This window comes from Coraliomargarita sinensis, from assembly GCF_003185655.1.
GTDB lineage: Bacteria > Verrucomicrobiota > Verrucomicrobiia > Opitutales > Coraliomargaritaceae > Coraliomargarita_B > Coraliomargarita_B sinensis.
In genome coordinates, this window is the sequence record NZ_QHJQ01000006.1 from 115344 (window position 1) to 173014 (window position 57671).

General features: G+C 52.0%; 48 protein-coding genes and 2 tRNA genes (2 of these 50 cut by a window edge). 26 read left to right on the forward strand and 24 right to left on the reverse strand.

What is annotated here, in order from left to right:
- The 11 genes from DDZ13_RS09655 to DDZ13_RS09705 form a co-directional block, all read right to left on the reverse strand.
- A protein-coding gene (locus DDZ13_RS09655) for a DUF4417 domain-containing protein (RefSeq protein WP_158279869.1) crosses the window boundary here: on the reverse strand, nt 1-440 show its 5' end (the start). It extends 538 nt beyond the left edge of the window; the window shows 440 of its 978 coding nt (coding positions 1-440); its start codon is at nt 438-440; the stop codon falls past the left edge of the window.
- A 133-nt stretch (nt 441-573) separates the two neighbouring features.
- Nucleotides 574-972: a hypothetical protein gene (locus DDZ13_RS09660; protein WP_110131252.1), complete on the reverse strand. Its 399-nt coding sequence runs from the start codon at nt 970-972 to the stop codon at nt 574-576.
- Entirely contained in the window at nt 972-1538 is a 567-nt protein-coding gene (locus DDZ13_RS09665; protein ID WP_110131253.1) for a hypothetical protein, read from the reverse strand. Before DDZ13_RS09665 ends, DDZ13_RS09660 begins: the two co-directional genes overlap by 1 nt.
- A gap of 31 nt (nt 1539-1569) precedes the next feature.
- Nucleotides 1570-2382 carry a hypothetical protein gene (locus DDZ13_RS15740; protein ID WP_233246133.1) on the reverse strand — a complete coding sequence of 271 codons (813 nt, stop codon included), beginning with the start codon at nt 2380-2382 and terminating at the stop codon, nt 1570-1572.
- A 94-nt stretch (nt 2383-2476) separates the two neighbouring features.
- Nucleotides 2477-3178, reverse strand: a complete 702-nt coding sequence (locus tag DDZ13_RS09675; protein WP_146209324.1) for a hypothetical protein — start codon at nt 3176-3178, stop codon at nt 2477-2479.
- Between the two features lie 65 nt (nt 3179-3243).
- Nucleotides 3244-3789, reverse strand: coding sequence for a hypothetical protein (locus DDZ13_RS09680; RefSeq protein WP_110131256.1), 546 nt, complete (start codon nt 3787-3789; stop codon nt 3244-3246).
- A gap of 44 nt (nt 3790-3833) precedes the next feature.
- A complete protein-coding gene (locus tag DDZ13_RS09685; RefSeq protein ID WP_110131257.1) occupies nt 3834-4688 on the reverse strand; it encodes a hypothetical protein in 855 nt (284 codons plus the stop codon).
- A 37-nt stretch (nt 4689-4725) separates the two neighbouring features.
- Nucleotides 4726-5343: a Shedu anti-phage system protein SduA domain-containing protein gene (locus tag DDZ13_RS09690; RefSeq protein WP_110131258.1), complete on the reverse strand. Its 618-nt coding sequence runs from the start codon at nt 5341-5343 to the stop codon at nt 4726-4728.
- A 109-nt stretch (nt 5344-5452) separates the two neighbouring features.
- Nucleotides 5453-5731, reverse strand: a complete 279-nt coding sequence (locus tag DDZ13_RS09695; RefSeq protein WP_110131259.1) for a hypothetical protein — start codon at nt 5729-5731, stop codon at nt 5453-5455.
- A gap of 65 nt (nt 5732-5796) precedes the next feature.
- Complete coding sequence (locus DDZ13_RS09700; protein ID WP_110131260.1) at nt 5797-6339, reverse strand: hypothetical protein; 543 nt, start codon at nt 6337-6339, stop codon at nt 5797-5799.
- Between the two features lie 316 nt (nt 6340-6655).
- Nucleotides 6656-7522: a hypothetical protein gene (locus tag DDZ13_RS09705; RefSeq protein ID WP_110131261.1), complete on the reverse strand. Its 867-nt coding sequence runs from the start codon at nt 7520-7522 to the stop codon at nt 6656-6658.
- 561 nt (nt 7523-8083) lie between these two features.
- Here DDZ13_RS09705 and DDZ13_RS09710 point away from each other — a divergent pair.
- The 5 genes from DDZ13_RS09710 to DDZ13_RS09740 all read left to right on the forward strand — a co-directional run bounded on the left by DDZ13_RS09710 (nt 8084) and on the right by DDZ13_RS09740 (nt 16801).
- The gene (locus tag DDZ13_RS09710) at nt 8084-8878 is read left to right on the forward strand and encodes a hypothetical protein (protein ID WP_110131262.1); all 795 of its coding nucleotides are present in this window, start codon (nt 8084-8086) and stop codon (nt 8876-8878) included.
- Between the two features lie 32 nt (nt 8879-8910).
- Nucleotides 8911-9534, forward strand: a complete 624-nt coding sequence (locus tag DDZ13_RS09715; protein WP_158279870.1) for an RHS repeat domain-containing protein — start codon at nt 8911-8913, stop codon at nt 9532-9534.
- Between the two features lie 19 nt (nt 9535-9553).
- Entirely contained in the window at nt 9554-15376 is a 5823-nt protein-coding gene (locus DDZ13_RS09720; RefSeq protein WP_110131264.1) for an RHS repeat-associated core domain-containing protein, read from the forward strand.
- 200 nt (nt 15377-15576) lie between these two features.
- A complete protein-coding gene (locus tag DDZ13_RS09730) occupies nt 15577-16053 on the forward strand; it encodes a DUF4279 domain-containing protein (protein WP_110131266.1) in 477 nt (158 codons plus the stop codon).
- A gap of 487 nt (nt 16054-16540) precedes the next feature.
- On the forward strand, nt 16541-16801 hold the full coding sequence (locus DDZ13_RS09740) for a hypothetical protein (protein ID WP_110131268.1): 261 nt from the start codon (nt 16541-16543) through the stop codon (nt 16799-16801).
- Nucleotides 16802-17077: 276 nt separating this feature from the next.
- Here the strand turns inward: DDZ13_RS09740 and DDZ13_RS09745 are convergent, their stop codons facing one another.
- Nucleotides 17078-17473, reverse strand: a complete 396-nt coding sequence (locus DDZ13_RS09745) for a hypothetical protein (RefSeq protein WP_110131269.1) — start codon at nt 17471-17473, stop codon at nt 17078-17080.
- A gap of 391 nt (nt 17474-17864) precedes the next feature.
- Between DDZ13_RS09745 and ligA the strand changes: the two genes are divergently transcribed.
- The 4 genes from ligA (at nt 17865) to DDZ13_RS09765 (ending at nt 22679) form a co-directional block, all read left to right on the forward strand.
- The gene (gene ligA / locus DDZ13_RS09750; RefSeq protein ID WP_110131270.1) at nt 17865-19856 is read left to right on the forward strand and encodes an NAD-dependent DNA ligase LigA; all 1992 of its coding nucleotides are present in this window, start codon (nt 17865-17867) and stop codon (nt 19854-19856) included.
- A gap of 154 nt (nt 19857-20010) precedes the next feature.
- Complete coding sequence (locus DDZ13_RS09755; RefSeq protein WP_110131271.1) at nt 20011-21621, forward strand: aspartate:alanine exchanger family transporter; 1611 nt, start codon at nt 20011-20013, stop codon at nt 21619-21621.
- A 27-nt stretch (nt 21622-21648) separates the two neighbouring features.
- Nucleotides 21649-22536 carry an N-acetylglucosamine kinase gene (locus tag DDZ13_RS09760; RefSeq protein WP_110131272.1) on the forward strand — a complete coding sequence of 296 codons (888 nt, stop codon included), beginning with the start codon at nt 21649-21651 and terminating at the stop codon, nt 22534-22536.
- 53 nt (nt 22537-22589) lie between these two features.
- Nucleotides 22590-22679: transfer RNA gene (locus tag DDZ13_RS09765), tRNA-Ser, on the forward strand.
- A gap of 247 nt (nt 22680-22926) precedes the next feature.
- Here DDZ13_RS09765 and DDZ13_RS09770 read toward each other — a convergent pair.
- Together DDZ13_RS09770 and DDZ13_RS09775 are read right to left on the reverse strand one after the other, a co-directional pair.
- Nucleotides 22927-24036 (reverse strand): hypothetical protein, encoded by a 1110-nt coding sequence (locus DDZ13_RS09770; RefSeq protein WP_110131273.1) that lies wholly within the window; start codon nt 24034-24036, stop codon nt 22927-22929.
- A gap of 168 nt (nt 24037-24204) precedes the next feature.
- Entirely contained in the window at nt 24205-24729 is a 525-nt protein-coding gene (locus tag DDZ13_RS09775; protein WP_158279872.1) for a nuclear transport factor 2 family protein, read from the reverse strand.
- A gap of 165 nt (nt 24730-24894) precedes the next feature.
- Here DDZ13_RS09775 and DDZ13_RS09780 point away from each other — a divergent pair, with 165 nt between their 5' ends.
- From DDZ13_RS09780 to deoC, 4 genes are all read left to right on the forward strand, one after another.
- A complete protein-coding gene (locus DDZ13_RS09780) occupies nt 24895-25911 on the forward strand; it encodes an SAM-dependent methyltransferase (protein ID WP_110131275.1) in 1017 nt (338 codons plus the stop codon).
- Between the two features lies 1 nt (nt 25912).
- The gene (locus DDZ13_RS09785) at nt 25913-27190 is read left to right on the forward strand and encodes an NAD(P)/FAD-dependent oxidoreductase (protein ID WP_110131276.1); all 1278 of its coding nucleotides are present in this window, start codon (nt 25913-25915) and stop codon (nt 27188-27190) included.
- Complete coding sequence (locus DDZ13_RS09790) at nt 27187-27984, forward strand: DUF1365 domain-containing protein (RefSeq protein WP_110131277.1); 798 nt, start codon at nt 27187-27189, stop codon at nt 27982-27984. The genes DDZ13_RS09785 and DDZ13_RS09790 overlap by 4 nt, the downstream gene beginning before the upstream one ends.
- 415 nt (nt 27985-28399) lie before the next feature.
- Entirely contained in the window at nt 28400-29080 is a 681-nt protein-coding gene (gene deoC / locus DDZ13_RS09795; RefSeq protein ID WP_110131278.1) for a deoxyribose-phosphate aldolase, read from the forward strand.
- Here deoC and DDZ13_RS09800 read toward each other — a convergent pair.
- From DDZ13_RS09800 to DDZ13_RS09810, 3 genes are all read right to left on the reverse strand, one after another.
- A complete protein-coding gene (locus DDZ13_RS09800; protein WP_158279873.1) occupies nt 29074-30849 on the reverse strand; it encodes a nucleoside-diphosphate sugar epimerase/dehydratase in 1776 nt (591 codons plus the stop codon). The two genes, deoC and DDZ13_RS09800, sit on opposite strands and share 7 nt — an antisense overlap.
- A 98-nt stretch (nt 30850-30947) precedes the next feature.
- Nucleotides 30948-32069: a DegT/DnrJ/EryC1/StrS family aminotransferase gene (locus DDZ13_RS09805; RefSeq protein WP_110131280.1), complete on the reverse strand. Its 1122-nt coding sequence runs from the start codon at nt 32067-32069 to the stop codon at nt 30948-30950.
- 116 nt (nt 32070-32185) lie between these two features.
- Nucleotides 32186-33988 (reverse strand): phosphoenolpyruvate carboxykinase (GTP), encoded by a 1803-nt coding sequence (locus tag DDZ13_RS09810; protein WP_110131281.1) that lies wholly within the window; start codon nt 33986-33988, stop codon nt 32186-32188.
- 426 nt (nt 33989-34414) lie between these two features.
- Here DDZ13_RS09810 and DDZ13_RS09815 point away from each other — a divergent pair, with 426 nt between their 5' ends.
- Nucleotides 34415-36496, forward strand: a complete 2082-nt coding sequence (locus DDZ13_RS09815; RefSeq protein ID WP_110131282.1) for a DNA gyrase/topoisomerase IV subunit A — start codon at nt 34415-34417, stop codon at nt 36494-36496.
- 80 nt (nt 36497-36576) lie between these two features.
- Here DDZ13_RS09815 and glgA read toward each other — a convergent pair whose 3' ends face one another.
- Both glgA and DDZ13_RS09825 read right to left on the reverse strand, forming a co-directional pair.
- On the reverse strand, nt 36577-38028 hold the full coding sequence (gene glgA, locus DDZ13_RS09820) for a glycogen synthase GlgA (RefSeq protein WP_233246134.1): 1452 nt from the start codon (nt 38026-38028) through the stop codon (nt 36577-36579).
- A 19-nt stretch (nt 38029-38047) separates the two neighbouring features.
- Complete coding sequence (locus DDZ13_RS09825; RefSeq protein ID WP_110131283.1) at nt 38048-39112, reverse strand: exosortase/archaeosortase family protein; 1065 nt, start codon at nt 39110-39112, stop codon at nt 38048-38050.
- A 156-nt stretch (nt 39113-39268) separates the two neighbouring features.
- Between DDZ13_RS09825 and DDZ13_RS09830 the strand changes: the two genes are divergently transcribed.
- The 11 genes from DDZ13_RS09830 (at nt 39269) to DDZ13_RS09880 (ending at nt 51512) form a co-directional block, all read left to right on the forward strand.
- Nucleotides 39269-39805, forward strand: a complete 537-nt coding sequence (locus DDZ13_RS09830; protein WP_233246135.1) for an HIT family protein — start codon at nt 39269-39271, stop codon at nt 39803-39805.
- Between the two features lie 41 nt (nt 39806-39846).
- Nucleotides 39847-40800 carry a PhoH family protein gene (locus DDZ13_RS09835; protein ID WP_110131284.1) on the forward strand — a complete coding sequence of 318 codons (954 nt, stop codon included), beginning with the start codon at nt 39847-39849 and terminating at the stop codon, nt 40798-40800.
- An 8-nt stretch (nt 40801-40808) separates the two neighbouring features.
- Nucleotides 40809-43220, forward strand: coding sequence for an HD family phosphohydrolase (locus tag DDZ13_RS09840; protein WP_110131285.1), 2412 nt, complete (start codon nt 40809-40811; stop codon nt 43218-43220).
- Nucleotides 43183-43653, forward strand: coding sequence for an rRNA maturation RNase YbeY (ybeY, locus tag DDZ13_RS09845; RefSeq protein WP_158279874.1), 471 nt, complete (start codon nt 43183-43185; stop codon nt 43651-43653). Before DDZ13_RS09840 ends, ybeY begins: the two co-directional genes overlap by 38 nt.
- On the forward strand, nt 43650-44246 hold the full coding sequence (locus tag DDZ13_RS09850; RefSeq protein WP_110131287.1) for a sigma-70 family RNA polymerase sigma factor: 597 nt from the start codon (nt 43650-43652) through the stop codon (nt 44244-44246). The genes ybeY and DDZ13_RS09850 overlap by 4 nt, the downstream gene beginning before the upstream one ends.
- 142 nt (nt 44247-44388) lie before the next feature.
- Nucleotides 44389-44523 carry a hypothetical protein gene (locus tag DDZ13_RS15845; RefSeq protein WP_269845178.1) on the forward strand — a complete coding sequence of 45 codons (135 nt, stop codon included), beginning with the start codon at nt 44389-44391 and terminating at the stop codon, nt 44521-44523.
- Between the two features lie 204 nt (nt 44524-44727).
- Nucleotides 44728-46053 carry a Glu/Leu/Phe/Val family dehydrogenase gene (locus tag DDZ13_RS09860; RefSeq protein ID WP_110131289.1) on the forward strand — a complete coding sequence of 442 codons (1326 nt, stop codon included), beginning with the start codon at nt 44728-44730 and terminating at the stop codon, nt 46051-46053.
- Nucleotides 46054-46092: 39 nt separating this feature from the next.
- A complete protein-coding gene (locus tag DDZ13_RS09865) occupies nt 46093-47025 on the forward strand; it encodes a type I phosphomannose isomerase catalytic subunit (protein ID WP_110131290.1) in 933 nt (310 codons plus the stop codon).
- A 188-nt stretch (nt 47026-47213) separates the two neighbouring features.
- Nucleotides 47214-48365, forward strand: coding sequence for a PfkB family carbohydrate kinase (locus DDZ13_RS09870; protein WP_110131291.1), 1152 nt, complete (start codon nt 47214-47216; stop codon nt 48363-48365).
- Nucleotides 48366-48545: 180 nt separating this feature from the next.
- A complete protein-coding gene (locus DDZ13_RS09875; RefSeq protein WP_110131292.1) occupies nt 48546-50483 on the forward strand; it encodes a sensor histidine kinase in 1938 nt (645 codons plus the stop codon).
- A gap of 132 nt (nt 50484-50615) precedes the next feature.
- Nucleotides 50616-51512 carry a DMT family transporter gene (locus tag DDZ13_RS09880; RefSeq protein WP_110131293.1) on the forward strand — a complete coding sequence of 299 codons (897 nt, stop codon included), beginning with the start codon at nt 50616-50618 and terminating at the stop codon, nt 51510-51512.
- Between the two features lie 352 nt (nt 51513-51864).
- Here the strand turns inward: DDZ13_RS09880 and DDZ13_RS09885 are convergent.
- From DDZ13_RS09885 to DDZ13_RS09895, 3 genes are all read right to left on the reverse strand, one after another.
- A tRNA-Pro gene (locus DDZ13_RS09885) sits at nt 51865-51941 on the reverse strand.
- Between the two features lie 92 nt (nt 51942-52033).
- Nucleotides 52034-52441 (reverse strand): response regulator, encoded by a 408-nt coding sequence (locus DDZ13_RS09890; protein WP_110131294.1) that lies wholly within the window; start codon nt 52439-52441, stop codon nt 52034-52036.
- 205 nt (nt 52442-52646) lie between these two features.
- Nucleotides 52647-53708, reverse strand: a complete 1062-nt coding sequence (locus DDZ13_RS09895; protein WP_110131295.1) for a GntR family transcriptional regulator — start codon at nt 53706-53708, stop codon at nt 52647-52649.
- A gap of 409 nt (nt 53709-54117) precedes the next feature.
- Between DDZ13_RS09895 and DDZ13_RS09900 the strand changes: the two genes are divergently transcribed.
- Nucleotides 54118-55521 carry a sialate O-acetylesterase gene (locus DDZ13_RS09900; RefSeq protein ID WP_110131296.1) on the forward strand — a complete coding sequence of 468 codons (1404 nt, stop codon included), beginning with the start codon at nt 54118-54120 and terminating at the stop codon, nt 55519-55521.
- Between the two features lie 535 nt (nt 55522-56056).
- On the opposite strand, the gene DDZ13_RS09905 is transcribed toward DDZ13_RS09900, so the two are convergent.
- A complete protein-coding gene (locus tag DDZ13_RS09905) occupies nt 56057-56464 on the reverse strand; it encodes a response regulator (RefSeq protein ID WP_110131294.1) in 408 nt (135 codons plus the stop codon).
- Between the two features lie 11 nt (nt 56465-56475).
- Nucleotides 56476-57671, reverse strand: the 3' portion of a protein-coding gene (locus tag DDZ13_RS09910; RefSeq protein WP_110131297.1) for a sensor histidine kinase. 820 nt of this gene lie beyond the right edge of the window; only the last 1196 of its 2016 coding nucleotides appear in the window; its start codon lies beyond the right edge, outside the window — the gene reads right to left on this strand; it ends in the stop codon at nt 56476-56478.

Sequence of the window (57671 nt, forward strand, 5' to 3'; positions counted from 1 at the left end):
CTGTACAGGGAATGCGTCCGAGGAGCCTCACGGAAAAATGAGAAATTTGGAATAACCAACCCCCATAAATTAAATTCACTCAAATTTCGAACTACATTCAAACGATCATGGTAACGCCAAAATCTCTCTAATCTCCGATCAAAGTTATTCGCAACCACAAGAATTTTAGTGTCCTGCTTCAGCTTGAACTTTTTCCGCAAATCCCGTGCGCCCGAAAACCTGCTCCTATAATTATCCGCACCTTTCAACGCGAAGAGATCGTAAAGGGAAAGCGCGACAAAGTCAGACTCAACTGGATGATCCCTTCTAGATCCACCGGTCGATATCCTTGGAATATAGCACGGGACGTTGCAGTCCTCGGGGACTTCCAAATGCTTCACTGAAGCTAAATGGTCGCCTGCTACCTCCATTTGCCGACGAGCAAAATCCAAAGGCTTCATCGGGCATACAAATTGACATGTTTGAGGGTCACATTCTGACGCACAGTATGAAAAGCAGCCCCAAAGCTGCGCTTGGTCCATGCCACCACATTCAGAATGAAAGGCACACTGCCGACAATCAGTTGCCTTCCTGCTAATCATGAGACTCCTCATCGTTTACGATTTCTACCGTGAATGTCGGTGCGATCTCATTGACATCCACAATCTTCACCGGAAGGCAGTTCGGCACCTGGGGTTCAGATTCGAAAAGATGCCGAATTTCCTCTTCTGCACCGCCTGTGATATAGCCCAATATCTCAGTCGGAGCCTCCGAGGCGATTACTGCAGCGCCCTGCGCAGTGAGAATAATAATTCCAAGCCTCCCCGGAACAGCCTGGAAAGAAACATCATCATTTAAGATGCAGTTAAACCGCCGATGAACAAGATGCGGCGTAGCGGAAAACAGGGAATCCCCACCAAGCTGCTCCTCAAAACTGCGGCGCTCACAAGTGACGAACTGGTTGTTCTTCTTTTGGATGAAATCGAGTCCCATTATTCTATCTCCTTTGCTATAGCTTGAAAAATCCAGCTCCTACCCTCCTTCTTGCGTGTCGCTAAGCGTAGTGCATTGAGTTCATTCAAGCGATTATTCCAACCAGTGGTTCCGATACCAGAGTCATCAATCTCACGCAGCTTGGGTGCGCTAGATGGGCCAGTCTTTGCTAGTAGGCGTAACGTATCGACTAAGTATGGCTCAATATATCCGAGTATGCCTGAAAAAGAATTATCGCGGTTGAGAATCTTTTGAATCGGCAACTTACGTGCGTGGAAAATCTCATGAATTTCCTCCTCCACGTCGTGGGCAAGATTCTTCACTAGTGGATAAACCTGCTTTCCAACTGCTAAATCCGCTTCTTTGAAGCAGGGTAAAATGGAAGCTTTCAAGAAGCTAGCATTTGTTGCCTTAACTCCTTCGAAATCGAAAACGGCTACAATATCAGATTGGGCATTGCTCCTTTTGACTTCATCGCGAACCGATTCCCAAAGGTCATCGCCCAAGGATGCACCCCACAAATAAGGCGTCTCGGGAAAGGATTTTTTCAGTTCAATCAACAACATGGCCTATATCTCACTTAGTTCAGTGAGATTGTCAAGCTATTTTGGGGTTTTTCCAAAACACTTCCAAGTGGAATCCAACTTCATTAGCAGAAACGTTGGTTGTAAGGCTCTGTTCGCCGATCCCCTCAAAGACGACCCTCGCATTTCCGGATGCAAATGAAATCCGACAGTTCAAATCCGCCAGGGATCTAAACAACTGCTTGAAACCAGTCCCACAGTTGTCCGGCCTACGTGACCTGTGATCCTTTGCTGCAGCCATGACAGCTTCAGTATCAGTATTCAGGTCGGCATTCGCCTGATTATCCCTTAAACTGCTTAAAATACCCCGTCCTGCATCCGAAACACATAAGGTGAACTCGTCAGAGTCGACGTGATAGCCCACCACCCCTTTGAAGTCGTCAATTCCATCCGGCTCGCTGTGCTGAATAATATTATCTGACAACTCTGTGAGCGTCTTAGATAGCGCATAAGAAAAGCGAACGCTATGGCCCACAGCCTTTAAGCTAGAAACAAAATGCTGACGGTAGTCCACCCACTCTTGACTCCTCAGCACGTTTCTCTGCCGAACCGGAAAGATTCCATATCCCTCAGACCGGTCGCTGTCGCCCAGCACAATGCTTGAGGTGCCACCTATGATCCTACCATGGAGGGGGCAGTTCTCACTTAGTTTACTCAACTCTCCGTTACACCATTCGCTGTAGTTAACGACCTCGGACCGAGTCGCCATACGCAACGAAGTCGAAAGGCTGACCTCGGAAAAATTTGAAGCAAAAGGCCGACCGGTTATACCCTCCGCCTCACAGGTTAGCACGCCATCAAGTTGATCCCAGGTAAACTTAGACACGGAATCACAAGAATTGAGAACACCAGCATCTTCAATGTTAAAGCTCTTGTTCTAGAAAACCTATTATCCGGCCCCACAGCGGATGCCGATGAACTTACTCGACTGATTGGTCTTTATTCGCACTGAAGAATGCTGCCCGAAGTCGATCAAACTCTTCAAAGTGATTTCCGTAGTGTCTTGTGAATGAGTGGACTAGCCATTGGTGCATTGTCAAAGCCTTCTCCTGATAGGTTTCGACAAGCCACGATAGTCGGATTTGGTCAGGATGCTCCTTCATAAATCTCTTGCTCCTTGATGTCCACTTGTCCCAATCGTGAAGCTGTTTCAGGTCTAATATAACCTGCCACTTCTCCTCTGGAAGGGAGCAAACGTGCGAGATCTTAGGTAACCCGTAATGCAGGGTGTAGTTGCGAAAATCCTCTATAAATTTCGGCAAATCGTCCGAGAATAACTCCTTCAACTCTTCTTGATACTCGTTTCTGTGGTCCTCTGAAATCAGTTCCGACCGCATCATGTTCCGAGTGTGCTCCACCATCGTTTTCACAGCTGCTAGGAAATTGTGAAAATACCGGACCATATGATTCTCGAAATCTCGATATTCAAGCCTCCTGGACCTATCGAGCGCCATTTCAGAGAAGCGTCCAGATTCAATCTCCTGAATAAAGCGCAATACCTCGAAACTGTTGACTGATAAAATATCTTTTGTGCTTCCATACGAAAGCAAAGCTAGCATCAACGAATTCCCTGGGTGCTGGTCAATATCTTCAAAAATGGGCAATGACTGATCGGGTTTCATCTTACAGGCCTCGATCTTAGAGAAAGGATACGGAATACAAGCGTGAATAGACCTAATGGGTTGCGTCATCCCTCACAGTTCGGCTCGGCTGTGGCTTTCGGGTAGGTAAATTTATAAGTTCCATCCTGCGCACCCTTCAGTTTTTCGGCCATACGATTTCTTCCATCTTCCGTTCTTGCAACTAGATCATCAGAAAGAGCATTTAACAGCGAATGAATACGAATTATTTCACTATCATCTGGGCAAAGCGTCAGCGCTACAGGGTAAATCTGATCGCCTCTTTTTTCTACAAAGAGCTGATTGGCTTCTAGACCGTCATCTAACGTTTCTAAAGGGTCAGTATGTCCGTATAGTAAGTCACGCGCTTGGGTTAGTGATTTATGAAGATCACGCAGCTCTTTAGGTATAGCCTTATTACTAATCATACCCATATCGGCATTATTCGTAAACGGACGTGCGTAGGACGTAATAAATGCAATCCAAAGAGGCCACTTAACCTCAGGGTCTGAAGTGCTCTGGATAAGTTTGAGGAAGCGCTGGGCATCAGCTATCGCAGCACTTGCATAAAGATCACGCCAAAGTGCTTTGGCTATGTGTAGTTCAGATTTCATTTAGCTCCTTGTATGGTGCAAAAACCACTCATCGCTAAAGTAAACTAGTTTGCCCATCCTACCTCCTTCAAAATAGTGCCGAAGCATCTCACTGCCAATTGGGCATCTTCTTCAACGAGTGGAGGGGTTTGAAGCTTGTGCTCCACATTAGGCTTACCTCGAGAGTGGAGAATGCGAATTGTATGCGACGCATGTTGAACCAATTTCTTATGCTTGCCTGACTCGTGGCGGGAATAAGCGTCGATCGCATCGTTTAAATCTTTACCGGGTGACTGTATTAAATGCCCGATAATCAGCCCCACAGCATCACGGCACCGGTCGATTACATTTTTTGGCCCCTCGCGGTTAATGCTGACTTCAACGTCCTCAATCCGCTCTTCGACTTGTCGCTTTATTTCAGTCGGGACCTCTTCCCATTTCATCTCAGGGATCTCTCCGAGCGATCTGTAAGATTTTAACACAACAACAAATGTATCATTGGAATCCTGCTCGATATCAACGATCCGCCACGTTGATCTGAAGTCTTCAGATCCTAGATACACCAGAGGTAATCGTGCCCCGTGCAACTCCTTGAATTTGTGTAGCGGGTCTCGTTGATATTCATACATCATCATGGAGGCCTTATCGCCGGCTAACCCATTATGCTCGGAAACATAAGCCCTCGTGGCATGACCTCCCGAGTACACCCGACCTCTCCGGACTCTGGTGACGGGGTCAAAGCTGTCCTCGAGGAAGAGACGGCCAGCAAAATCTCTTGAATCTGGATAATCAATCATCCCTTCAAACGGCTCAAAGCGTAAGGGTAGAAGCATCGGGTATGGATAGAGCCGATGACGCAAGCCTACCTTTCCACCAACATAGATTTGCCCGTCTTTTACGCCTATTCCTAGATAATACATTTCCTTTATTATGGAGGCCAACTTAAGCCTCGGATTGTCAGATATAGATTTCTGGGTTAGCGTCGATTTTGTCGGCAGCGTGAAAGAGTCTGTCGCATGTGATAATCTCCACATCACTGTCTTCTTTGAATGCTGACTTCCGCCCCAGCATATATCCCCCCAGATCATTCCGCCTTCCCATTAGAATAGCATACGAGAAGGATACATGAACATCAGGATCGAAGATGGAACACCCGGCAGTGCATGTCAAAGAGTCACGTGGACCTCGGTAAAGATCCTTCTCTTTCCCATACCGATCGACAGTTTCTAAGACCTCTCTTCTATGGTTCCTAATATAACTCTTCCAGCTATTTATTTGCTCGAAGGCTTTGTTCGCCCTTTTGGCTAGAACCTTGTCCTTCGTATAAATTTTCTCTTTCGGCGGTTCAACCTCGATAAGCTTAATTTCGAATGCCCCAGAGTATGGTGCTATGATCGCAAAATCGGCCCGATATTGTGTTCCAAGTGGAAATTCCTTCAACAGGATTGTTGGATGCCCGAGCACAGACATGGGGGTTTCCAAGAGTATGGCTGGATTTTCTTCCAAAAAGGATTGCAACTCTCGCTCACCGTCTCCTCGGTCAAAAATCTCTGTAAGTCTATCTCTTACTTTCATTTTTTAGCGATAAAAACCCGACACCCGTGCCTGCGAGGTTCGTGGCTCAAGTGGCTCTCGAAAGCTCGGGCGACGTGACTGCAGATTGAACAGCTCTGGCTGGATATATTCACTTGTTTTTAAGGGTCACGTTTTCATCAGTTCGCCCTAGTCTTTCAATGTTATCGAAAGATACTCCTGGAACGCGCTCAAGAATCATCGCTTTTCTATTTTCTTCGGAGCTTTCGTTGTATTTTTCAGCCTGAACTGTCTTCGCCGCTATTAATTCCTTAGCTTTTTCAATCTGAATAATTTCTGCATTTTGAACCGGTTCTGGCTTACAGCCAAACGCTATAATACCGCAGAGACTAAAAATAGTGATTAGGATATAGTTTGTTATTTTATTCATGTTTACTCATTCTTTTCACTCACAGTGAGCCGATAGCCGCAATGCCGTTGTCTCACTAAATATTGTTAGCTTCTGCAATTAAGTATGTCTATTACTTTATCATATTCTGATGGTTTGACCAAAATCGGAATAGCCTCTTCGCCTTTTGCTCGTGCAACCGCCAGACGCTGGTTACCTCCACCTATGTAAAGAAGATTTCCGTTGTGAATACAGACTAATGGTGGAGTCAGGGCTTTGTTCTCCACGAAATGTAGGATTATTTCCGCTTTTGAACCAACCCATCCAATCTTCCAAAACTCATCTGGATGCTGACGAGAAACACTATGAAGCCTGTCGTCTAGCTCTGCAATCTTGACTGATTCAATTACCCTTAGGCCTTCCGGATATTCCTCAAAAAACGATTCAGGGTCCAAGCCATCGAACGCATAGTGCTGATCGGCTTTTTCGAGTGACCATCGAACTGTAAAGTCAGGCCAATCTTTGATTGGAAGATCTCTATACTGCTCTTTCATTTCAAAGATTCGCTGCTTTTCAGCTTTAAATTCTTCATCGTAGAGATAGCGCATTCCTTCTCTGAAGCGCCTTTCAAGCATCTTATTCTTATCCATATTGTATGGTGTGGAGCTCAGTGCAACTAAACATGGGCATTCAGCCACCGAGGCTCTAGTGCGTCAATGTTTGCCTTGCTCCAAAGCAGCTTCGATCCATGCAGCTTTTCCTTAGGAAATATTGCCTCAAAGCGCTTTACCTTCAAAATATCACGCGAAAAGCAACTCCTATGATTTGCTCGCTGTTTTACTGCGGCTCGAAGCAGTCAAGATCAGCCACCCAACCGATAAGCTGTCTTTATCGTATCGGTGCCGCTTTTTGACACTGACCTAGAAAACAGATTACGCGGCGAATGCCGTCCCCACTCTCATCTGGCTAAAATTCCATTTTTTCTTTTCGGGTGTATGCCACACACTTGGATGCCAGAGGACACATGAGGCCTTCCTTCTCTTCAAACCAATCCCATGAAACACATGCCCCATGCTTGAAACTCAAATTTTCTTCTGGAGCCACTTTTCTTCCATACCAGCGAGCCTTATACATGCCGCAAATTTGCAATCTTGGAATTTTCCTAAGGCTGGGATATAACCCCTCAAATATGGAGTCGAAGAGAAGTCTAACATTTTTATCATATCCAGATATTTTTTGAATGAAGTCATCAATGACAAATGCTCTATGGTCATCTCCAAGACCAGTATTCATATAGCGAATAGTCTTAAAATCCTCAGACAGGCTGCAATTTCCAACCTGACCATGCGTCAGTTCGGTCCTCAATTCCTTTAGATCTTGGAACCATTCATCAAAAGCAATCGCTAAAACCTCATTAAGCCATTCCGGAAAACCAGAACCATATTTTCTTTCTTTAGCTCTTTTGAAGAGTTTTTCGTTAGATGACTTTTGTATCGACTGCACGTCGCGAAATATCCCGTAAAGCGTGTCACGAAGGCCGTCGATGGCCGAGTATAGTTCACAGACAAGAACTTCGCAAAGTGCTGCAATCTGCCTAGATCGACGGCTTGAAGAGTATCCCTTTTCTTTTAATTCTTTGCGATCTTCATGCATCGTAGGGATCAGGTCATCTGCAAGTCCCGCTATGACCTTGTATTTTTCTAAATGATCGGTGATAGCGGCAAGCCCTTCGGAAACATGTCTGTCTTTATATGTATCTGCCGCGAAGGCTGCAAACCGTTCTAATGGTGTCCATTGCTCAGGAACAAATTTCAGTAGGAAGGTTTCATTCATTTCTAACGTCCATTAGTGATATGCCCTGAGAAAACTGGACACGGGATTCTCTTAAAGAGAGGATTAACCCCCAGCGAGACAACGCTATACTGCCGAGTAAAAAAAGCAGGCAGCCAAACTGATACGAATTGATGGGACCTCGTTGAGAGAAGTGTCCCACCAAATCGGGATAGTCGAATCCACCAGCCGTCAAAGCTGGCTTCTGCAATGCAAAACCAAAAGCTGAAGGAGCAAGCGTCTTTAATGAATTCAATTAATTTCCTATTGTATGTATTTTACGCAATCTTTGCAGGCTTTGAAACTTCAGGCATATCGACTCAATGTGATTCCCCCTGCAAATATCGCGCAAAAAGCAGCATCTGTTTATGCGATTTCTCCTTAAGGTGGGCACGTAGCAGACGTTCGGGAACAGCCGCCCTCCCCCGAATAAAGATAAACTAGTCCCAAATGACTAATTTATACCTAAGCTTATTATAGCTAATACGATCATCTTTACCTGGATTTCACAAATCTTCCTCTCGACCTTTACTTTGGTTTGTGAGTTACTCTTCACTAAATACCATGAAAAGTACTCTTCCCCTGTTCGTTACTCTAGCTTGTATTCCAATTGCTGTTCTTTGGGCCAACGAGGGTTTACCTGAAATCATATCGGAAAGTGAAGCAGCAAAAATTGTTGCCGACGAAGAACAGGCCAAAGAAGCAGCTAAAGATGCGCGTGAAGCCGAACTGAACAGCGCGGATATCACTCGAACCGTGAAGCTCAAGCAGGGTGACAAAACAATCGTCTTCAATCTGGTAAAACCTTCCAAGCAAAGGAGCACAGAGACAGATGCTGCGAGCGAAGATACCCTAACCACCGAAACCGCCGCTTCCCCGGAGCGCGGTTTTTTTGTCGAACCCGACAAGGTTTATGTAAACCTGACGCTGTCCGGCGAAGTTGATACAGAAACCGGGATAAGCGAACTCTGGTGGACGGAGGGCAAACAAGATTATCGCATCTTTACAAACGCGAACTTCTTACACTTGGGAGGCATTGGGAGCTTTGAGGATGAGAACTCGCGCTACTCCGTATTTTCGATCATTACGCGGACAACATCGCATAAAGAAGAAGGCAAGTGGTCACCGGAATTGTCCGATTTCACGGAAGGCGTTCTCGAATATCTGATTGTTGAAGGTGATGAAAACCCGGAAGCATACCGTGGATTGGAGGCGATGCTCCGCTACTACGCGCATAATAAAAAGGCACTCCGAATTTCCTACGAAAATAGCCGGAAGCTACGAAAGGCACGCAAAGCCTATCTTGAGGCCAATCCGCCCAAGAAGCGGGATATCATCCTCAATTACTCCGAACAGTAACCACAGCAACCAACATCTCAATGAGCCTGTCCATGAAATCTTTTCTGTTCGTTAAATTGGGTGCAATACTCTTGCTATGCTCTCTGTCCTTGCTTGCGCGCCATGTCGGCTATGATGCGGCGGGGCGCGTTATCTGGAGCATTCAGCCGAGCGGGCAAACGACTTCTTTCAGCTACGATGCTAACGGGAACATCGAGTCGATCACTTCAATCACACCCGCCGAAGACACCGACTCGGACGGCATGCCGGATTACTTTGAGATCCGCTTCTCGGGCACGGCGACGGCTCTCATTCCAAGTGAGGATACGGATCAGGATGGCATGAGCCATTTGTTCGAGTTCGCCTTCGGCAAAGACCCTTCCGTCCCTGACGCGCAGAATATCACACCGATCAGCTTGGAGGTTCCCGATCCCCAAACGGGTGATCAGTTCTTTACCCTCAAATATCTACGCCCTTTGTCTGCGACCCAGCATCTCAGCTATAGCACACAAATTAGTTTTGATCTGACCCAACCTTGGCTAACAGATCCGCCCGCAGTGTTGGAAACGGTCGTCGTCCAACAGGAAGGCGGCGTCGAGGAAGTTACGGTCAAGTTCCTGCCCACGGTTGGCAGTAACGATAAATTCTTCATGCGGATCCAGGCAAGCACCCTCTAAAACCTTTTACTCAACTGAAATGAAACAACTCTGGTTCTCTTTTCTGACTGCCGCTGCCGCGACTTTCAGCTCCTTGTCGGCCAGCACGATTCCGGCCAACTACTCAAAGTCCTTTGAGGGTGCCCAACCAGTTGTCGGTGCACCCGATCTGGACAGTCTAAATGGTTCGACTTCCAGCGCGGGAGAGGCGGGCACGGCAAATCCTACAAATCCGGAGCCTCAGACCCAATCCGCTTCATCCTCCTTTCCCGGATTATCGGGCCACCCTCAAGTTGTGCAGAATATTGTCCGGGCGACAGATGGAGATGCCGCGAAGATCTACAATCTCATTCGCAACCATATTGAGTTCCAGCCTTACTTCGGCTTCAAGAAGGACGTTGAAAGCGTCTGGTTCAGCCGCCGCGCCAATGATGCCGACCAAGCTTTGCTCTTGGTCGAATGCTTACGTGCTGCGGGCTACACCGCAAATTACCGTTTCGGTCTCATATTCATGCCGATAAACGAAGCACACGAATGGTTTGGGACGGACGACTTGAACTCTCTAATAAACGTCACTGGAAATGCCGGCTATTTCTCGGGCTCCGCAGGCGGCGGAACCTTGTATGCCCTGGAGCAAATCTGGTGCGAGGCCACAATAGATGGTGTGGCACGGGGCTTGTCTCCGGCCTTTAAGGCCTATGATGAAGTTGCCGGCCTCAATTTGGCTACGGCAATGAACTACACCCAAGCAGGCCTTCTGACGGCGGCAGGTGGCACAGAGACTGGAGACTATGCGCAGGGCATCAGTGAACCTGCAGTGAATTCCTACTTGCAAAGCTGTGCCATGAATCTGGTGCAGGAACTTCAGGCCAACCATCCAACCGCAGCAGTCGACGAGATTGTTTCAGGTCGCCGAATTAAGAAAGTCAACGCTAGCACCGACCTGAGTGATGCTTTCTATAGCCCGAACGCTTACATCTCCGGGAGTTACGATACCTTTGTCTTTCCCGAGCCTTACACGGATTGGGGATTCAATGGAACGACCTACCGCTTTTACACACTGATGAATGTGGCAGTCGGCAAGGTCACAGCTGCGGGCGACCAATTCACCGAACAGCCCTTTATCTCTTACCAGGGGCCCAGTTCCGATTTTAGCGGCAAGAAAATATCCTTCACCTTTACGGACACGTCACTCGCTGAAATTCGCATTGATGGTGAACTGCAGGCACAGGAGACGACATTGAACAGCGGGAATATTGGCGTGGCCTACGCGATATTCTATCCTTTTACCCGTTCTGGAGTGGGAACGGCCTTCGACGAAGTCAGAATTCGCCCCATACAGCGCGACAGCACTTACGTCTATGCTTACGATAATGGCGGCTCCGGCGCGGTTGATTTTTCCCGTCAGGCGAAGCAGCAAATCGACCAATACAGGAGGGATGGCCTGATTGAATCCGACCAGGAAATCCTCACAGAGACGCTCTATATCATGGGTCTCGATTGGCTCTACCAGTTCGACCTCATGCTGGACATGCTCTCAAACGTGAATAACTTTACACCAATTGTTCATCACACGATGGCGCTGGTGCAGCAGGAAGCCGGGTTCGGAGTCGATATTCCCACCACGACCTTACCGATTTCGAATAATCAAAGCACAGGACAAAACGGCGAAAACCTTGCCGCCATGACGCTCATGGGCAGTGCAATGGAACACGGAGTCATCGAGCAAAGTTATCCCGACTACAATGCGGTGTCCACCGTGCGCTACGTGCGTGAAAACAATCTGGCGGGCGGGAAGACTTTCTATGCCACCAGTGCCAATTACGCCTCCATTCAAGCCGATGCGGATTTCATTGCCGGATGGACGAGCTTTTATCGTAACACGGTTTTTCAAAACGCGGTGAACAGCGGCAGTGCTCTAATTGTGCCGGAGGACGGCAATATCGTAATTGATGACCTCCCGGGCCTGGGTTACTTTGAGGATAGCACGGTGGGGATAGCTGCCCTGATTAATACGGGTGTCTTCCTAAATGGTGGCTTCGCGACGACCTCGGGGCAAATCAGCTTCTTCGATTATCCGATACCCGGCGATCCGACTTACGGGCCGGACAATATCGAGAACCCGCTTTCCTTTGAGCCGATTGATATGCTCACGGGTGCTTACGTTTACGATGGCACTGATTTGAGCCTGTCCGGTTCCGGAGTTCGGGGACTGACCTTCAGCCGTCATTACAGCTCGCTCGCGGCAGGCACGGATACCGGCATGGGCAAGGGTTGGAGTCACAATCACCAATCCACAATCATCGAACATGCCGATACGAACGCTGCATTCGGCGGCTCAACGCCCGTCCATGCGGCCAGTTTGATTGCTTCCCTCTGGGCGGTTCGCGACATGATGGAACTCAGCACCTCGCCAAAAGCCTGGGTCGTCGGCTCCTTGGCCGCCTACTGGGGCATGGCGGAAGTCGAGGACAACACGGCGACCCTTACAATGGGGCGGCGCACCTTGCCTTTCACAAAGCTCGCCGATGGGACTTTCCTCCCACCTGCCGGGATGACCGGTATTCTTACTAAAGACGGCGGCACGGGTGAATACTCACTGGAAGAGCGTTTCGACGTGGTGGCCGACTTCAACGCCGATAATAAATTGCAGTCCATCACGGATGCCGATGGCAAGCAGTTGATTTACGCTTATTACGCCTCCGGTGCGGACGAGGGTAAATTAGAGACTGTGACGGATAGCTACGGGCGCACGCTAACCTTCACCTACACAAACGGCCTGCTCACTAAGGTGGCCGATTCCACAGGGCGCGATGTCGACTTCGCCTACACGGGTGACTTGCTCACCGGCGTGACCGACCCTGAAGACCATACGGCAAATTACGCTTACGACGCTAAAGAACGCATCGAAACTTTTTTCAACAAGAAGGGCGAAATTATTGCGCATAACACTTACGACGCCTTCGGCCAGGTCAGCCTGCAAATAGCCGAAGATGATGCCACGCAGGAATGGGAATACGCCTTCACCGGGGTGCTGAACGCCGAGATCAACCCCGCCCGCGAATTCCTCACCTACACCTTCGATGAAAAGGGGCGAACCACCGCCACGACCAACGGCGCAGGCGATACCACCACGATGGCTTACGACGGGCAGAACCAGCTCGTGCGCCGCACGGATGGACGCGGCAACATCACTCGCTTTGAGTATGACGACCGGAACAATCTCCGCTTCACTTACGACGCCCGTAACGGCGCATCCGGCACGACCTACAAAATCGAGCAGCAATACGACGCCGAAGACCGCATGGTGAAGCTTATCGACGAGGAAGGCAACGAAACTGATTACACGTATAACGCGGAGCATCACTTGGTGACAGTCACCGATCCGCTACTCAGAGAAATCAGCTATACCTATTTTACATCTGGAATTCATGACGGATTAATCAAAACAATCACCACGCCGGGACCGACAACCGGCACGACGCATATCACCACGAATGCGTATGATGCCAATGGCTACCCGAATTCGATCACCCGACCTGACACCTCGGTCGTCACACAGACCTTCAATGCGCGGGGCGATTTGCTTTTCGCGGAAGTCACCACCGCAGGCGAAACCAATACATATCCGGTCACCAATACTTACGACCTGAACCGCCGCTTACTCACCACACGCGATGACCTGAATTTCGGAGCAACCATCGTTTACGATGCGGTCGGTAATGTGACCTCCACCACGGATCGCTTCGACAACGAATCGACGGCGACCTATTCGCCTTTGGCGCGTCTAGAAACGGCGACAGGGGCAGACGATGAGACGACATTCTTCTATTACGACAATTCGGGTCGCCGCGACCAGATCACCAATCCGCTGAATCAGACGAGTAACCTTGGATATGATGCTGCCGGACGCTTGGAAACCACAAGCAACCCGCTCAGTGAAACCGTCACTCAAGCCTATGACGGGGCGGGCAACCGCACGGGCTTGACCAATGCGCGAAACAAGCTCTACCAGTTCGCTTTTAATGCGAACAATCTACAGGAGAGCCTGACCACACCGCTCAATCGCGTGTTCAACTACACCTATGACGACCGCCTTTTGCTCAAGACGATCGAAGAGCCGTCCACTCAGACCGTCACCTACAATTATTACGACGATGGGCTTCTGCAGCAGACGGTTGATCAGACTGGAACCATTGATTTTGCTTACGATGCGAAGGGACGTCTAGAAACAGTCAAGGAAGGCTCGGATACCATTGCACGAGCGTATGATTCTTTGGACCGCATTGCGACTTTCACGGACAGTCAGGGCAACACCATCGGCTACGAGTATGACGGCGGCAACAACCTCACCAAGTTGACTTATCCGGCAAGTAAGGGTGATGTCGATTACGAATATGACGATGCGGGGCGCCTGACGAAAGTGACGGATTGGGCCAACCGCGAAACAGAGTTTTTCTATGACGGCAACTCACGCCTCATGGAAATGCGTCTTCCGAATGGCACCAAACGCGAGTATTTTTACGACGCTGCCGGACGGGTCGAACGGCTGACGGATACCCATATTGCGAGCAGCATCGTCTTGCTCGATCAGCAATACAAATTTGATGCGCTCGGCCGGATTGTGGAAGAGCGCGTCAGCCCGGAGCCTGTGCCTTATGTCATCACGCCAACCACTATGACTTTTGATGATGACGACCGCATTACCAATTGGCAGAGCGGCGCAGCGAATATCAGTCCGATTTTTGACGATGACGGCAACATGACCACAGGAGTTTTGGAAGGTTTATCGGCGACATTTATTTACGATTCGCGTAACCGTCTCACCCAAGCCGGGAGCACGACGTATGCGTATGATGCGGAAGATCGCCGTATTAGTAAGACCGAAAGCGGAGTCACCACAACCTTTGTCCATGATCCCCATGCACCGCTTTCAAGGCTTTTACAAAAAACAATTGGCGCCACGACGACCTACTATGTCTATGCAGGCGGACAGCTACTTTACGAGGAAACCGGCGGCCAAATCACTGCTTATCACTTCGATAGCCGGGGTAGCACGTTGGCGATGACTGATTCCACCGGTGCAGTTTCCAACAGAATTACCTACGGGGCATACGGGGAAGTTGTGGCAAGCACGAGTGCCCCTGGCACGCCGTTCCTCTACAATGGCGCATATGGCGTGCAGACTGATTTCAACGGACTGCTCCACATGCGCGCCCGCTATTACTCCACGGAGTTACGCCGTTTTATAAACCAAGACCCAATTGGCTTTTCCGGAGGCATGAATATGTATGCATATGCTGGGGCTGATCCTATCAACTTTAGCGACCCCACAGGATTAATACGCTGGGGACAGTTAGGGAAAGCGACTTTAGGTATCGTAGCTAATGGAATTGGTGTTGTGGTCGGAATTGGTGTTGCTGCAATCCCTGAGCCGTCGATGGCTACTGTTGCTGCGGGGGTTGTAATTACTGGGAAATCATCTTATGGTTTCGGAGCAAACTGGCAGAATTTCACAATGGCTCTTGTAAACGGAGACCCAGTTTCAACTGGTAGCTTAGCTAACGATGTTGCTGAGACAATCTCTCCGGGCGACCCCACTGCGCAAAAAATAGCGACTATAGCCGACCTTGGAACTGACTTAATCGGAGGCCAGATAATTTCAAAAGGAGCTATGAGTGCAGTTGGAAAGTCTCCCCAAGCGTTCCCATCAATAACCATTGTAAGCGTGAAAGACCCCACACAGGTCAGTAAAGCCGCGACGCTCTTCCAGTTTGCTTCTGTTGTAGATACAGGTTTTAATCAATTGTCTGATTCATTTTTCACAGATTTCTCCAATACACCTCAAAATCCTTTAAAATGAGTTACCTTAAAAACGCTTTTATTATCATTGGGTTTCTTTACGTCTTACAAGCGATCACTAGGGCTGGAATTGATCCGAGTAGTCTACATCCATACGAAGCATGGCTTGCGCTCTTCTTCATTATTGTGATTGGCATAATCGGAGTCCGCAGAGAATTTAAGCGAATCGACAAAATCAAAGGTGAGTATTCAGACAAGTAATTGTTACCGCTCAAATTAAAGCGGGGCGGATGCCTACATCTAAGGAACGTAAAACTGAATAGTTATACATTCCAAGTATCACTTAGAATAAAACACCCAACGCTTAAACCGGATGAGATTACTCGTGCATTGGGTCTTGTTCCTTCATTAGTTCAAGCCGCTGGAAAAAACAGAAGAACTCCAGATGAAAAAATACTTAAGGACGTATGCCGAGAAACGTTTTGGCACCATAAGTTTCACATATCGGAAAGTGCCTCAGACTTGGAGAGCAGTATCGTCGAAATTATAGCTAGTTTGAAGAGCAATCTCGAATTCCTTAATACTATTAAAGAGGCTGGCGGAAGCGCAGAGCTTTTCTGTGGTGTGTTCCTTGATGTAAATATCGGATTAGGGTTCGATAACTCTTTAACTCAGCTACTCGCTGAAGCCAGCTTGCCCCTATCTGTAGATCTTTATCCGCCTGATGAACAAGAGTAGTAATTACTTGCCTATGACATTTATAAAGACCCTTCAGTTTAAAATATACATACACAGCTGGTGCTCTCTCAGGAGCGGCTATAGGAGCAATCTTGTTTGTTGGTTTCCGCCTGATATGGAATAGACTCAAGTAATGAAATTAAATATAGGGAATAGCATATTCTATACACTCATTTTTTCAGAACTCTGCTTATCTATTTTCATGTTTTATGCCCTTCCGAAAATAATTCCGGAGATCGCCTATATGTACGACGACGGAGAATTACCCTTTTACTTCTACGGTTATTGTATACTGTTTCTATTCGTTGGTAATTTGCTTTTCGGGTTGGAGCTTATCATTGCTACGATGGCAGGTATGAGGAAGTCGAATTTGCGTTTAGGACTTCACATCCTTTTTACGATTATAATGTTCGGCTCAATATTAGGAGTGTTCCGTTATTTATTAATAACCTTAAAGACGGTATAGGCTTCACAGAAGGCGATAGTAATGAGCCGATCAAGTAACTTGCCGCCGAAAGGCCTTGCTGATGCGTTGTTCCTCATCGCTTTAACTGTAGTCTGTGTCTGCATCGGGCTTCTGATTTTCTTTCGTGAATCCGAGTTTGTGGGAAACAACCTCAAAGCCATTATTATGCTAAGCGTGTTAGTTGGAGTTCCTGTTATTGGCACTTTGCTTATGATCTTTGGTGAAAAAGTTGGATCTTCAAAAGAAGCGAAGAATGACGAAGACTCGTCTCCAAAACCTTAGCCGCTTCTCCGGACAACGCCGAACCGGTCAACGGGCGTCCACTCGACTCTCGCCTCCCCCACTTCAAACCTCGCCCATCCCGCCTTTGTTGCGCCTCTGGTAGCCCCCTTTAGCTATGATCGGATGGGGTTTGTTCTCCCCCAGCAAATCAGCAGAACTACCATCAGCTTCACTTTGGCGTGACTAGCGCGTCTACGTTCGAGATGGCACTTTCTAAACAAGATGTTGAGCGATTTACGCGATTCTTGCAGGGGATGAGACTACAAAAATGTCGATTCAAAGCGATTTTCCCTGCAAATATCGCGCAAAAAGAAGCTTCTGCTTATCTGCTTCCTCCTTAACGAGGGCCCGTAGAACACGTTCAGGAACAGCCGCCCTCCCCTTTTTGCTAACCTGCTCCAGGATTGAAGATTGCACCTCTGAATGAAGGGTACTGAAGCCCAAAATTTGCCGCACCCGCCCTGAACTGAGACCCACCTGGGCAGCTATACCAGAGCTACTAAGTCCCTCATTTTGAGAAATTTGCACTTTCCATTCCATAGCAACTTCGAGCAGATGCTTTTTGCGATCGTATTTAAATCCTCTAGCCAGTTCCAGACCCTTGAAAGAATCCCAGCGAAACTGAAAAGGCGAGATAACGACCGGGTTCGCCGACCAGTCGTTCAGCGGCACGACAACATGAAACGATTGCGTAAATCGAGTTCGTATCCGACGCCCATCCGGGAGGCCATTTTTAAAGAGCTTCTGATTTCGACATCAGGAGCTCTTTTTGTCTATGCAAACAAATAACTGGGGATGAGAACCCCTGTTCTACTCTTGGGGTTCGACGGAGCGAGGTACGAGCGGAGATGGGACGCGCCCAAGCGCGGGGCCAACGGCCCGAACTTAGTGAGTCAATCCCCTACGGAAGGCCAAACCTTTCAAGTCGATGGCTTCCGGCAAGCACGCGTAAGACTCTCCATCGACGTCTCATTGGGAAATAACTTCTTTCACTGAGAAAAATCCGTCTCTTTACCGTATTCGCGTTGATCCCCTTTGATTACCGGTTTCAAATTTAGCCAGCATGCAGGACTCGCAAAAAGAAATCGCCAAGCTACGCGCCGAGATCGCTGAGCACGACCGCCTCTACTACCGGGAAGCTCAGCCGAAAGTCGACGATCAAGCCTATGATCGGCTGAAAGAACAGCTGGCCCAACTTGAGGCGGCTAATCCGGAGTTTGATTTTGGCGAGTCCCCCACCCAGTCCGTCGGTGACGATCGCCTGGAAGCATTCGAGAGTTATCGACATCGCATGCCGATGCTCAGTCTGGATAACACTTACAGCAGTGAAGAGTTGATCGAATTCGGCAAGCGGCTTGAAAAGCGTTTCCCGGGGCAAACGCTCAAATATTTGGTTGAGCCCAAAATCGACGGCGTCGCGGTCAGCCTGACCTACGAAAACGGGAAATTCATCCGCGCCGTCTCCCGTGGAAACGGGACTGAAGGCGACGACATCACCCAAAACGTAAAGCACATCGACGGACTGCCTGAAACAATCAGTGACGCGCCGGAAATCCTGGAAGTGCGCGGCGAAATCTACATGCGCCACGGGGAATTTGAGCGAATCAACGCCGCCCGCGAATCCGCTGGAGAAAGCCTTTACGCCAATCCGAGGAATCTTGCCGCCGGAACCATCAAGCTCCTCGATCCATCGGTAGCCCGGGCCCGCAAACTCAACATCGTACTATACGGGGTCGGTGCCTGTGAGCCGGATAACTTTTTCACCCATCAAGCCGGGATTCAGGAAAGGCTCAAAGAGTGGCACTTCCCGGTTCTGGAAAAATACTGGTTGGCTGACGGCATTCAGACTGCCTGGGAAAGTATCGAAGAACTGGATGCGCTGCGCCGTAAATTCACTTATCCAACCGATGGTGCGGTTGTCAAACTGGACGATTTTACGCTTCAGCGAGAAGCCGGCTTCACCGCAAAGGCACCCCGTTGGGCGATCGCCTACAAATTTGAAGCCGAACGGGCCGAAACCCTGCTCAAGGAAATCAGCCTGCAGATCGGGCGAACCGGTGCCGTCACTCCGGTCGCGATTCTGGAACCCGTTCAACTGGCTGGCACCACGGTCTCACGCGCGACCCTGCACAACGAAGATGAGATTTCGCGGAAAGACATTCGACCGGGCGACACCGTTGTCGTCCAAAAAGCCGGTGAAATCATCCCTCAGGTATTGAGTGTCAACCTCGACAAGCGCCCGGAAAAGAGTGAGCCCTTTCATTTCGGCGCACACTTGAAAGAACTTGGCATCGAGGCCGAGCGCGACCCCGGACAAGCCGTCTGGCGAATCGTCAACAACAACGACCCAGTCCGGCAGCAGAGAGCCCTGCAGCACTTCGCCAGCCGCGCCTGTATGGATATTGATAATCTGGGCAACGCGGTCATTGAACAGTTGGTCAGCCGCCAACTGGCAAAAACACCAGCCGACCTCTACCAGCTTCAGGAAAACGATTTGCTGGAGCTGGACAAGTTTGCTGAAAAATCAGCGAACAATCTCATTAAAGCGCTCGAAGCCAGTAAGGGCTGCGAACTCTGGCAACTTGTCCACGGCCTCGGCATTCCCCATGTCGGCAAACAATCGGCTAAGGATCTTGAGGCTCATTTTGGCTCGCTTGACGCCATCATGCAGGCGGATGAAGAGACGCTGGAGGAAGTCGATGGTGTGGGTTCGATCATGGCGCAAAGCATTCACGCCTGGTTCTCGAATGAGAATAACCGAGCAGAAATCGAACGCTTGCGCTCGATCGGCCTGAATTTCACGACAAAGTGTCAGGCCCCGGCTTCAGGTCCTTTATCCGGAAAGACCATCGTTCTCACCGGTGCGCTACCCAACTTGACACGCGACCAAGCTACGGACCTGATTGAGAAGGCAGGTGGCCGCACCAGCTCAAGTGTCAGCAAAAAAACCGACTACCTTCTGGCCGGAGAGGCTAGCGGATCGAAATACGCAAAAGCCGAAAAACTGGGTGTGCCGATTATCAATGAAGCGGATTTTCTTGCATTAACCGATTAGGCATAACACCTGCAGGCCCGATCAGCGACTTTCCAGGAACCACATACCCGTACCGTTGAAGGCGACGCTGCTCTAGGTTTGGTAAAAAAAAATCCATGGTATAAGAACCCGTTTTAACTATTCTGAGGTTTACTGGATTAAACATATTCATTTCATGCAAGCACTACACCAACTACTGACCCATCAACCGATGGTCGCTCTCTTTGCCATCATAGCGGTGGGCTTACTCTTGGGTAGCATTACGATTAAAGGGATCAACCTTGGCAGTTCAGGAGTGCTCTTTTCCGCCCTACTCTCCGGCCATCTTGGTTACAGCATTCCCGGAGGAGTCGGCACGCTCGGCTTGGTTTTATTTGTTTATTGCGTCGGTATCGGCGCTGGTGGCCGATTCTTTGCCTCCGTAGCCCGCGAGGGTGCTACTCTGGCAAAATTGGCTCTCGTGATTGTAGCCACCGGCGGCCTGATCACATGGGCTGGCGCCAGCCTACTGGACTTGCCCTCTGACTTGGCCGCCGGAATCTTTGCCGGTGCCCTTACCAGCACGCCCGCATTGGCGGCCGCAACGGAAGGGCTGAAGGAATCCGGCAGTGGAGTGAGTATAGGTTACGGTATCGCCTACCCGATGGGAGTGATCGGCGTGGTCTTGTTTGTGCAACTATTGCCCCGTATTTTGAAGCATGATCTGGAAAAAATCGCGGCCACACATGCTGCGGCAACCGAAATCGAGGAGAAGGTCGAAAACGTCCTTGTCGAAGTGACCAATCAAAATCTCATTGGTAAAAAAATCGCCGATTCAGGTGTCGCCAACTTCAACGCCTGCCAGGTTTCACGTATTTTCAAGAACGGCCAACTCGTGCCCCTGAGCTACGAAGACAGTTACTCTGAAGGTCAATTATTGCTTCTGGTGGGACGTGGCCGGGAAATCAACATCGCGATCGACTATCTCGGCCACCGCAGTCACCGAAATATCCTCAAAGACGTCGAAAACGAGCGGCAACAACTCCTCGTCACCAATCGCAGGATAGCCGGACAAAGCATCCGCGAACTGGCGCCACTCAAACATTTCGGGGCTGTTATTACCAGGATCACACGACTGGGAATTACCTTCGTTCCGAATGCGTCGACCATCATCGAGACCAACGATCAACTAACGGCCGTAGGCCGTAGCGAGGATTTGAAAAAATTTGCCAAAGCCGTCGGCCACCGGAGCAATGCCATCGACACCACCGACCTGTTGTCCCTTTCCGCGGGGCTGACGCTGGGAATCATCGTCGGCCTGATTCCGATCGGACTCCCCGGAAGTACGCCTGTCACCCTTGGTCTCGCCGGCGGACCACTCTTTGTCGCGCTTTTACTCGGACACTTCGGCCGGGTGGGCAGACTGGTGGGGCATATTCCACGACCTACCCGTATGCTTCTTCAGGAGTTGGGGCTCGTCTTTTTCCTGGCCAATGCCGGCGTACGAGGTGGTGGCGCTCTGGCCGAAACAGTCAACCAATACGGAGTGGTTCTCTTCGGACTGGGTATTTTGGTTAGCGTTGTTCCGTTAATCGTGGCCTGGCCTCTCGCGAGGAAGCTCTTCCACTTGGATCCTTTGCAATCACTTGGCGGAATATGTGGTGGTATGACTTCAACACCGGCACTGGGAGCAATCACTGCCAAGACTGACTCACAGGTCCCCGTTGTCAGTTATGTCTCGGCTTATCCGGTTGCTCTCATCGTCATGATCCTAGTCGCCAAGATGCTGATTGGTGTCTTGTCCTGAACCTTTCTTAGGCTTTTTCTTAAACACGTGGAAACCTACTTGGGAATCGATGGCGGGGGCAGCAAAACCCGCGCCCTACTGGTCGATGCGAATGGACGACCATTGCACTATTCGGAATCAGGCCCGAGCAACCTGAACGTCTATAGCAAAGCTAGTGTGCAGGCCTCGTTACGTGCCGTGATCGACGAGTGCCTCCAGGTAGTCAACACGCAGCCATTTGCTACTTGTCTTGGATTGGCGGGGGCCGGCAATCCAGAGACCGGAAGAAAACTGGAAGCCATTGTCGATCCGCTGGGACTCGGAAAGTTTCGTATCGTATCCGATGCCGAGATTGCTCTGGAAGGTGCCTTTTCCGGTGGCCCCGGGATACTCTTGATCGCAGGTACCGGTTCCGTGTGCCTGGCAAAATCAGCCAACGGCAGTACCCATCAGTGCGGTGGCTGGGGCTGGCTGGCAGACGATGCCGGAAGTGCCGCCTGGATCGGGCAACGTGCTCTGGAAGCTGCGGTTCAACAAAACGACGGCCGCTTAGAAGGACAGCGCCTTAAGGATGAGGTGTTCGCGCACCTTGAGATCAAAGACAGCAAAGATATCAGTAACAGGCTCTATCAGCCCCTACTCGAAAGATCCCAACTCGCCGAGCTTGCAAAGCTCGTACTTCAGCTCGCGGAGAATGGCGACGATGACGCTCAACTGATTCAGATAAGCGCGCTCAAAGAATTGGAGAAGCTGGTACGGGCCACCGCCCGGGTGGCCGGGATTCATGCTACAGTCGCCCTGGCTGGCGGGCTGTTGAGCCATAACCAAAGCTTCCGCCGTGCCCTTGAAGGCAGGCTCAGTGACTTCACCATTCAAGAACCCGAATTCAATCAATTGGAAGGTGCCGTCGCACAGGCCCGTAAAATCCGAAAATGAAAGAGTCCATACTTGCAAAACAGTTCAAGGCTCTCTTCATTCCGAGTTCTTGAGGAGAAGTGACAGAGTGGCCGAATGTGCCTGACTCGAAATCAGGTGTGCCGGAAACGGTACCGGGGGTTCGAATCCCTCCTTCTCCGCCAGGCTTCGTCTGAAGCGGAGCGAAGCTACGAAGCCGGACTCCGAAGCCCCAGTGGAACTACGCCCGGGCAAGCCAGGCAAAAAACGACCAGCGCCCTTTCGTCTGCAACTCGTTGCAGCTACGAAGTCTGTCCCGGCGTCGCGCAGCAGAGCCGGACTCCACAGCTCCCACCTGAACTACGCCCGGCAAGCGTGAATGAGAAGAAAACGGCTTCTACGACTACAGCGAAGCTTGGAGCCAGATGAAGACTACTCCGCCGGCAGCAGATTCGTGTCTGGTTCAAGTGTGGCTTCTTCGGCTTCAGGTGTTTCCGATTCAGTATTGGGATCCACTGCCTCTTCGACCTCTTCGACCTCTTCCGCCTCATCTGCACCGTATTTTTCCTCGCGATAGGCTTTTGCCTCCTCCCGGTCGCTTTCCGGAAACGCAACGCCCAAACGCGATTCGTGCCATTCAATCGCCTCGACGCGTGATTGGTTCGTGGAATATCCGTTTTTAAGCGTTTCCATCTTTTGCTCGTAGTAATCCCGGTTACGCGAGTTTTCCGCGGCTTCCTCTTTCAGGAGTTCCACTTGTTTCTTGTAAGGAACGAAAGTGAATTCACTTTCCGCCCGCGCCTGACTGACAAAGCCTTCAAAACGGTCGTCGATATAAAGATGCGAGTCGTCGTAAGCAATAAGCGCGCCTGCGTTCCTGTCCTCCACCTCGGATTCCTGATCCATCTCCGGTAAAGCCTCCCAATCACTCACAAGTTCGTTCAAAATCGCAAGTCTGGTGTTCTCACTTAGCAATTTGGAGGGCACACGGAAATAAGCGCCTTCCCCCCGCTTCACGAGGAGATCGTTTCCATCAATGAAGAGCACTTGCCCGGCAAAGCCCTGGCCAGCCTGGTTTTCAATATCGATTTCACCCGTCAGTGCCTGATCAGGACCCATCTCATTCAAGGCCAATTTAAACTCATCGATCAAGCGGATCATTTGCCTCATTTCATCCATTTGCGTCACGAGGGCATCTTTGAGTTCTTTCCCCCTGGTCCGGGTCTTCTCCGCACTGATAACTTTTTTGTTGAGCCCACCTTTTTTATCGGGAGTCGCCATCATCGATTCGGCATCGCTCAAACGCCCCTGAAGCTCAGCCAGGTTTAATACGAATCTTTGTCGAAGCGTATCCCAAACCGCGGGATCATCCAGGCGGTGCTTGCGGCACAGACGACGAAAATCCGGCTGATTTTTGAAACTTATAAAAAGATCCGTGTACTTTCCGTCATGTTTTTCAGCAAACTTTTCAACGCTCAAGTCGCTCAACTGCGGTTGCTCGGGTGTCTCGTTTGCCGAGAGGCCGACAAACGGAATGACCAAAATTAAGAGGTAGAATAAACTACGCGGTGGCAACTCAAAGCAAAGACGGTAACAACTCCTGAACATACATTTATGTCATTCTGTGCCCATCCAGTGGTCAAGGCATTTTGCGCGATTTGAGGGCGTTTGATGTGACCGTGGGCAGTCAACGCGCAGCCCGGAAGGTATTTACATTTTTTTCTTAACAAAATTGATCAGCTGCTTCGCCACCGGAATTCGTTTATAGACGATATCCGTCGGGTCCCAGTAATCCTGATGGAAAATAATTTTACCATCGGCGTTGAATCTCATGTGCGTCATCCCGATCGATTCTTCCCAGCTTCCATCAGGTGTCTTTTCAAAATCAAGCCGCATGAGCCAATCAATGTAGAACTCATCACCCGAACGAATAATTCTGCGAAACTCAAATTCGGCGGCCTTGAGTGGCTTGAGGCCGTGTACAAAATAGTCACGGATTTCTGTCGAACGCGCAAACTGCTTGAAAGCATCCCGAAAATAGACCTCTTCCGCATATACGCGGGTGACATTCTCTCGCAGGTTTTCTTCCGTATAGTTGGTAAAAAGAGCCCTGACCCGGTTGAGCATTTCAGCCTCAGAATCACTGCCTTCCGCCGGCACCTCATGATTCGACGGATCGGTCCACTCGAGCGCCGCGTTGTACTTGTCATCAGGAACAGTCTGCGTGTGTATCATAGAATTACTTTTGGTCGTGCACCCGGTCATAAAAATCAGGCTTAGAAAGAGGGTTGCGATTAAAAATGCGTGAAGCAGTTTCATGATAAAGAAGCGCAGTGGTGAGGAAAAACTTACATCCCCATGAATGTAAGTTCTTTTTACAACAGTCGTTAGTTATAATTTATGAGCATTTCCATCAAATTAGCCGAGCACGGTCTTTTACCCGACAGCCTTATACGAACCGGTATCCGCAAATTACTTTCCGAGCGGCTGAAGTCCGCTCGCGGGAGCCACAAAACAGACAGCGACTGGATTAAGGAGCTTTCCGCCAAGCCGCTGGCCGAAGAGACGGACGCCGCCAACGAGCAACATTACGAGATTCCCGCCCCCTATTTTCAAACTGTCCTTGGAGAACATTTAAAATACAGCTGCGGTTACTGGCCCGACGAGGTTGACACTCTGGATGCTTCCGAGGCAGCCATGCTGAAGCTGAGCTGTGAACGGGCCGAACTGGATCAGGACCAGGACATCCTGGAGTTGGGCTGCGGATGGGGATCCCTGAGCCTCTGGATGGCAGAACATTACCCGCAGAGCCGTATCACTTCGATCAGCAATTCCCACTCGCAACGGAAGTATATCGAACAACGCGCCAAAGAAAGGGGGCTGGAGAACCTTCAGGTGGTCACCTGCGACATCAACGATTTCAAACCGGAAGGACATTACGATCGCGTCGTTTCCGTGGAAATGTTTGAGCATGTGCGCAACCACAGAAAGTTGTTTACCCAGATCGAGAACTGGTTGAGGCCGGGCGGAAAGTGCTTCGTGCACATATTCAGCCACCAGTCCGAAACCTATCTTTTTGAAGCTCGCGGGCCCAAGGATTGGATGTCGCGCTACTTTTTCAGTGGCGGGATCATGCCTTCTTCAACCCTTTTGATTTCAGCTGCCGAAGGTATTCTCAACCCCGAGGAAAAGTGGTTCGTCAATGGCAACCATTACAGCCGGACACTGGAAGCCTGGTTACAAAAGCAGGACGCTAATCGCGAAGACGTACTTCAAACCTTCCGGGAATGCTACGGAAGTAGCGCCAAATTGTGGTATCAGCGCTGGCGGATATTTTACATGGCCTGTTCGGAATTATTTGCGTACAACGAAGGCAGAGAATGGCCCGTGATGCATTACCGATTCGTCAAAGCGTAAGATGAAAGCCGAATCCCAGCGCAAGAAGATTGCTGTGGTCGGTTGTGGCGTGGCCGGTCTCACTGCGGCATGGTTACTCAATCGAAGGCACGAAGTCCATCTCTTCGAGAAAAACGACTACATAGGCGGACATACACGAACGCTCAAGATCAAGGACGGGGTAGATACCGGACTGGCCGTGGATACCGGGTTCATCGTGATGAACCACCGGAACTATCCGCTTTTTACAAAGGTTTTGAAGCAGCTCGGGGTGAAGCTTGCCGACAGCTCCATGACATTCAGCTTTCACGACAAGACTTCGGGCTACGGATACTCCGGCAATACTCTGAGTACGCTTTTCCCAAAGCTAAGTTACTACTTCATGCCCAAACATCTCGGCCTGGTTCGGGATCTCGCACGCTTTGCCCGCATTGGCTACCGCGACCTCCAGTCGGGCTACCTCGAGGGTAAGACTCTGGGGCAGTATTTCGAGAGCCGATCTTTCGGCCAGAACTTCCGTGAGAATTACTTCTACCCCATGGGGGCTGCAATCTGGTCTTCCCCCGTCGAGGAAATGGAAAATTTCCCAGCTCAGCCCTATCTGCATTTCCTGGAAAACCATGGTCTTCTACGCCTGACCAATCGTCCGCAGTGGAAATATGTCAAGGGAGGCAGCCGCAGCTATGTCAAAACGATGCTGAAGGATTTTAAGAAAAAGCCGAATCTGAATGCCGCTCCGGATGGCATTCGCCGGACGACAGACGGAGTCATTTTACGCAAGCAGGACGGAGAAGAGCTGGCATTCGATCATCTCGTAATTGGCGCGCATGCCGACGAAGCCCTGGCCATGCTCGATGACCCCAGTGAAGAAGAAAAAGCCAACCTGTCCGTTTGGCGATACCAACCAAACGAAGTCGTCCTGCACACCAGCGAAACACACCTTCCACCCGACCCAAAACAGTGGTCCTCCTGGAACTTCCTGCGCGAACCGGGCGACGGCAAGAGCCGCCCCGTACTGGTTAGCTACTACATGAACCGCTTGCAGAACCTAAAAACCGGAAACCACTACATCGTTACTTTGAATGCAGGTGCTTCCATACCCGAGGACAAGGTAATCAATCGCACGACGTTGACCCACCCACTCTACTCCGAACAGGCACTCGCCTCTCAGCCACGGCTTGCGCGAACGAACGGCAAACGGAATACCTGGTTTTGCGGCAGCTACTTCGGATACGGCTTTCACGAGGATGCGGTCCAGTCGGCAGTGGAAGTGGCAAAGGGCTTTGGCATCGAACTATGATCGAACATTCGAAGATCTATCGGGGGAAGGTGACCCACGAAAGAATCGGGCCGGTCGACCACACCTTCACCTACCCGATGACGTTTTTCTCCTTCGCGCTTGACGAATTGAAGGAAATTGAGAGCTCGACCTCACTTTTTGGTTACAACCAAAGCCGCCCGCTCCGGATCAGCGATAGCGATTTCCTGAGGGGCAGCAGCTTGTCCATCTCCGAACAGCTGAATGAATTCTTACCGCCCGAAAAAAACGACGAACGAACCTTTCTGATCAGCTCACCCCGGTATTTTGGATATGCGTTTAACCCGGTAAATTTCTACCTGCGTATGGACGGCGAAACACTCACCTGTGTCGTTGCCGAGGTGAACAATACCTTTGGTGACCGTCATATTTATCCGCTGAATGATCTGAAGCCGGAAGGACCATCTAAGTGGACCGCCAGCTGCGCAAAGGATTTTCACGTATCCCCGTTCAACGACATGTCCGGTGAATACCATTTCACCTTTCGTATCGAGAACAATGAACTTTTCCTGGGAGTGGACCTCTGGAAAAACGGCGAGTGTGCCATGAAAACCTGGATCGAAGGGCGGGGACTGCCTCTGACTGTCGGTCAGGTTATTCGTCATGCCCTTTTCCGCCCATTCGATACCGCAATCAACAGTATGCCGCGGATTCTCTGGCAGGCTGCCATACTGTACTATCGCAAAAAACTCCAAGTCTACAAGCGGCCCAGCCCGAGCTCCATCCATACAGTCAAGGACCGGGACAAACCGGACGATTGCCGCGATATCATCTAATACCAGCAACTTACTTTTAAGGTTAATATGAATCCCAAAACAGAGCTTTGACTTGTGCGGGCTCAATCCAATGAAGCCTCAGGCCACGTTGCCTCGCTGGTGAAAGCGGGGTGATCGAAACGTGGATTCGTCTTTTTAAAAGACAAAGGCACGCACTGTATTCTACCACTGTGTGACTTTTACGGGTGGCATACGGCGTCGGGACATGCGTGGTCTTGTCGCTACGCATGTCCCGATTGATCGCTCAGGGAGAACTTTTCTGAATTCGAAATCCATCCTTATTTGCGATGCTACCAATGGACAGGAAGGTTCATTCTCCGTTTATTGGCACAGATGCGATGATATTGCCAGTAACAGTCAGTGGATGATATAAGTCGCAGCTCGACCTCCGCCCCACTCCACCTAAATTAACAGGATGGATCATTTAAACCGCTACCTGGACGCTGCCGTACTTAAACCTGAAACAACTCGGGAAGAGGCTCAAGAAGCGATTAAAGCCTGCATTCGCCTAAAGACATTCAGCGTATGCGTACGTCCCTGCGATATCGAGCTGGCTCAGTCTCTTTGCCGGGGGACGGAGACGAAAGTCTGCGTGGTTTTGGGTTTTCCGCACGGGGACCAACTCTCAGCGAGCAAGGCCGACGAGGCTCGACATTATATCGAATCAGGTGTGGACGAAATCGACATGGTGGCAAACTATGGCTGGGCCAAATCGGGTGACTGGGATGCCGTGCGTGCCGACATCGCTGGCGTTGCCCGGCAATGTAAGGCAGCCAACGTGTTACTGAAGGTCATATTTGAGACGGCACAACTCACTGCCGGACAAATACAACGCCTTGCAGAAATTTCTATCGATGCCGGTGCAGACTACATAAAAACCTCAACCGGTTTTAACGGTGCAGGTGCGAAAGAATCAGATGTGCAAGTCATGCTCGAAACCGCTGCCGGCAAGGCCAAAGTCAAGCCCTCCGGCGGCATTCGCGACGCAGCGACCGCCCGTCGATTTATTGAGATGGGAGCCTCTCGTCTGGGGGTCGGCTGGACCTCTTGCGCCGCGATTTGTGAGGGCGGCGAAGTATCCGGGAGTGGCTACTGATCCTCCGAAGGCGTATATTCGGGCACGAACTTCTGAATCGTGGCCTTAATGGCAGGCGCATTGCGGCCGGCGGCGATGCTGGCGAGTTCCTTCTCCATGTGTTCAAAGTCCAGGCCATTCCGATCGGCGACGAAGCGCAATACACGCGGGTGGCGGGTCTTTTGAAGTTTTTCACTGATGTGCTGCACTTCCTCGAAACGCTTTTCACCGGGGCGTAGACCCGTATAAATGATCTCGATATCTTCTCCCGGGCGACAACCGCTTAACTGAATCATCTGTCGTGCTAGGTCATCAATTTTGACCGCTTCACCCATATCGAGAACAAATATTTCGCCCCCCTCACCCTGAGTGGCGGACTGAAGCACCAGACCAACTGCCTCCTTTACCGTCATAAAAAAGCGCTTCACCTCCGGATCGGTGACCGTAACCGGTCCACCTGCTGCAATTTGCCTCCGAAAAATGGTGATGACACTACCCGATGAGCCTAGTACGTTGCCGAAGCGCACGGACATGAACTTTGTGACATTACCCTCGGCATGCTGTTGCGCTGTTACAGACAACTCAGCCAAGCGCTTGCTGGCTCCCATCACGCTGGTCGGATTAATCGCTTTGTCCGTGGATATCATCACGAAGCGCTCGACCTTGAATTCGGAAGCAAGCCGGGCCAAACATGTGGTGGCCAGGAAATTGTTTCGCAGGGCCTCGTCCGGCTGGACCTCCATCAGATTAACGTGCTTATGCGCGGCGGCATGAAAGACGACTTCGGGCTGAAAATCTTCAAAACGAGCTCTGAGAACCTCCGTATTGTAAACATCCGCCACACAGGTCCGCACATCGACTTTGCACTCTGCCTCTTTCAGGAATATCTCTTGCTCTAGCTCGAAGATAGCTATTTCCGCCTGATCCAGACAGAGCATTTCGGACGGGGCATAAGTCAGGATTTGGGCAACCAGCTCTTTACCAATACTGCCCCCCGCGCCGGTGACCAAGACACGCTTTCCTTTGAGCATATCGCGGATATCCCCGGAATTCAGGTTTACCGGATCACGGCCGAGCAGATCCTCCAATTGCACCGGCCGTAGCTGTGATACCTGGGCTCGACCACTGACCAAGTCTGTAAGCGCCGGCACTGTGTCAACTTTCAGCCCCGCCTGACGGGCCAATTCAGCCACTTCGCGCATGCGCTTCACCGAGGCCGAGGGAAAGGCGATGACCGCCTTGTTCGCAGAATAACGCTTGGCCACCTTGGCCACTTCGTCGACAGTATCGGCCACAAGAAGACCATGGATGTAGCGCCCGACCTTTCGCGAATCATCATCGAGAAAAGCCACCGGTCGCATACCCAACCTTGCTTTACTCATGAGCTCGGCACAGAGACCTGCCCCGACTTCACCCGCACCAATAATAACAACATTATCCGCCGTATCTACCGAGAGCCAGTCCTCCGGCCCTCGACTTGACTTAACCCGCATCAGAATACGAAAAGCTGCGATCGCCAGAAAACTCAGCAGAAAATAAGTCAGTATAACCGCCCTCGGCGGCACGTTTTTGCCTCCGTAAAGATACCACATCGACAAGAGGATGAGGCAGTTCGCGAACAAGGCCGCAAACAACCGCATGGCATCCGGAAGACGGAAATAGGACAAAATTGAGTCCACCTGCCCACCCGCATAGAGTAGCATCAACTGTAAGCCGACGACCCACCAGATGGTATTGATGCGGTCCATCGCGTGTTGCGGATGAAGATCGATGCCGAAGTCAAAACGCAAGTCATAGGCTAGCCAGTAACTGGCGCCGGACACCAAGGCATAAAACAGCAGAAGTAATAAATTCCTGATGTTCAGGTATCGCCCTAGCATCGCCACAATCATGAGCGGAACCCTTCATTCAAGAAACTGATTATGGCATCGATGACACGTTGACGCTCCGCACCGGACATCCCGGAGCCGCTCGGCAGGCAAATGCCCTGGGCAAAGAGCGATTCGGCCACCTGACCGCCATAACAAACACAGCCGTCAAAGACCGGCTGCAGGTGCAATGGCTTCCAGACAGGACGTGCCTCAATATCCTCTGTTTCCAAGGCCGCAATCAGGGCATCACGCTGAGAGACACCTCCGCTAAGCGTCAAACAGGACAGCCAGTAGTTGGCTTCGTCCGGCTCTTGAATCGGCATCATCGCCACGTTCTGGTATTTATCGAACGCCGCCTTATATGCTTCAAAGTGGGCTCGCTTGGCAGATATGCGGCGCTTCAGGTCGGAGAATTGACTGAGCCCCAACCCGGCTAGCACATTACTCATGCGATAATTATAGCCGACTTCCCTGTGTTCGTAATGCAAAACAGGTTCACGCGCCTGAGCGGAAAGATATCGGGCCCGCGATAACCATTCCTGATGATTCGAGAGCAACATCCCTCCCCCGGATGTCGTAATTATTTTATTACCGTTGAACGAAAAAAAGGCGATGTCCCCCATCGAACCGGCGGGCCAGCCCTGGTAACTCGCACCGACAGCTTCAGCGGCGTCTTCAATCAGTGGCTTGTCATACTTACGGCAGAGCTCAATGATCTTCCCCATCTCCGCACACTGCCCGTATAGATGCACCACGATAACCGCCTTGATTGCGGAACGTTCCTGCAGGGCCTTTTCGAGCAGGGCAGGATCCATATTCCATGTGCGGCGCTCACTGTCGACAAAGACCGGCTCCGCCCCGAGATAACGGACCGGATTGGCGCTGGCGGCAAAAGTCATCGAGGGACAAATCACTTCATCCCCCTGACCGACCCCCAGAACCTGCAGGGCAAGGTGCAGTGCCGCTGTTCCGGAGCTGAGGGCCAGCGCATGCTTCACCCCGACACTGGATGCCACCGTCTTTTCAAATTCCTCCAAATGGGGCCCGACCGGCGCCACCCAGTTCGAAGCCAGCACGGCATCCACACTGGCATGATCCTGCATGGAAATGTCGGGCGGTGAGAGATAAATACGGGGCATACGCGCGTATGCTCAGTCATCGGACAAGAATTGACCAACTTTTTTTAAAATAAAGTACGAGGCTTCAAACAGTTGACCACCTCCGGCCAAAGCAAAGAGCAAGGACCAAGCTCCCCTTACAACCGCGAGATAAGCAGTTCGCGCTCAAAGATCATTTCCTTCGGCAGATGTGTGTGAAGCTTGAGGAAGAGTTCCTCGTGCGGGAGTGTCTGCATACGTATGCGTTCGCGATCAAAGTCCATTAGCTTGTCGTAGTCCTCCTCGCTAAAATCGATACCGCGCCAGTCCAGGTCTTCGTAACGTGGCATCCAGCCGATCGGAGTCTCCTTCGCCCCGGCTCGACCTGTCGCCCGCTCCACAATCCAACGAAGTGGCCGCATATTTTGGCTGAATCCCGGCCAGAGGAAATTACCCTCCTCACCCTTGCGGAACCAGTTCACGTTAAAAATCCGGGGCGTCTCATTCAAGTCGCGCTGCATACGAATCCAATGCCGGAAATAGTCACCCATGTGATAACCACAGAAAGGAAGCATGGCCATCGGATCACGGCGAATCTTGCCCACCGTGCCCTCGGCCGCAGCCGTCATTTCCGAGCCGATCGTCGCACCCAGATAAACACCATGTCCCCAGTTAAAAGCCTGAGTGACCAAAGGCACGTCACTCATCCGGCGACCCCCGAATACGATGGCATGAATCCGCACACCCTCAGGTTTCTCCCAATCCGGATCAATCACCGGGCAGTTGGCCGCCGGTGCCGTGAAACGGCTATTGGGATGCGCAGAAGGCGTTTCGCTGCCCGGAGTCCAGTCGTTTCCCTTCCAGTCGATCAAATGGGCCGGCGCTTCATCCGTCATTCCCTCCCACCAGACATCACCGTCATCCGTCAACGCCACATTGGTAAAGATCGAGTCACGCTCGCAGGATGACATGGCACTTGGATTGGTCTTAACTGAGGTGCCCGGGGCCACGCCGAAAAAGCCAGCCTCGGGATTGATCGCGTAAAGCCGACCGTCGGGACCTGGTTTGATCCAGGCGATGTCATCGCCAACGCAGGTTACTTTATACCCGTCCATCCCTTCTGGTGGTGTGAGCATGGCAAAGTTGGTCTTCCCACAGGCGCTGGGAAAGGCCGCCGCGACGTATGTCTTGGTGCCGTCGGGCTCTTCCAGGCCGAGAATAAGCATATGCTCGGCCATCCAACCCTCGTCGCGCGCCATGGTGGAAGCGATGCGTAGTGCCAGGCATTTTTTCCCGAGCAGTGCGTTGCCTCCGTAGCCGGAACCGTAGGAAACAATGGTGCGCTCTTCCGGGAAATGGACGATGTGGGTATTTTCCGGATCGCAGGGCCAGGGCACATCTTCAACGCCTTCGTCCAGCGGGTAACCGACAGAGTGCAGGCAAGGGACAAAGAAGCCGTCATCCCCCAACACCTCAAGTACCGGATCTCCGATACGCGCCATGATACGCATATTCACCACCACATAGGGGGAATCCGTCAGTTCCACACCGATCTTGGAGATGGGGCCGCCGACCGGCCCCATACTGAAGGGAATCACATACATGGTGCGCCCGTGCATGCAGCCCTTGAAGAGCCCCTTCATCTTGCGGCGCATGGTCCGTGGGTCTTCCCAATTATTGGTGGGCCCGGCGCCGTGTCTATTTTGAGAGCAGATAAAAGTTTTTGATTCGACCCGGGCCACATCGCTCGGGTCTGAGCGGAAAAGATAACTGTTGGGGCGAAGCTTCTCGTTGAGCTTAACGCACATTCCCTTGTCGACCATCATGTCAAACAACCCATCCGCTTCCTTCTGCGATCCGTCGCACCAGTGAACGGCATCCGGTTCACAGAGCTCGACCATTTTTTGAATCCACTTCAGCAGGGCCTTGTGTTGGGTTTTCGGGGTATCGTAATCAACCATGCCTCAAAGCTAAGGTGTCAGGCTAAAAAAGGTAAGCTTAAACAACTGGAATTTTGCACAAACAGAGGAATTTCACATCTATTAGGGATCAAAATCTTTCGAATCAGAAATCGTAATCCTGACAAACCGGTCCGCGCGTCCTGCTGGGAAACACCACCGCAATGAATCGAAATACCATTTCGAAGATTCTTTGATCCGGTTAAAAGGAAAATGCGGCAGGGCCCGGCTGGACCCTCAAGTTGAACGGTTCGAAATTTTTTGAATCGGGATAAGCTCGCACACAAAGCGCCTGAAAACTGCCCCGTAAGACCTGTCCCTTTCGCCAGTTCGCTGAAAATTCTGCATTCGGCAGAAAACAACTTGAACAGCCTGCATGAATCTCACTTTCTGAACCCTTTTCAGCCTACCCAGATTTGACTCTCGATAATGCCACGCAAAAAGACGTCCAAAAAGAAAGATAACCTCGAACTCGAATTCGACCAGCCCAGCACTGGAAGCGAGGACGCACCCCATCAGGACAGCGATCCCTTTGATCTGAGCACTGACTCCGGCCACATCGATGACATGTTCAGCGAGTGGTTCCTTGATTACGCCAGCTATGTCATTCTGGAGCGGGCCGTCCCCCACGCCAACGACGGCCTGAAGCCGGTGCAGCGACGGATCCTCCACTCCATGCGTGAACTGGAAGACGGGCGCTACAACAAGGTGGCCAACGTCATCGGTAACACGATGAAATATCACCCGCACGGTGACGCCTCCATCGGTGATGCCATGGTACAACTGGGGCAGAAAGACCTGCTAATCGACATGCAGGGCAACTGGGGTAATTCTTTTACCGGGGACTCTGCCGCGGCCCCCCGCTACATCGAAGCCCGACTCTCCAAATTCGCCCTCGACGTCGTCTTCAACCCCAAGACCACCAACTGGCTGGCTTCCTACGACGGCCGCAACAAGGAACCCGAGACCCAGCCCGTCAAATTCCCGCTCCTGCTCGCACAGGGCGCAGAGGGGATTGCCGTCGGCCTTTCCTGTAAGATCCTCCCCCACAACTTTATCGAACTTCTCGATGGTTGTATCGCCTTCCTGCGCAAGAAGAAGCCGGAAATCGTGCCCGATTTCCCCACCGGCGGGATCGCCGATGTCTCGGAATACAACAACGGTAAGCGGGGCGGCCGCGTCAAAGTCCGCGCGCGGATTGAAGCGCGCAAGAAGAACCTTCTCGCCATCACCGAACTTCCCTTCGGCAAAACGACCACTTCACTGATCGACTCGATCCTCGCAGCCAACGACAAGGGCAAGATCAAGATCTCGCGTGTTGAAGACAATACCGCCGAGCATGTGGAAATCCTCGTCTACCTGCCCTCCGGCTCCGATGCCGAAACCGCCGAGCAGGCTCTCTACGCCTTCACCGACTGTGAGGTCTCGATCTCGACCAATATCTGTGTGATCGAAAACGAGAAGCCCCACTTCTTTTCCGCTCAGGACCTCCTCTATCTCGCCACCGAAAAAACCCGGGACCTGCTCAAGCGTGAACTCGAGATCCAGTTGGGCGAGCTCGAGGAGAAATGGCACTTCAGTTCACTTGAAAAAATCTTCATCGAAAAACGCATTTACCGCCGAATCGAAGAAGAAGAAACCTGGGAGGGCGTGATCCAAACCGTCGATACCGGCCTCAAGCCCTACAAGAAACTTTTCAATCGCGAAATCACCAGAGACGATATCCTCCGGCTCCTCGAAATCAAAATTAAGCGTATTTCGAAGTATGACTCCTCCAAGGCTGAAGAACTCATCAAAGCACTTGAGGATGAAATCGCGGAGACCAAGAAAAACCTCAAATACCTGACGAAGTACGCCATCAAGTGGTTTACCGAGCTGAAGAAAAAGTATGGCAAGGGCCGCGAGCGTAAAACCGAGCTGGCTTCCTTTAAGAAGGTTGTTGCCCAGGAAGTCGTCATCGCCAACGAGACACTTTACGTGGACCGCAAGGAAGGGTTTGCCGGCACTGGCATGAAAAAAGATGAAGCCATCTGCAAATGCTCCAGCCTTGATGACGTCATCGCGATCTCACAGGACGGCACGCTCAAGGTCAGTAAGGTCAGCGAAAAGGCCTTTTTCGGGAAAAACATCCTCCACATCGATATTTTCAACCGGAGCGAGCCCAATGCCCTGACCTACTGCATGGTCTACCGGGACGGCAAGACCGGCCCCACACTCGCCAAGCATTTTACCGTGGGCGGTGTCACCCGGGACAAGGAATACGACCTGACCAAGGGCAAGCCAGGCTCCCGCGTATTCTACGTCTCCTGCTACGAAACCGAAGGCGGCGAAGTGGATGCTGTAAAGGTCAACCTGAAGCCCGCTCCTCGGCTTCGGAAGACCGAAGAGGAAGTCCACTTCAAGGATCTTGTCGTGCGTGGCCGTGGCAGCGGCGGCAACATCGTCACGAAAAACGCCGTCCGCAATGTCGTGCGACTACCCAAGGCCGCCCGAGAAGAAGCAGGTGCCTAGCCGGGCAAGTCTCTAATACAACTCCGCGGGAGGGGTCGCCGGGAGGCAGCATACCCATTCTTTCTTATTGGGTACGATTATCAGCCACCCAGCCGGGCTTCGATGGCCCACCGGTAAATCTGTTCATACTTGGCAGCCGACTCGTCCCATCCGTAATTGCGGGACATGCCGTTCAGCTGCAGTTGCCTGAAGTCATCCGGTCGGTCATAATAGGTTGAACAGGCCCAGCCTATGGTATCGTAGAGGGCATCCGGCGTGGCATCGTGAAAGAGAAATCCGGTGCCTTTACCTTCACCTTCAATATATTGCTCGACCGTGTCGATAAGACCACCAGTCGCACGCACGACGGGAGGTGCGCCATAGATCATGGAATACAGCTGACTGAGACCACAGGGCTCAAAACGGCTGGGCATAAGCAAAAAGTCGGCCCCGGCAGGCACCAGGTGCGCGAGCTGGTTGTTAAAGCCGGTGTAGGCCGCAAAGCGCCCCGGATGGCGCGCGGCCAAATCACGAAAAAGATGTTCGAGCGCAGGATCCCCCGTACCCAGAATAGCAATCTGAATCTGCATTGTTTGCATGAGCCGATCCCCAATCGCCGCAAGCAGATCCAGACCCTTTTGGTCAACCAAACGCGAAACGACCGTGAAGACCGGCACATGGGGATCAACCTTCAGACTGAAGGCTTCCTGCAGGGCCTGTTTGCAAGCCGCCTTGCCGGACATGTCCTTCAAGGAATAATTATGCGGCAGGAGCTTATCGGTGCCGGGATCCCATTCGGAATAGTCGACTCCATTGATCACGCCAATCAGATCACCCGCTCGATAGCGCAGCAAGTCATGTAACCCGCAACCCCCATCAGGGGCTTGAATCTCTTTGGCATAGGTGGGACTGACCGTCGTGATTTTAGTTGAGTGATAAATCCCGCCCTTGAGCATATTCAGTTCTCCCCCGGACTCCAGACCGTCCGGCCGGTATACAGAAGCCGGCAAACCGGCATAAGCCATCAAATCGGGAGGGAACCACCCCTGATGCTGCATATTGTGAACCGTCATCAAGCTGGCGGCACACCCCATTGGCGCATCCCTCTCGTTGGTATTGAGATACACCGGCACCAGCCCGGTGGCCCAATCGTGACAATGCACGACATCAGGCATCCAGTCCAGGTGATAGCAGAGGTCGATCGCAGCACGACTGAGAAAAGTAAAGCGGCGACCATTATCCTTCTCGTTTCCGGAGGGGCCGGTGTAAACCGAGGCACGGTTAAAAAACTCGTCGTGCTCCAGAAGATAGCAAGTGGCGCGGGATTCAGGGAGCGGCATCTCCCATACCCGCGCGTAAGCTTCGTGATCCCCGAGGTGGACGACCAAAGGCTGGTCCAATGGCTGCTCCGTTTCGTCATGGCGCAAGCCAGCGTACTTGGGAATGACAATGCGCACATCATGCCCCTTGGCCGCGAGCGCCTTGGAGAGCGCCCCCACCACATCGGCAAGTCCCCCTACTTTGATCAGGGGCGCCAGTTCAGGAGCGACCATTAAGACCTTCAAGCGGCCCTTAATCATCCTTTGGAGCTCCCCCGGCGTGGGGCTGAACGCCCTCTTCAAAATCGTCGTCAAATTCCGGCAGCTTGTAATTGAAGATGGGCAAAAAACACATCAACCCGAAGCACGTCGCCACCATGATGAGCAGGCCGGTGACGTCGTGCACGGTACCGATATCACCGATGACCGGCAGACTCCATTCCGCATCGATCGCATTCGGACCATAGTGATACGACCAAATCGTCAGGAACATACTGCGGATCAAATTCATCAAAACCGCCAGCCCCATGGCCAGCGCGACCATGAGCGCTTTCTTCCAGAACTGCTTTAGAAAGACTGCCCCGAAGAAGGAACCGGCAAACAGGCAACCAGTCAGCGAGCGGATACCAGAGCAGGCCTCCTCGACCCCCACACTGCCCTCGGGCAGAATCAAAACATTCCCCCTTCGTTCGAGTTCGTAGCCCATGAAGTCAAAGACGCCGAACACCACAACCGTCACCTTGTTCATCAGGAAAACCCGAATCTTGTTATCCAAAACCGCCACCATGGGGGCGGACAGGAGCCAGATCAGCGCGGGAAAAACAAAGAGCAGCGTGAGTGAAAAGCGGGCCCCCAAGCTCATGCGTTTCCCGTCGACCGTCTCTTTACTGAAGATAAAAACCGAGCTGAGCAGCAGACCGGCAAAACTCATCGCGACTGCAAGCGATGCCGGGTTTTGAGGCCCGGTTGCCATACGGATCAGCATCCCGATACCGAAGAGCATCAGGCTGCCGAGAAAGCCCACCACTGCGACCCATTCCAAAGTTCGGGTAACGGATTGGGGGGAAGAGGCCGGTGCAGGCTCTTCCTCGGGAGCTGCCCCGCGAAACAGATAACTTCGCACCACAGGCCAGCGGGAATAAAGGACATAACCCACGAAAAAAGGTACTAAAAATCCGAAACTGTAGTCTTCGTTATTCGCCCACCAGAAGAGCTGATCCCACACCATCAACGCCGCAAACCCGAGCAGGATGAAGGCCGCTGCAATGTGGCTGCGGGGCAAAGACTTAAAGCTGAAATTCTCGGAACTGTCGCTCACGGCAGGTAAAAAGAAAAAAAATCTACCGGCATTTGGTAGTTAGGTCGGACAGTTGCGATCGGCAGATGCAAATGCAACTCCGAAAAGGCACGGAGCATCAGCTAATTAACCATCGACGCAGAGCGTCAAAAAGACCAAGCTTGGCGGTTACTAATAATGAGTGAGACCACATCCAGCACGACAAATCATCCGCTTACACCCTCGATGGAGCGGCTGCATGCCTATTGGCGGATGCCCTACATACTTGCCCCCAGGGATCCTGAAGATTGCGGTAACCCATTTACCAAAATCACCGAAACCGGGGACGACAAAAAAGAATATATCCTCTACCGGGGCCGGAAAAACTTCATTGTCATGAACCGCTACCCATACAATGCGGGCCATCTTCTGGTGCTCCCGTATCGTGAAGTCGGACAGCTTGATGAACTGTCTACGGAGGAACGGCACGAATTGATGGACCTTATCGTTAAAGCTCAGCAAATCCTGAGTCGGGCGCTTCAACCGGACGGCTTCAATACCGGCTTCAACTTTGGCAAAGCTGCCGGGGCTGGCATACCCTGCCACCTGCACTGCCATGTGGTCCCCCGCTGGCACGGCGACACCAACTTCATGCCGGTCATCGGCAACACCCGTGTGCTACCCGATTCAATGGATGCCATGTGGGAGCGGTTAAACGACTGCGTCGAGGCATAAGCCCACCCTGCACGCACCGCAAACAACTCAAGGACGGAACTATGCCGCAAGAGACTCTTCAATTTGCCAACGCACGCCAGCTGAGCCAGCTCTACAACAACGACCCGAGAAACCTCGAAGAAGTGGAGCGCGTGCTCCATGTGAACCTGGCCAGCCGCGAGGACTGGGTCGAGATCGAGGGCGAGCCCGAAGCAGTCGGGCAAACGAAGGCGCTCTTCGAACTGCTCGAGGGTGCGCGTAAGCAAGGTATCCGCATTCGCAACTCCGATTTTCACTTCACCCTGCGCAGCGTGGTTGAGAATCGCAGCGACGAACTGCGTAACATTTACGCGGATCCTTTCGTCATCCGTCTCAAGCGACAAAGTGTGGTCCCGAAAACCCTCAACCAGAAGCGCTATCTCCAGGCGATCGCCAAATACCCGGTCGTATTCGGCATCGGCCCGGCCGGCACAGGTAAAACCTACCTCGCCATGGCCATGGCGCTACATGAACTTCTGAACGGGGCCGTGGAAAAAATCATCTTAACCAGGCCGGCGGTTGAAGCGGGTGAGGCTCTCGGATTTCTGCCCGGTGAACTACAGGAAAAGATCCTGCCCTACCTGACGCCACTCTACGACGCCATGCACGACATGGTCGGCAAGGAACAAACCGCCCAACTACTGGAACGCGGCGTCGTCGAGATCGCACCACTGGCCTATATGCGGGGGCGCACCCTATCCAATGCTTTCGTCGTCCTCGATGAGGCACAGAATACGACACATGAGCAGATGATGATGTTTCTCACTCGTCTGGGGGACGGAAGTCGTATGGTAGTGACCGGGGACATCACCCAAATCGACTTGCCGCGCTCGAAGCAATCCGGGCTCCGCGAGGCGACCCGCGTGCTCAACAAGGTGCCGCAAATTCAACTTTTCCACTTTGAAGGCCAAGACGTCGTCCGGCACCCGCTGGTGCAGGAGATTATTAACGCGTACGCCCAACACACTCCTGAATAAATTCAACCATGGCCGCACATTTTAAAAACCTGCGCCTCCGCAAGCGGAAGGATTCCGGCAACGCCGGCCGAAAGGACAAGTCGAGGGACACTGACACCTCTGCGGCGAGTCATTTCTTTGAAACCAGCTCCTGGATTGAAAGTGGACTGTTCATCCTTTTCTCCCTTCTCGTCGTCATCATCGCCTTCCTCGGTGAAGAGCCGAAGGGTCCGCGCATTATCCTCAATCAAGCGGCGCCATCACGAATCGTTGCGGAGTTTCCGTTCAGCTACGAAAGCAAAGTTGAAGCGGAGGCCAAAGCGGCCTCCATTCGCGCCCAAGTGCCACCCGTCTTCCAACGCAGCTTTGAGCCTTATGATAAGTTCCGCAACTTCATCGGCGACCTGAACAGCAGCATCGCCAGAACCCAGATCAACTTCGAGTCGAAAGGCGAAGAAGTTTTCTCCGAAGAACTGGGCAAAACCGCGGCTGAGGTGATTGAGCGCAGCAAACTCGATATCGAAGCCGAAACAATTACCCGCCTGACAGCGAAAACCCGGCCCAAGGAACGCTCCGCCCTGATGAACGATGCCCTGAGCGTACTGAAATCGATCTACGAGGACGGCATTTACTCCGCGGCACGGGCAGAGGCAAGCAAGCCCCAGGTCACGGTCATTCAGCTTGTTGACGAAGCCGGCCGGGCCAATTTGCCCAATGCACGCTCGATCGATGAAGCCCGCATCAGCCTTCGGGTGCGGCTCAACGCACTCTCGGGCGACAGCGAAACCGCTCGACTGCTTTTTGAGATATTCAGTGCCGGCCTGCAGCCGAATCTATTTTACAGCGAGTCCGGAACGCAGCGAGCCATCGACCGCGCGATTGCAGAGTTGAAACCGCAGACCATCAGCTTTAGCGAGGGAGACACTCTGGTCGAGCCAGGCAAGCCTGTGACTGATGCGGACCTCGAGCGGCTTAACGCCTACCGCACGGCGGAGCTAAAATTGGGCAGCCGCTCCTTGATTTTCAACGAGCTCTTTCTGGGCCGGCTGATTTTAACAGTGCTGATGCTTGTCGCGATCTACATTTACCTGCGCCAGGGCATGCAGGACCTGCGCAAACGCAACCGCGCGATCGCGATTACGGCGGTCAGCATCCTCTTAAACCTACTCTTGATCCGCCTGATTATCATGATCGGTGACAGCGAACTGATTAACAGCGGGACCACCAAAAGTATGCTGCCCTTCATCGCACCTTATGCGTTGGCGCCGATTCTGGTCGCCGTTCTGGTCGGCTCGGCTCCGGCAGTGCTCTCCACTCTGATCATTTCCGTCATCTTCGGGATTATCCACGGCAACTCGATCGACTTCCTTCTCATCGCATTTCTTTCCGGCGTTGTCGGTACTTTTGCGGCCTCTAACATTCGTAAACGTTCCCAGCTCGTGCGGGCCGGCCTTCTGGCCGGTGCCAGCGCCGCCATCGCGGGAGCCGCCATTGCTCTTTTAAACGGCTTTTCCGCCGGACTCGTCGGGCAGCAAACCTTAATCGCCCTGATTGTGGGCGGGATCACCGGCGTATTGGCGGTCGGTGTCCTCCCGATTTTCGAGCAAGTCTTCAAGATCACCACGGAAATTACCCTCCTGGAGCTGACAGACTTCAACCACCCGCTCCTCCGACGCATGCAGATGGAAGCTCCGGGCACGTACCACCACAGTTTGATGGTGGCCAATCTATCGGAAAACGCCGCGGCAGAGATCGGTGCCAGCCCCCTTCTCTGTCGTGTTTGCTCCTTTTTTCATGATATCGGCAAGCTGGTGAAGCCGGAATATTTCGTAGAGAACCAAAGGGACGGGGTGAACCCCCACGACGAAAAAAACCCCTCGATGAGCGCACTCGTGATCAAGGCACACGTCAAAGAAGGGGTGGAAATGGCCCGTAAATTCAAATTGCCGCGTGTGATTGTTGACGTCATTCGCCAGCACCATGGGACCAGCCTGATTCAGTATTTTTACTATCAAGCCCAACAGCGGGAAAAGAAGGGGGACACGAAGTCGCCGCTGCCGAAAAAGCCCGAAGACATCCGGGTCGACGAGAGTACTTATCGCTACGACGGACCCCGGCCTGCCTTCAAGGAAAGTGCCATCATTTTCTTTGCGGACGGCATCGAAGCGGCAAGTAGAAGCCTGAAGAAGGTCACTCAGCCGAACGTCGAGGAGCTTATTGATAAAATGTTTCAAAGCCGGATCGAGGACGGCCAGCTCGACGAGTGTCCGCTCACCTTTCAAGAGCTCGATAAAATACGGAAAAGCTTCATCTACACTCTCTTGAATATGCTCCATGCCCGGATCGAATATCCCAAAGAGGAGCCTGAAAAAACCACAAATAAGGAAGAAAAAACTGAGCCCAATGAACCCAGTCAGTCTGGAGATCAACAACCAGTATAATCGGCTGGAATCACCGGAAGCGGCAACCATCGCACTTTTCGAAGCCATCATGGAGTCGGGAAAGTTCCCGATCGGCGCAGGTGAACTGTCCATAGCTTTTGTGGACGATGCAACGATTGCAGCGGTTCACGGCGACTTCATGGACGATCCGACGCCGACGGACGTCATTACCTTCCCGGCAGATACCACCATGGAATCGGCCGGAGAGATCATTGTCTCCGTGGATCATGCCCAAGTGCGGGCCGCGGAACTCGGCGAGCCATTCAGCCGGGAGCTCTCACTCTACCTCATCCACGGCTGGCTTCACCTGGCCGGCTACGACGACCGCAACGAAGACGATCGCTACAAAATGAGAGCGGCAGAAAAAGTAGCGCTTGAACTTTTAAGGACTAGCGAGAAGGTACCTGAGTATTATTTGCAAAACCACGCATGACTAAGCCCAAGCAAGAACCCAAAGTCCCCATTACCCCGCCTGATCAATGGGTGGAGCAATACGGCGACTATCTTTACGGGTTTGCCATGTCACGCCTGAGGAACCCGGAAGCCGCCTCCGATTGCGTCCAGGATACGTTTTTAGCCGGAATCAAGGCACTTGACCGCTTCGACGGAAGCCGTGACATCAAATTCTGGCTGCGGGGAATCATGCGTAACAAGATCGTCGACCAAATCCGCAAGTCCGTCAAAGAGAACAAGGTCGACATCGACAAAGAGGACGAGGCCCTTCTGGAGAGTTTCTGGTTCAAATACAGCGGTATCGCCACCACCAATCCGGATCCCTGGGAGTTTAACCCGAGAAAATTCTACGATAATGGCGAATTTTGGAAAGTTTTTGAGAAGTGCATCGATCAGGTTAAGGATCCGGCACGACAGGCCTTCGTTTTGCGGGTTCTCGAAGATCAAACCACCGAAGAAGTCTGTAAGGTGATGGACATCACACCGAACTATCTGTGGGTGCTCCTCCATCGGGCACGCGCACAACTCAAAATTTTACTCGAACAGAACTGGTTAAATTCAGACAACAAGTAACTTTCTTCCAATGCTCACCTGCAAGCAAGTATCCAACGCACTATCCAAGGAAGATTACGACAATCTTCCACCCTTACGGCGTTTTTTCCTGAAGCTGCACGTTAAACTCTGCATTTTCTGCGGTAAGTTTAACAAGCAAGTCATGGATTCTCAGGATATGTGCCGCTGCTATCGTGAGCACGAGGATGAGCTCAACGAAGAGCGCCCCAAGATGGACGAGAGTAAAAAAGAGGAGCTTAAAAAGTTGCTCGTCTCCCAATCCAGGGATCAGGCGTAAGGCAACTTTCCGCGTTCATTCGCCTGCGCTCAGCTCGCAGGCGTTTAAAAGCTGGCCCACGTGCGCTCCCACAACGCACTTTGTCGCTACACTTTCAGGATGTCAGTTATCCGTTTTGCCGTGCTTCCTGCCGTGCGCCTTCTTCAGCCGTATAAATCCGAGTGAGAGCTTGCTCCCAAAACCTCGCGCATTAATGTTCATTCCATGGATAAATGTGATACCCCCGCCTGCCAATCCGCCCGTGAGATCTTTGAGGAACTGGAAGAATATTATGACGATCACAATCTGTACTTCCAAACCATAGGCTCCGTTTTGGAAGCAGCTAGTTTGTTGGAGATGCCCCACCAACTGAAGCTCATTTTGTCGCAACCGAAAAATGAGGTTATGGTGCATTGTCCCGTACAAATGGACGACGGGACTTGGCAGCTTTTCAAAGGTTATCGCGTGCAACATAATAATGTGCTTGGTCCCTATAAAGGTGGCATCCGTTACCATGAAGAGGTCAAACTCGACGAAGTGAAAACCCTGGCATTGCTCATGACCATGAAATGCGCACTCGCTCGTCTGCCGTATGGCGGAGCCAAGGGTGCGCTCAAGATCAACCCGCGATCAGTAAGCCAGAAAGAATTGGAACGGGTCACTCGGCGGCTCACGGCGGCACTGGGCAATAACATCGGACCGGATTATGACATTCCGGCACCGGACGTCGGCACCAACGCCCAGACTATGGCGTGGATGGCAGACACTTACATCAACTTTGCCGAATCCTCCACCAAAGTTACGGCGCGCGGCATTGTTACCGGAAAGCCACTTGAATTTGGTGGCTCCGCCGGCCGTGAAAAGGCCACAGGACAAGGTTTGGTTTACGTTCTGGAAACGCTGCTCCCCGGAATCGGGATCGATTTGTCGGCACAAAGCTTTAGTTTAATCGGCTACGGTAATGTCGGTTCCTGGACCGCACGTCTTTTACAGGCCAAGGGTTCAGAATTACGAGCCGTTCTGGATCACACGGGGGCGATTTTTAGCGAGGCCGGTATCAATGCCGAAAAGCTGGCCACCTACGTGCAGGAAACCGGAGGTGTCACTGGCTATCCCGACGCTCAGAAAATCTCCGAAGATGAATTTTATTCAACTCCGGTCGACCTTTTCATACCGGCAGCTTTGGAACAAATGGTCGATCTCGAGCATGCCAAAAAGATCCAGTGCCGGGTTCTGGTCGAAGCGGCCAACGCACCGACCACGCCCAACGCCGAGCGCCATCTATTGGACAAGGGGATTGAGGTACTCCCGGCGATCCTTTGCAATGCTGGCGGCGTCACTGTGAGCTATTTCGAATGGAAGCAGAACCGCCAGTCCGAGACCTGGGATGAAACCCTCGTGGACAAGCGGTTGAAAAAAGTCATGCGCCGGTCGGCGGAACTTGTTCTGGAAACAGCCGTAGAACTTGACTGCAATATGCGGATGGCCTCCTACGCAGCCGCTTTAAAACGTATTGGAAAAGTCTATGCCATGCGCGGTGTCTTTCCTTAATTCTTTAGCGGCACTGCCTCCCCCCCTATTAATGGACGCATGAAAATAGTCGTATTTAAGCCGATCTACCAGGAGCGTGTCTGGGGCGGACGTAATTTGGAACATAAATTAGGCCGTGAGCTCCCCGATGATAAAGTTGTCGGGGAGAGTTGGGAGATCGTGGATCGACCGGAAGCACAATCGACCACCGGAGAAGGGCAAACGCTTCGCAATCTGATTGAGAACAACCCCGAGAGCATCATGGGCAAAGGCTGGTCCCCGGATCGCCCCTTCCCTATCCTCGTAAAATGGCTGGATTGTCAGGAAAAACTCAGTCTTCAAGTGCATCCCCCAAAGGCGATCGCAGCCGACTTGGGAGGTGAACCGAAAACAGAAAATTGGTATATCGCCGATGCCGAGCCACGGGCCACGTTGATGGCGGGACTGAAAAGGGGGGTCACCAAAGCGGCATTTGAACAGGCACTAAAAAAGAATGCTCTGGAACCACTGCTGCACAGCATCTCGGTAACAACTGGCGAATCCATCTTTATCCCCAGCGGTCGCCTCCATGCCATTGGCGGCGGCAACCTGATTCTGGAGATTCAACAAAACTCGGATACCACCTACAGGGTTTACGACTGGGGCCGTGTCGGGCTCGACGGTAAACCACGCCAGCTTCATGTTGAAGAGTCGCTGCAAAGTACTGACTTTGAGGATTTTGAACCGGAGACCCTCAAGCCTACCGGACAGTCCCAGGTGCTGGCAGAATGCGATGTTTTCAAGCTACGCAAGGAAGTCCTCACCACGGGTGAAACCCTCTCTTTCCCCGGGGTTTCGCCGACAATTCTTAGTATACTTGGTGGAAGCCTGACGGGTAGTGACGGATCGATCCTTCAGCGCGGGGACAATGCCCTGCTTCCCGCTGCCGGAAACTTCACGTTCAACGCGGCCGGGGAAACCGAACTCCTCGTGACTTCTGATTTCAGCTCATAAAGCCGAAATCTATGGGTTAACCATTTATGCAGGGGAGCAATGTGTGTACTCCCCTGCTGAGTCTTGCCGAAGTCAGCTCAACTAGCTCTTTAAAGCTGTATGAGCAAACTCTGCAAAATTAACGTGCATTTACGCCCATCCACGGTTCTTTCTTCAAATCACGGAAAAACTCATACAAATTCAGAATCATGGAAACCCAAGTCTTTAAAGATATCACCGATTGCGCCGATCAGGTCGCTGAGTTTCAAAAGGCCGTCGCCGAGCGCGAGCCGGTCGTGCACAAGGGCATCTGTGGCTTCGATGGGTTTATCGACACTTTCATTACCATGAAGCAGCCGGCGACTATGGCGGAATTCGGGCCCAAGGTTGAAAAAGCTGCCGGTATCGCCGCTTCCTATGAGTCCGAACACAAGGGCGATAAATTCGGCGGCAACGGGCCGCTGATCGCCTCGGCGCTGAGCGATATTTTTTCCAACCGGATCGACATCACTTATATCGGCGCGATGGGAGCCGACGAAGTCCTGCCAATTTACCAGGAAGCACTGGAAAACAAAATACAAAAGCTCTACACTCTCGCCCATCCGGCCCACAGCGACTGCCTCGAATTTGAGGACGGTAAAGTCATGCTCTGCGACATGCGCAGCTGCGCAGAAATTACCTGGGACCGCCTGATTGAAAAGGTCGGCTCGGATACACTTTCCGATCTGCTAAAGGAAAGTCGTTTCATCGGCGCGGTAAACTGGGGCAAACTCCCCTACGTAGGCGAGATCTGGACCAATCTGGCCAGGCAGCTCGGCGAAATCGGTGTGCCGCCAAAAGAGGTGGCCTTCTTCATGGATCTGGCCGAGTTCGAGGCGCGCCCCATGGAGGATCGCAAAGAACTGCTGGAATTACTGCCAGCCATTACAGAGCAGTGCCACAGCATGCTCAGTTTCAACCTGAAAGAAGCCTGGCAGATGGCCGATAGCTTCGATGGCGATTTTCACGGCAAGAAGGACCCCGAATCGGTCGCGGAACTGGCTGTTTTCCTGAGAGAAAAGATCGATGTGGACCGCATTATTATTCACCCCAACGACGGTGCCGCCTGCGCCTCGGCCGACGGATGTACTTATCTGCCCGGTCCTTACTGCAAGAAACCACTGATTTCCACGGGTGCGGGTGATAATTTTGGAGCCGGTTGTATTGCTGCCTGCCTGGAAGGCTTCGATAATCTCGGCATCCTTATCGCAGGCAACTGTGCCAGCGGCCATTACGTCCGGTCGGGCAACTCCGCTTCCTTTCAGAATATGAGTCGTCTGCTCGACTACTGGCTCGAAGGTAACGTGCCCGAGCGACTGTAGTCCCCGAGTGGGACTGTTAACAGTTCTGGACGATAGGGTCTTCTTGAATTTTGCCGGAACGAGACCTCTCCTACACTCTATTACTCCGAAAAGTTCAAGGTCAGTGATGAGCTTACGAGCGTAAAATACAGAGTAAATCTTATCGACAAGCTGAGTCGTTGAATTGAATTTTCAAAGCTTATGCTCGCAATCCGGCAGTTCTTAAAATTTTTCTACGCAGCGCTGTTTTTCTTCTCTTTTACGTCTGCTGCCGGCGCATCAGAACCCCCGAACTTTCTTCACAGCATCCCCCTGGAATCGGGTTGGGAATATCGCTGGGGCGACTCGCCTTTTGATGGCGTCATGCCACTGTGGACGGTCAACCCCAGTGAGGATGACTGGAAGCCAATCGATTTCCCCTCAGACCCCCCGGAGCGTGAGGGCCGGACGAATGCCTGGTTTCGTGTTCAACTGCCTGACACCGTCGAATTGGGTCAATCACTCTACATTTACAGTATCGATCTGATCGCCGAGGTTTATCTGGATGGAGTGCGCATTTACCGCTACGGCACATTCGAAGAAGACGGCACAGGCCGATTTGAAGGCTGGCCCTGGCATTTGATTCACTTGCCGGACGATTATCCGGGCAAATACCTATATTTCCGGGTTTATTCGGACTATCCCGATATCGGGCTATGGGGTCAGGTGCGTCTGGGATCCGAATACGGACACATTCAGGCAATCATTCATCGTGATATCTTTCCTTTCACGGTGGGCTTGGCACTTTTGTCTGTCGCAGTCGGCTGCCTGCTTTTGGGTATTATTCTCCGATCACCGACCAGCCTCCTGCTTTCGCTACTATTTTTCAACCTGGGCCAGATTCCCATTCTGGAATCCCAGTTAAAGCAATTGGTTCTTTTCGCACCGGTATTCTGGCAATATTTCGCCGCCGGTAGCTACTTCCTTCTACCAGTGAGTATTGCCGCGGTGGCTCACTTTCTTTTCGGGCGGGGGCTCTGGCGGACACACCAGATAGTCTGGATACTTCATTTATTCTATCTGGTCGGCGCCCTTTCATTATCGGCCTCAGGTCTGGTCAACCTTTCCTCAACCTACATTTACTTCGATTGTCTGAGCCTGTTCAGTCTGCTGGCAGTCGCTTTGTCCATGAGTGTCCTCGCGCGAGGGAGTACGCTCAATAAACGTATTTTTGCCGGGGGTTGCTGGGGCATTTACCTCGTCCTGCTTTATAATGGACTAACCGCTCACGGCTTCCTTCCCTGGGCGCATCGGTCGGAATATTTAGGCCCTCTCATTCTCCTGATAGGTTTTCTGACAATTTTGCTCAGGAGATATTTCGACCTCAAAGTCAGTCTGCGGGAGCGGACCAAGGAACTGAAGGAACTCAACGAAAACCTCGAAGCCCGGATTGATGAACGCACGCGCGAACTGATGGAGAGCAACCGTACCAAGGATCGATTCCTGGCGATCATCGGGCATGACTTGCGCGGGCCTATCGGCGCCTTTGCTTATCTTTTGGATGAGTATGCACAGGAGTCCGAGGACATCCCGGCCGAGGACTTACCCTCTCTGCGGGACAGCGCCAACGAAGTTCATCAGCTTTTGGAAAACCTGCTACTGTGGGCGAACAGCCAGGAGGGGCAAGTCTCGGCCAAGAAAACAACCGCCCGGTTGCTGCCCCTTGCCGAAAAAGCATACCGGCAAATACGCGGCCCTGCCGAACACAAGGGCGTCACGGTCACACTTGAAATCCCTTCCGAATTCTATGTGCACGTCGATCAGGAAATGATCATCACGGTGCTCCGCAACTTATTGGCCAATGCTGTCAAATTCACCCACCCAGGTGGCTCAGTACAGATCATAACTCAAAAGGTAGGCGATAAAATACACGTCGCTTGTGTGGATAACGGTGTCGGCATGTCCAAGCAGCAACTTCAGGCATTTGTTACCGGCGAAAACTCCGCAGACACACAACTCGGAACCAAAGGAGAACAAGGCACCGGATTAGGCCTGGTCATCTGCCGTGAGTTCATCCGCCTGCACGGCAGTCAACTGACTGCCGAAAGCGCTCCCGACACAGGCACAACCCTGCGCTTTGAGTTGCCCACCATCGGATAAGCTAGCCTGCAAGCGTCAATCCAGACTCACCTGAAGCAGACCATCGAGACAAAAGCCACCACAGCAGGTACCGGTGGTTGCTATCAACTGTGGAGAACTGCTAACAATAAGTACACGCCCTGACGCCGACGCATGAGCCCAAAAAGCATCAACCTCATTCAAGTAAAAATTGCTGTCCTTATTTGGGGAGGGACGGCCATGTTTGCCAAGGGGATCCAGCTTTCCGTTCTGGATATTACCTGTATGCGGTCGCTCGTTGCTGCGGCGGCGTTGATTGTATTCATCCGGCTGAGAGGCCGATCGGCAGCCGTAAAATCCCGAAAGGACTTTGGACTCATGCTCGCGCTGGGCTTGTTCCTCTGTCTGCACTGGCTGACGTATTTCCAGGCACTCAAAATCTCCACCGCTGCCGTTGCCATCCTTTCGCTGCACACCTACCCTGTGGTTACGGCTATGATCGAACCGCTTTTGTTCCGCGAGAAATTCAAAAAAGCCGACGTCTTGCTGGCCGTGGCAGTTTTCTCCGGGGTGGTGATTATGATGCCTGAAATCAACCTTTCAAACACCACCACCCAGGGAATTCTACTGGGGATTGTCTCGGGTCTGTTATTCATGTCACGCAATCTGATGATTCGCAAAATGGTTCAGACCTATTCGAGCTCGACCCTTATGTTCTGGCAAACCCTGGTCACCGGTGCCGTACTTGCGCCGTTCCTGTTCGTCTTCGATGGCTCATCATACACCACCGAGTCCGTCATCCTACTCCTGCTTTTGGGGACTGTCTTTACGGCAGTCCCACAAACCCTTTTTTCTTCCGGGCTGAAAAACCTCAGCGCCAAGACCGTGGGTATACTCGCCACTCTACTGCCATTCTATGCCGCGACATTCGGCTTCCTCATCCATGACGAAAGGGTAACGACAAGAACCGTGGTTGGCGGTGTGCTTATATTGATCGGAGTCGTCTATGAGACCATTAAACACTCCACTGATGGACCAAATGCACAAAAGCAAACGACGCCCTCGGCCTGACCTGCATCGAAATATAATCGGATTAGCGGCTTCTTCGCAGCTGGTCCGGTTGCCTGCGGCACCGGTCTTGCCGCAAGCTCGGAACAAATACTCGCTCTCCAGCGACACAACTCCCAGTCTGGCTTGCCCGGGCGTAGAAGCGCTTGCACTTGTGGGGTCCGGCTCCTCTTCGATACGCCGGGACAGGCTTCATCCGCCGGAACAAGTTCCGGACGAAGCCTGGTCGGGATGACAGGATTGCTTCGCCATCTACATGTTTTCCGGGCGGCACATCCGTGCCTGAAAACATTCCGTTAAACCTGCTTGTTCGCAGCTTCAAAGTCTCTGTCCTCCAGCGACCACAGCACAGCAGTGGTCGGGATGACAGGATTTGAACCTGCGACCTCCTCGTCCCGAACGAGGCGCGCTACCAGGCTGCGCTACATCCCGCAAATATGCGCAAAGCAGAGTTTGTCGTGGGGCAAATGTCAATACCCACGTCTGGATCGATGCCCAATTCAGCTCAAAGAGGGCATCTGCGTTTAAGCCTCTTGATACTCTAGCTTGAATATCTTGACCAGATCTTCGGTCTTCACCGGCTTGACCACGTAATTCGTGACTTCCGAATATTCTTTCGCCCGTTTCATGTCGGCCTCGTCGACGGATGAACTGACCATGTAGATCGTGATCTTTCGGGGGATATCCAATTCCCGGAACTTCTCCAGAAAGCTCCAACCATCCATCACGGGCATATTGATATCGAGCAGGATAACTTCCGGCAAATCTCCGTTTTCCGAAAGTAATTTGCGGAAGCCGTCGATTGCGACCTTACCGTTGGAATAGATGACAACCTGATCACAAAGCTTTTTAGCAAGAATCATCCGCTTCGTGATGAAAACATAGGTTTCGTCGTCATCGATAATGCAGGCGGTATCTATGGGTTTACTCATAAAGTGGCAGGTTAATCTTCTTCAGCTTGTGACGTAAAGTTGACGGTGAATTTTGTACCTCTCCCGGCGACATCTCCACCGACCAGAATCAAACAAGACACCAAGCAACTTCGTTTTATCCAAGATCGACTTAACGATTTTTTTTAACAACAGGCCCGTTTCAGCTTACCCGGTCGCCATTACCCAGGCAGATTCTCTGATTATTCTAACTGTCCTCGCTGGAAAACTTTAATGCATCGCTCCGTACAAACTGGGCCTTGTAGCGGGTTTGTTTCTTGTCTTCCTTACCTTTCGCAAGGCGATCCACCCACCTCACCGTCCGTTGCACGATTTTTGAAGAATCCCAATAAAGATGGGGCACCCTGGGCTGATACCAGTCAAATATAGGGTGATACTCCATGCAGATGCGGACGACCTTGCGGTGCTCAATCCCCCGCCGGTAAACGAGATAATTTTGCACAATGTGATAGAGCGTTATTTCGTCCACAAAGATTGCATCGGGCGGAGTCACCTTGAACAGGCTGTCCAGACATCTGGTAAATCCGCCCGGATCGTTTGGCCAGACCGGCAGGTTGTAGGAACCCAATGACAAATCCAGGAGTTCCAGCTCTTCGAGAAAAGCCGCCTCCAGAGGCCGCAATTTCCCTCGCAATTGCTCCTCTCTGGAGAGCATCACGATTCGCTCGAGACCCTTACCATGCAGCCAGCGTATGGCCTCGCGCATCGCCGGAATCTTGTCCGGCCCCACGCCGGCTATCGGCAGGTCCGCCATCGCTCCGTAGAAGGCGAAAGTCGGCAGAATTTTGCGGACCCGCCCCAGGATCGGATTGGAGCCTGCCAGAACAATGCAGGCGCCCGCATTGGACCTTTTAACCATCGCTGCGACCGCATCCGGATCGTGCTTGAGCTCCATCAACGTCTTCGGTGCGAAAATCACTTCGTGTCCCGCTGAATTCAGCCGATGCTGCAGAACCAGCATATGATGACTCACTTCGTCGTCGCGGTCGTAAAGAATAATAAGCACCCGCAGGTTTTTAGCGGTCACCAGTTCTTTCTTTGAAATACGGCGACGCTTGCCAGCACCCTGAGGCTCCAGGACCCCATCCTTTTCCAGTAACCGTAGCGCCCGCTCCAATGTACTGCCGTTAACGCTCAATTCCTTCGCCAGGGCATTTCGTCCCGGCAAAACCTCCGACCATCGTCCCTCTTTAATCTGGTCCGCTAAGTAAGCAGCGAGTTGCTCGACAACTGACGACGATTTAAACATGCCTGAAGCTGATTTAATTTGAGACAAGTCGTCAAAAGAAAAGATACTGGCCGATGCCACAAAAGATCGAATTCCGGGTAGAATTTGTTGTTGCTGACCGCGAAACAGAAGCTTGCCTGAAAAGCATTCTCAACGGCCTTCGATTCGGAAACGTTTTATCCCGCAACACGACACCCCGGCACAAAATAGCCCCCTCTCCCTCTTGACCGACCCAGCTTCATGCCAAGCGGGTTCAACCCTCACACGCGGCGGTTGAAGCCGCCAAAAAGCAAATTCCTATCAGTTTGCCAGAACTAAAATGGGCACTCATTGTGAATGACCGGTATCGACAAACTGCACTTTGTCTGACCTTATAAATTTCCTATAAATGAATTCCTCACCCCGCATTTTCCTTAAAGCCTGACTCTGTTTGCTGGCATTCGTTTCATCCATAGCCAGCCAGCTCTCCGCTGCGGAGTTGACCTCATCCTTCCCGAAAGATCCACCGCCACTCTCACTGGAGGCCCGGCTCGGTCGACCTTTTGGCGATAATGCCGTCTTTCAACAGGGCATGCCGATTCCAGTCTGGGGATGGACCCTGGAAGGTGCGGATGTCACGGTGACCTTCGACGGACAGAAGCGCACGACCCGGGCCGGTGCCGATGGACGATGGGAAGTAAGCTTCGATCCTCTTCCCGCCGACCAGCTAAAGTCAGTCAACGATTCGCCGCGCGGACGCAGCTTGACTGTTGAAACAGAATCCGGAGGCAAGCGAGCCACCACGACCTGCTCCGATATCCTGATCGGCGAAGTCTGGCTCTGCTCGGGGCAATCGAACATGACAGTAAAATATAGCTGGCGGGGAACAAACCTGGATGCCGACCGCCCCGCCCTGCGTTTCCTTGAGACTGACTGGACTGTTAGCTCAAGCAGTACCTGCGGCCAATGCTACAGCATTCCCTATGTATTCGCACATCGACTGCTCGGCGAGCTGCTGGTGCCGATTGGCGTCATGAATGCCGCGGTTGCGGGTACCGGAATAGAAGGCTGGTGGTATGTTCCGGAAGGTGGGCCCATGCCCGATACCAAGTATCAGAACTTCATCCCGAAGATCAGACCACTCATCGGTCATGCCATGCGCGGCACGCTCTGGTATCAGGGAGAAGCGAATGTCAAAAAGGGTAAAGACTACCTGCCGATGCTCGAGCGGTTAATTGAAGGCTGGCGTGAGGCTTGGGGTCAGGGCGACTTCCCTTTCTACATCGTGCAACTTGCTTCAATGGGCGAGACAAAGACCGACAACCCGGGAATGGGTGACGGACGCGCCGCCATTCGAAACGCGCAACTTGAAGCACTCACCACCATTCCAAATACCGGGCTCGCGGTCACGATCGACATCGGCGAAAAGAGAGAGCACCCGAGAAATAAGTACGACGTGGGCCTGCGCCTGGCCGCCTGGGCCTTGCACCATACCTATGGCAAACAGGAGGTCGTCCCCAGTGGTCCGATCTACAAAAGCCATGAAATTGAAGGCCGTGTGGTCCGGGTGAAATTTGATTACGCTGAGAGTGGCCTGATGATTGCCAGGAAGGAGGGCTACGAGCCACCGGTTCCCACACCGGATGCCGAAGTCCCCTGGCTCTCGTTACAAGCAAAGGACGGTAGCTGGCACTGGGCCGAAGCTCGTATTGACGGCTCCGACCTGCTTGTCGCCTCCAAGGATGTTATGGAACCGATCGCAGTTCGCTACGCCTACACCCAGCATCCGGTCGGATTTAACCTCTACAACAAGGACGGTCTTCCCGTTGTCCCCTTCAGCACCAGCGGGTATTAAATGCCAAATAGATGTTGCAAGAGTCCTGCAGGAGAGGGTTTACCCCTCGACTGCAGGAACATCGAGACAAGCTTAGTCAAGCGACATGCGACCAAACCCCGGTGTTGCCAGTTCAAGGCCTAACGCTTTATGACAAATTTATTCAGCCAGCGCGACTACCCTTCGTTGCCAGCATGAGTACCTGCGACAGCGGGCAGAAACAACTCAATACAGTGGGTCCGTCCGCGCTGACCATGCTTAACCCCCATCCCGGCCGGCTGACGGCGCCATAAGCAAATTCCTATCCGTTAAAGCTCCTGCTTCGTTCGACTGCGCCGAACGAAGCCGGACAAGTCGCCATCTACATGTTATCCGAGCGGAACATCCGTTCCTGAAAACATTTCGTTGAACCTGCGACCTCCTCGTCCCGAACGAGGCGCGCTACCAGGCTGCGCTACATCCCGCAAATATGCGCAAAGCAGAGTTTGTCGTGGGGCAAATGTCAATACCCACGTCTGGATCGATGCCCAATTCAGCTCAAAGAGGGCATCTGCGTTTAAGCCTCTTGATACTCTAGCTTGAATATCTTGACCAGATCTTCGGTCTTCACCGGCTTGACCACGTAATTCGTGACTTCCGAATATTCTTTCGCCCGTTTCATGTCGGCCTCGTCGACGGATGAACTGACCATGTAGATCGTGATCTTTCGGGGGATATCCAATTCCCGGAACTTCTCCAGAAAGCTCCAACCATCCATCACGGGCATATTGATATCGAGCAGGATAACTTCCGGCAAATCTCCGTTTTCCGAAAGTAATTTGCGGAAGCCGTCGATTGCGACCTTACCGTTGGAATAGATGACAACCTGATCACAAAGCTTTTTAGCAAGAATCATCCGCTTCGTGATGAAAACATAGGTTTCGTCGTCATCGATAATGCAGGCGGTATCTATGGGTTTACTCATAAAGTGGCAGGTTAATCATCTTCAGCCTTTGACGCAAAGTTGACGGTAAATTTTGTACCTCTCCCGGGCTCGCTTGTCACCTGAATTGTGCCCCCCAACGCTTCGACCTGGTTTTTTACAAGAAATAAACCCACTCCGCGTGCATCTTTGTTATTGTGAAAGGTTTTGTAGAGCCCGAACAAGCGACTCCCGTGCTCTTCAAGATCAATCCCCAGACCATTGTCTTCGAATTCCAGAAACTTCCTTCCTCCTGAAGACCCGGTCTTAACACGCATGGACAAGGTACGATCCGGACATCTGTATTTAAGGGCGTTGGTAGTAAGGTTCAGTAGTATACTTTCAAGGTATGCCGGCACGTAGGGTATGGCAGGCAAGGCTTCAAAATCAATGTCCATTCTCGCACCGATTTCCCTGATTTCTCCATCAAGTGTCGTCAGCACCTTGTGCATGAAATCTTCAAATCGGACGTCGACCAGCGCCTGCTGAGTATCGGTCTGAATGCGTACAACTTCGGTCAGGTGCTCGACAGTCTCAAAGAGCTGCTTGGCGTTTTTGGACAAATGCTCCACCACTGCTTCGCGCCCTTCCCCATTTTCGTGGGCAAACATATCAACCAGCGCGACCATATTGCCCGTGTGCGAACGAAGGTTGTGTGAAACGATGTGAGCAAAACTGAGCAGGCGGTTATTCTGGGCGGACAGGACTTCAATTGTATCGATCTTGTTCTGCTCGAGTTGCTTGCGATCGCTTATATCAATCCAGGAACCAACCATACGCGTCGCCTCGCCAGAATCATCGAATTTGGCGATACCGCTGGTCTCAAACCAGACATAACCTTTATCCTTGTGCCGCATTCGCACATCCAGGCGGTATGGTAGATGTTTTTCAAAATGATCCTTTACCGCCTGCTCTACCCTCGGGACATCATCCGGGTGAAGTAGTTTTTTGAAGGCCGGATACCCGCACCCGATCTCTTCTGCCTCATACCCCACCATCTGGTAGCAGTAAGGCGACCACCAGTCCTTGCTCTCCTTGATCGCCCAATCCCAGATGCCCGCATTAATCCCGGCCGCCACAAGCTCCAATTGCTCGTTGCGGGCAATCAATTTCTGCTCGGTCTCGACCAGGTCAGTCACATTCACGTGGCATCCCACGATACGGAGAGGTTGCCCCGCATCATCCCATTCAATCACCCGGCCACGACAAA

What these genes read in the sequence shown, in the direction of transcription:
- DDZ13_RS09660 (WP_110131252.1), bottom strand. Translation starts at nt 972, where the DNA reads ATGGGACTCGATTTCATCCAAAAGAAGAACAACCAGTTCGTCACTTGT.
- DDZ13_RS09665 (WP_110131253.1), bottom strand. Translation starts at nt 1,538, where the DNA reads ATGTTGTTGATTGAACTGAAAAAATCCTTTCCCGAGACGCCTTATTTG.
- DDZ13_RS09675 (WP_146209324.1), bottom strand. Translation starts at nt 3,178, where the DNA reads ATGAAACCCGATCAGTCATTGCCCATTTTTGAAGATATTGACCAGCAC.
- DDZ13_RS09680 (WP_110131256.1), bottom strand. Translation starts at nt 3,789, where the DNA reads ATGAAATCTGAACTACACATAGCCAAAGCACTTTGGCGTGATCTTTAT.
- DDZ13_RS09685 (WP_110131257.1), bottom strand. Translation starts at nt 4,688, where the DNA reads ATGTATTATCTAGGAATAGGCGTAAAAGACGGGCAAATCTATGTTGGT.
- DDZ13_RS09690 (WP_110131258.1), bottom strand. Translation starts at nt 5,343, where the DNA reads ATGAAAGTAAGAGATAGACTTACAGAGATTTTTGACCGAGGAGACGGT.
- DDZ13_RS09695 (WP_110131259.1), bottom strand. Translation starts at nt 5,731, where the DNA reads ATGAATAAAATAACAAACTATATCCTAATCACTATTTTTAGTCTCTGC.
- DDZ13_RS09700 (WP_110131260.1), bottom strand. Translation starts at nt 6,339, where the DNA reads ATGGATAAGAATAAGATGCTTGAAAGGCGCTTCAGAGAAGGAATGCGC.
- DDZ13_RS09705 (WP_110131261.1), bottom strand. Translation starts at nt 7,522, where the DNA reads ATGAATGAAACCTTCCTACTGAAATTTGTTCCTGAGCAATGGACACCA.
- DDZ13_RS09710 (WP_110131262.1), top strand. Translation starts at nt 8,084, where the DNA reads ATGAAAAGTACTCTTCCCCTGTTCGTTACTCTAGCTTGTATTCCAATT.
- DDZ13_RS09715 (WP_158279870.1), top strand. Translation starts at nt 8,911, where the DNA reads ATGAAATCTTTTCTGTTCGTTAAATTGGGTGCAATACTCTTGCTATGC.
- DDZ13_RS09720 (WP_110131264.1), top strand. Translation starts at nt 9,554, where the DNA reads ATGAAACAACTCTGGTTCTCTTTTCTGACTGCCGCTGCCGCGACTTTC.
- DDZ13_RS09740 (WP_110131268.1), top strand. Translation starts at nt 16,541, where the DNA reads ATGAGCCGATCAAGTAACTTGCCGCCGAAAGGCCTTGCTGATGCGTTG.
- ligA (WP_110131270.1), top strand. Translation starts at nt 17,865, where the DNA reads ATGCAGGACTCGCAAAAAGAAATCGCCAAGCTACGCGCCGAGATCGCT.
- DDZ13_RS09755 (WP_110131271.1), top strand. Translation starts at nt 20,011, where the DNA reads ATGCAAGCACTACACCAACTACTGACCCATCAACCGATGGTCGCTCTC.
- DDZ13_RS09775 (WP_158279872.1), bottom strand. Translation starts at nt 24,729, where the DNA reads ATGATACACACGCAGACTGTTCCTGATGACAAGTACAACGCGGCGCTC.
- DDZ13_RS09780 (WP_110131275.1), top strand. Translation starts at nt 24,895, where the DNA reads ATGAGCATTTCCATCAAATTAGCCGAGCACGGTCTTTTACCCGACAGC.
- DDZ13_RS09785 (WP_110131276.1), top strand. Translation starts at nt 25,913, where the DNA reads ATGAAAGCCGAATCCCAGCGCAAGAAGATTGCTGTGGTCGGTTGTGGC.
- DDZ13_RS09790 (WP_110131277.1), top strand. Translation starts at nt 27,187, where the DNA reads ATGATCGAACATTCGAAGATCTATCGGGGGAAGGTGACCCACGAAAGA.
- deoC (WP_110131278.1), top strand. Translation starts at nt 28,400, where the DNA reads ATGGATCATTTAAACCGCTACCTGGACGCTGCCGTACTTAAACCTGAA.
- DDZ13_RS09805 (WP_110131280.1), bottom strand. Translation starts at nt 32,069, where the DNA reads ATGCCCCGTATTTATCTCTCACCGCCCGACATTTCCATGCAGGATCAT.
- DDZ13_RS09810 (WP_110131281.1), bottom strand. Translation starts at nt 33,988, where the DNA reads ATGGTTGATTACGATACCCCGAAAACCCAACACAAGGCCCTGCTGAAG.
- DDZ13_RS09815 (WP_110131282.1), top strand. Translation starts at nt 34,415, where the DNA reads ATGCCACGCAAAAAGACGTCCAAAAAGAAAGATAACCTCGAACTCGAA.
- glgA (WP_233246134.1), bottom strand. Translation starts at nt 38,028, where the DNA reads ATGGTCGCTCCTGAACTGGCGCCCCTGATCAAAGTAGGGGGACTTGCC.
- DDZ13_RS09830 (WP_233246135.1), top strand. Translation starts at nt 39,269, where the DNA reads ATGAGTGAGACCACATCCAGCACGACAAATCATCCGCTTACACCCTCG.
- DDZ13_RS09835 (WP_110131284.1), top strand. Translation starts at nt 39,847, where the DNA reads ATGCCGCAAGAGACTCTTCAATTTGCCAACGCACGCCAGCTGAGCCAG.
- DDZ13_RS09840 (WP_110131285.1), top strand. Translation starts at nt 40,809, where the DNA reads ATGGCCGCACATTTTAAAAACCTGCGCCTCCGCAAGCGGAAGGATTCC.
- ybeY (WP_158279874.1), top strand. Translation starts at nt 43,183, where the DNA reads ATGAACCCAGTCAGTCTGGAGATCAACAACCAGTATAATCGGCTGGAA.
- DDZ13_RS09850 (WP_110131287.1), top strand. Translation starts at nt 43,650, where the DNA reads ATGACTAAGCCCAAGCAAGAACCCAAAGTCCCCATTACCCCGCCTGAT.
- DDZ13_RS15845 (WP_269845178.1), top strand. Translation starts at nt 44,389, where the DNA reads ATGGATTCTCAGGATATGTGCCGCTGCTATCGTGAGCACGAGGATGAG.
- DDZ13_RS09860 (WP_110131289.1), top strand. Translation starts at nt 44,728, where the DNA reads ATGGATAAATGTGATACCCCCGCCTGCCAATCCGCCCGTGAGATCTTT.
- DDZ13_RS09865 (WP_110131290.1), top strand. Translation starts at nt 46,093, where the DNA reads ATGAAAATAGTCGTATTTAAGCCGATCTACCAGGAGCGTGTCTGGGGC.
- DDZ13_RS09870 (WP_110131291.1), top strand. Translation starts at nt 47,214, where the DNA reads ATGGAAACCCAAGTCTTTAAAGATATCACCGATTGCGCCGATCAGGTC.
- DDZ13_RS09875 (WP_110131292.1), top strand. Translation starts at nt 48,546, where the DNA reads ATGCTCGCAATCCGGCAGTTCTTAAAATTTTTCTACGCAGCGCTGTTT.
- DDZ13_RS09880 (WP_110131293.1), top strand. Translation starts at nt 50,616, where the DNA reads ATGAGCCCAAAAAGCATCAACCTCATTCAAGTAAAAATTGCTGTCCTT.
- DDZ13_RS09890 (WP_110131294.1), bottom strand. Translation starts at nt 52,441, where the DNA reads ATGAGTAAACCCATAGATACCGCCTGCATTATCGATGACGACGAAACC.
- DDZ13_RS09895 (WP_110131295.1), bottom strand. Translation starts at nt 53,708, where the DNA reads ATGTTTAAATCGTCGTCAGTTGTCGAGCAACTCGCTGCTTACTTAGCG.
- DDZ13_RS09905 (WP_110131294.1), bottom strand. Translation starts at nt 56,464, where the DNA reads ATGAGTAAACCCATAGATACCGCCTGCATTATCGATGACGACGAAACC.